At 65.0% G+C, this 54959-nt stretch carries 54 protein-coding genes and 1 tRNA gene (1 of these 55 only partly in view); 27 read left to right on the forward strand and 28 right to left on the reverse strand.

Annotated elements, in window-relative coordinates; all coding sequences use genetic code 11:
- Nucleotides 1–127: 127 nt before the first annotated feature.
- The gene (gene mnmC, locus M3I54_RS13950; RefSeq protein WP_254336748.1) at nt 128–2110 is read right to left on the reverse strand and encodes a bifunctional tRNA (5-methylaminomethyl-2-thiouridine)(34)-methyltransferase MnmD/FAD-dependent 5-carboxymethylaminomethyl-2-thiouridine(34) oxidoreductase MnmC; all 1983 of its coding nucleotides are present in this window, start codon (nt 2108–2110) and stop codon (nt 128–130) included.
- Nucleotides 2111–2573: 463 nt separating this feature from the next.
- Between mnmC and M3I54_RS13955 the strand changes: the two genes are divergently transcribed.
- Nucleotides 2574–2852, forward strand: a complete 279-nt coding sequence (locus tag M3I54_RS13955) for an HU family DNA-binding protein (RefSeq protein ID WP_027815965.1) — start codon at nt 2574–2576, stop codon at nt 2850–2852.
- A gap of 133 nt (nt 2853–2985) precedes the next feature.
- Here M3I54_RS13955 and M3I54_RS13960 read toward each other — a convergent pair whose 3' ends face one another.
- Nucleotides 2986–4323: a GTP-binding protein gene (locus M3I54_RS13960; RefSeq protein WP_254336749.1), complete on the reverse strand. Its 1338-nt coding sequence runs from the start codon at nt 4321–4323 to the stop codon at nt 2986–2988.
- Between the two features lie 175 nt (nt 4324–4498).
- Nucleotides 4499–4945, reverse strand: coding sequence for a lytic transglycosylase domain-containing protein (locus tag M3I54_RS13965; RefSeq protein WP_254336751.1), 447 nt, complete (start codon nt 4943–4945; stop codon nt 4499–4501).
- 555 nt (nt 4946–5500) lie between these two features.
- Between M3I54_RS13965 and gspD the strand changes: the two genes are divergently transcribed.
- From gspD to gspF, 3 genes are read left to right on the forward strand one after another with little or no spacing between them, the layout of a single operon-like run.
- Nucleotides 5501–7834: a type II secretion system secretin GspD gene (gspD, locus tag M3I54_RS13970; protein WP_254336753.1), complete on the forward strand. Its 2334-nt coding sequence runs from the start codon at nt 5501–5503 to the stop codon at nt 7832–7834.
- Entirely contained in the window at nt 7831–9327 is a 1497-nt protein-coding gene (gspE, locus tag M3I54_RS13975) for a type II secretion system ATPase GspE (RefSeq protein ID WP_309249608.1), read from the forward strand. The genes gspD and gspE overlap by 4 nt, the downstream gene beginning before the upstream one ends.
- 58 nt (nt 9328–9385) lie before the next feature.
- Nucleotides 9386–10603 carry a type II secretion system inner membrane protein GspF gene (gene gspF / locus M3I54_RS13980; protein WP_254336755.1) on the forward strand — a complete coding sequence of 406 codons (1218 nt, stop codon included), beginning with the start codon at nt 9386–9388 and terminating at the stop codon, nt 10601–10603.
- A 45-nt stretch (nt 10604–10648) separates the two neighbouring features.
- Here gspF and M3I54_RS13985 read toward each other — a convergent pair whose 3' ends face one another.
- The gene (locus M3I54_RS13985) at nt 10649–11062 is read right to left on the reverse strand and encodes a general secretion pathway protein GspC (RefSeq protein ID WP_254336757.1); all 414 of its coding nucleotides are present in this window, start codon (nt 11060–11062) and stop codon (nt 10649–10651) included.
- A gap of 211 nt (nt 11063–11273) precedes the next feature.
- Here M3I54_RS13985 and gspG point away from each other — a divergent pair, with 211 nt between their 5' ends.
- Genes gspG through M3I54_RS14025 form a run of 8 tightly spaced genes read left to right on the forward strand, consistent with a single transcriptional unit; the run spans nt 11274 to nt 17275 of the window.
- Nucleotides 11274–11738, forward strand: a complete 465-nt coding sequence (gene gspG, locus M3I54_RS13990; protein WP_302056945.1) for a type II secretion system major pseudopilin GspG — start codon at nt 11274–11276, stop codon at nt 11736–11738.
- A gap of 21 nt (nt 11739–11759) precedes the next feature.
- On the forward strand, nt 11760–12293 hold the full coding sequence (locus M3I54_RS13995) for a GspH/FimT family pseudopilin (protein WP_254336759.1): 534 nt from the start codon (nt 11760–11762) through the stop codon (nt 12291–12293).
- Between the two features lies 1 nt (nt 12294).
- Nucleotides 12295–12735: a type II secretion system minor pseudopilin GspI gene (gene gspI, locus M3I54_RS14000; RefSeq protein WP_302058950.1), complete on the forward strand. Its 441-nt coding sequence runs from the start codon at nt 12295–12297 to the stop codon at nt 12733–12735.
- Nucleotides 12713–13396: a type II secretion system protein J gene (locus M3I54_RS14005; RefSeq protein WP_254336761.1), complete on the forward strand. Its 684-nt coding sequence runs from the start codon at nt 12713–12715 to the stop codon at nt 13394–13396. The genes gspI and M3I54_RS14005 overlap by 23 nt, the downstream gene beginning before the upstream one ends.
- Nucleotides 13393–14514 (forward strand): type II secretion system minor pseudopilin GspK, encoded by a 1122-nt coding sequence (gene gspK / locus M3I54_RS14010; protein WP_254336763.1) that lies wholly within the window; start codon nt 13393–13395, stop codon nt 14512–14514. Before M3I54_RS14005 ends, gspK begins: the two co-directional genes overlap by 4 nt.
- 34 nt (nt 14515–14548) lie before the next feature.
- Nucleotides 14549–15925, forward strand: coding sequence for a type II secretion system protein GspL (gspL, locus tag M3I54_RS14015; RefSeq protein WP_254336765.1), 1377 nt, complete (start codon nt 14549–14551; stop codon nt 15923–15925).
- Nucleotides 15926–15936: 11 nt separating this feature from the next.
- A complete protein-coding gene (locus M3I54_RS14020; protein ID WP_254336878.1) occupies nt 15937–16440 on the forward strand; it encodes a type II secretion system protein M in 504 nt (167 codons plus the stop codon).
- Nucleotides 16441–16495: 55 nt separating this feature from the next.
- The gene (locus M3I54_RS14025; protein WP_254336767.1) at nt 16496–17275 is read left to right on the forward strand and encodes a type II secretion system protein N; all 780 of its coding nucleotides are present in this window, start codon (nt 16496–16498) and stop codon (nt 17273–17275) included.
- Nucleotides 17276–17323: 48 nt separating this feature from the next.
- On the opposite strand, the gene M3I54_RS14030 is transcribed toward M3I54_RS14025, so the two are convergent.
- Entirely contained in the window at nt 17324–18904 is a 1581-nt protein-coding gene (locus M3I54_RS14030) for an efflux transporter outer membrane subunit (protein ID WP_254336769.1), read from the reverse strand.
- 153 nt (nt 18905–19057) lie between these two features.
- A complete protein-coding gene (locus tag M3I54_RS14035; protein WP_254336771.1) occupies nt 19058–19381 on the reverse strand; it encodes a hypothetical protein in 324 nt (107 codons plus the stop codon).
- Nucleotides 19382–19609: 228 nt separating this feature from the next.
- Here M3I54_RS14035 and M3I54_RS14040 point away from each other — a divergent pair, with 228 nt between their 5' ends.
- Both M3I54_RS14040 and M3I54_RS14045 read left to right on the forward strand, forming a co-directional pair.
- Nucleotides 19610–20134: a MarR family winged helix-turn-helix transcriptional regulator gene (locus tag M3I54_RS14040; protein WP_254336774.1), complete on the forward strand. Its 525-nt coding sequence runs from the start codon at nt 19610–19612 to the stop codon at nt 20132–20134.
- 150 nt (nt 20135–20284) lie between these two features.
- Nucleotides 20285–21841: a DHA2 family efflux MFS transporter permease subunit gene (locus M3I54_RS14045; RefSeq protein WP_254336776.1), complete on the forward strand. Its 1557-nt coding sequence runs from the start codon at nt 20285–20287 to the stop codon at nt 21839–21841.
- Nucleotides 21842–21913: 72 nt separating this feature from the next.
- Here M3I54_RS14045 and M3I54_RS14050 read toward each other — a convergent pair whose 3' ends face one another.
- The 4 genes from M3I54_RS14050 to ada all read right to left on the reverse strand — a co-directional run bounded on the left by M3I54_RS14050 (nt 21914) and on the right by ada (nt 26609).
- Complete coding sequence (locus M3I54_RS14050) at nt 21914–22396, reverse strand: hypothetical protein (RefSeq protein WP_254336778.1); 483 nt, start codon at nt 22394–22396, stop codon at nt 21914–21916.
- A gap of 220 nt (nt 22397–22616) precedes the next feature.
- Nucleotides 22617–24239, reverse strand: coding sequence for a glutamate--cysteine ligase (gshA, locus tag M3I54_RS14055; RefSeq protein WP_254336780.1), 1623 nt, complete (start codon nt 24237–24239; stop codon nt 22617–22619).
- A 190-nt stretch (nt 24240–24429) separates the two neighbouring features.
- The gene (locus M3I54_RS14060) at nt 24430–25452 is read right to left on the reverse strand and encodes an AlkA N-terminal domain-containing protein (protein ID WP_302058951.1); all 1023 of its coding nucleotides are present in this window, start codon (nt 25450–25452) and stop codon (nt 24430–24432) included.
- The gene (ada, locus tag M3I54_RS14065; protein ID WP_254336781.1) at nt 25449–26609 is read right to left on the reverse strand and encodes a bifunctional DNA-binding transcriptional regulator/O6-methylguanine-DNA methyltransferase Ada; all 1161 of its coding nucleotides are present in this window, start codon (nt 26607–26609) and stop codon (nt 25449–25451) included. The genes M3I54_RS14060 and ada overlap by 4 nt, the downstream gene beginning before the upstream one ends.
- A gap of 545 nt (nt 26610–27154) precedes the next feature.
- Between ada and M3I54_RS14070 the strand changes: the two genes are divergently transcribed.
- A complete protein-coding gene (locus M3I54_RS14070) occupies nt 27155–27565 on the forward strand; it encodes a VOC family protein (protein WP_254336784.1) in 411 nt (136 codons plus the stop codon).
- Between the two features lie 17 nt (nt 27566–27582).
- Here the strand turns inward: M3I54_RS14070 and M3I54_RS14075 are convergent, their stop codons facing one another.
- Both M3I54_RS14075 and sap1 read right to left on the reverse strand, forming a co-directional pair.
- Complete coding sequence (locus tag M3I54_RS14075; RefSeq protein WP_254336786.1) at nt 27583–28137, reverse strand: YaeQ family protein; 555 nt, start codon at nt 28135–28137, stop codon at nt 27583–27585.
- Nucleotides 28138–28391: 254 nt separating this feature from the next.
- A complete protein-coding gene (gene sap1 / locus M3I54_RS14080; protein ID WP_254336788.1) occupies nt 28392–28733 on the reverse strand; it encodes a surface attachment protein Sap1 in 342 nt (113 codons plus the stop codon).
- Between the two features lie 494 nt (nt 28734–29227).
- On the opposite strand from sap1, the gene M3I54_RS14085 reads away from it, so the two are divergent.
- Nucleotides 29228–29854 carry a LysE family translocator gene (locus M3I54_RS14085; protein WP_254336789.1) on the forward strand — a complete coding sequence of 209 codons (627 nt, stop codon included), beginning with the start codon at nt 29228–29230 and terminating at the stop codon, nt 29852–29854.
- A gap of 153 nt (nt 29855–30007) precedes the next feature.
- On the opposite strand, the gene M3I54_RS14090 is transcribed toward M3I54_RS14085, so the two are convergent.
- Nucleotides 30008–30331 (reverse strand): hypothetical protein, encoded by a 324-nt coding sequence (locus M3I54_RS14090; RefSeq protein WP_254336792.1) that lies wholly within the window; start codon nt 30329–30331, stop codon nt 30008–30010.
- On the opposite strand from M3I54_RS14090, the gene M3I54_RS45120 reads away from it, so the two are divergent.
- Together M3I54_RS45120 and M3I54_RS14095 are read left to right on the forward strand one after the other, a co-directional pair.
- Nucleotides 30258–30425, forward strand: a complete 168-nt coding sequence (locus M3I54_RS45120) for a hypothetical protein (protein WP_309249609.1) — start codon at nt 30258–30260, stop codon at nt 30423–30425. The two genes, M3I54_RS14090 and M3I54_RS45120, sit on opposite strands and share 74 nt — an antisense overlap.
- Nucleotides 30426–30561: 136 nt before the next feature.
- Nucleotides 30562–30948, forward strand: a complete 387-nt coding sequence (locus M3I54_RS14095; protein ID WP_254336794.1) for an ecotin precursor — start codon at nt 30562–30564, stop codon at nt 30946–30948.
- Between the two features lie 57 nt (nt 30949–31005).
- Here M3I54_RS14095 and M3I54_RS14100 read toward each other — a convergent pair whose 3' ends face one another.
- The 5 genes from M3I54_RS14100 to mnmE form a co-directional block, all read right to left on the reverse strand.
- A complete protein-coding gene (locus M3I54_RS14100) occupies nt 31006–32031 on the reverse strand; it encodes a S1C family serine protease (RefSeq protein WP_254336796.1) in 1026 nt (341 codons plus the stop codon).
- Nucleotides 32032–32396: 365 nt separating this feature from the next.
- Entirely contained in the window at nt 32397–32633 is a 237-nt protein-coding gene (locus M3I54_RS14105; RefSeq protein WP_254336798.1) for a hypothetical protein, read from the reverse strand.
- Nucleotides 32634–32778: 145 nt separating this feature from the next.
- Entirely contained in the window at nt 32779–32967 is a 189-nt protein-coding gene (locus M3I54_RS14110) for a hypothetical protein (RefSeq protein ID WP_254336800.1), read from the reverse strand.
- A 425-nt stretch (nt 32968–33392) separates the two neighbouring features.
- Entirely contained in the window at nt 33393–33704 is a 312-nt protein-coding gene (locus M3I54_RS14115) for a DUF4148 domain-containing protein (protein WP_254336802.1), read from the reverse strand.
- A gap of 153 nt (nt 33705–33857) precedes the next feature.
- Nucleotides 33858–35258 carry a tRNA uridine-5-carboxymethylaminomethyl(34) synthesis GTPase MnmE gene (gene mnmE / locus M3I54_RS14120; protein WP_254336804.1) on the reverse strand — a complete coding sequence of 467 codons (1401 nt, stop codon included), beginning with the start codon at nt 35256–35258 and terminating at the stop codon, nt 33858–33860.
- Between the two features lie 364 nt (nt 35259–35622).
- On the opposite strand from mnmE, the gene M3I54_RS14125 reads away from it, so the two are divergent.
- On the forward strand, nt 35623–36042 hold the full coding sequence (locus tag M3I54_RS14125) for a helix-turn-helix domain-containing protein (protein WP_254336806.1): 420 nt from the start codon (nt 35623–35625) through the stop codon (nt 36040–36042).
- 139 nt (nt 36043–36181) lie between these two features.
- Here M3I54_RS14125 and yidC read toward each other — a convergent pair whose 3' ends face one another.
- From yidC to rpmH, 4 genes are all read right to left on the reverse strand, one after another.
- The gene (gene yidC / locus M3I54_RS14130; RefSeq protein WP_254336808.1) at nt 36182–37858 is read right to left on the reverse strand and encodes a membrane protein insertase YidC; all 1677 of its coding nucleotides are present in this window, start codon (nt 37856–37858) and stop codon (nt 36182–36184) included.
- A gap of 30 nt (nt 37859–37888) precedes the next feature.
- Entirely contained in the window at nt 37889–38119 is a 231-nt protein-coding gene (gene yidD, locus M3I54_RS14135) for a membrane protein insertion efficiency factor YidD (protein ID WP_028203242.1), read from the reverse strand.
- A gap of 92 nt (nt 38120–38211) precedes the next feature.
- The gene (rnpA, locus tag M3I54_RS14140) at nt 38212–38745 is read right to left on the reverse strand and encodes a ribonuclease P protein component (RefSeq protein WP_309249610.1); all 534 of its coding nucleotides are present in this window, start codon (nt 38743–38745) and stop codon (nt 38212–38214) included.
- 91 nt (nt 38746–38836) lie between these two features.
- Nucleotides 38837–38971 carry a 50S ribosomal protein L34 gene (gene rpmH / locus M3I54_RS14145; RefSeq protein ID WP_026120950.1) on the reverse strand — a complete coding sequence of 45 codons (135 nt, stop codon included), beginning with the start codon at nt 38969–38971 and terminating at the stop codon, nt 38837–38839.
- Nucleotides 38972–39394: 423 nt separating this feature from the next.
- Between rpmH and dnaA the strand changes: the two genes are divergently transcribed.
- The 3 genes from dnaA to gyrB all read left to right on the forward strand — a co-directional run bounded on the left by dnaA (nt 39395) and on the right by gyrB (nt 44947).
- Entirely contained in the window at nt 39395–40969 is a 1575-nt protein-coding gene (gene dnaA, locus M3I54_RS14150) for a chromosomal replication initiator protein DnaA (protein WP_254336810.1), read from the forward strand.
- A gap of 286 nt (nt 40970–41255) precedes the next feature.
- On the forward strand, nt 41256–42359 hold the full coding sequence (dnaN, locus tag M3I54_RS14155) for a DNA polymerase III subunit beta (protein WP_254336812.1): 1104 nt from the start codon (nt 41256–41258) through the stop codon (nt 42357–42359).
- A 113-nt stretch (nt 42360–42472) separates the two neighbouring features.
- The gene (gene gyrB, locus M3I54_RS14160; protein WP_254336814.1) at nt 42473–44947 is read left to right on the forward strand and encodes a DNA topoisomerase (ATP-hydrolyzing) subunit B; all 2475 of its coding nucleotides are present in this window, start codon (nt 42473–42475) and stop codon (nt 44945–44947) included.
- 80 nt (nt 44948–45027) lie between these two features.
- Here gyrB and M3I54_RS14165 read toward each other — a convergent pair whose 3' ends face one another.
- From M3I54_RS14165 to adh, 4 genes are all read right to left on the reverse strand, one after another.
- Entirely contained in the window at nt 45028–45699 is a 672-nt protein-coding gene (locus M3I54_RS14165) for a SagB/ThcOx family dehydrogenase (RefSeq protein ID WP_254336816.1), read from the reverse strand.
- Between the two features lie 583 nt (nt 45700–46282).
- Nucleotides 46283–46762 carry a GyrI-like domain-containing protein gene (locus M3I54_RS14170; protein WP_254336818.1) on the reverse strand — a complete coding sequence of 160 codons (480 nt, stop codon included), beginning with the start codon at nt 46760–46762 and terminating at the stop codon, nt 46283–46285.
- 103 nt (nt 46763–46865) lie between these two features.
- Nucleotides 46866–47246: a DUF779 domain-containing protein gene (locus tag M3I54_RS14175; RefSeq protein WP_254336820.1), complete on the reverse strand. Its 381-nt coding sequence runs from the start codon at nt 47244–47246 to the stop codon at nt 46866–46868.
- A 102-nt stretch (nt 47247–47348) separates the two neighbouring features.
- On the reverse strand, nt 47349–48869 hold the full coding sequence (adh, locus tag M3I54_RS14180) for an aldehyde dehydrogenase (protein WP_254336822.1): 1521 nt from the start codon (nt 48867–48869) through the stop codon (nt 47349–47351).
- A 329-nt stretch (nt 48870–49198) separates the two neighbouring features.
- Here adh and M3I54_RS14185 point away from each other — a divergent pair, with 329 nt between their 5' ends.
- Both M3I54_RS14185 and M3I54_RS14190 read left to right on the forward strand, forming a co-directional pair.
- Nucleotides 49199–49393 carry a hypothetical protein gene (locus M3I54_RS14185; RefSeq protein WP_069264575.1) on the forward strand — a complete coding sequence of 65 codons (195 nt, stop codon included), beginning with the start codon at nt 49199–49201 and terminating at the stop codon, nt 49391–49393.
- Nucleotides 49394–49789: 396 nt separating this feature from the next.
- Complete coding sequence (locus M3I54_RS14190; RefSeq protein WP_254336824.1) at nt 49790–50047, forward strand: hypothetical protein; 258 nt, start codon at nt 49790–49792, stop codon at nt 50045–50047.
- A 70-nt stretch (nt 50048–50117) separates the two neighbouring features.
- Here the strand turns inward: M3I54_RS14190 and M3I54_RS14195 are convergent.
- Nucleotides 50118–50193 (reverse strand) — tRNA-Lys (locus M3I54_RS14195).
- Between the two features lie 272 nt (nt 50194–50465).
- Between M3I54_RS14195 and M3I54_RS14200 the strand changes: the two genes are divergently transcribed.
- Nucleotides 50466–50870, forward strand: coding sequence for a PaaI family thioesterase (locus M3I54_RS14200; RefSeq protein ID WP_254336826.1), 405 nt, complete (start codon nt 50466–50468; stop codon nt 50868–50870).
- A gap of 48 nt (nt 50871–50918) precedes the next feature.
- Nucleotides 50919–51797, forward strand: coding sequence for a patatin-like phospholipase family protein (locus M3I54_RS14205; RefSeq protein WP_254336828.1), 879 nt, complete (start codon nt 50919–50921; stop codon nt 51795–51797).
- 72 nt (nt 51798–51869) lie between these two features.
- Here M3I54_RS14205 and M3I54_RS14210 read toward each other — a convergent pair whose 3' ends face one another.
- On the reverse strand, nt 51870–52883 hold the full coding sequence (locus M3I54_RS14210) for a D-2-hydroxyacid dehydrogenase family protein (RefSeq protein ID WP_254336830.1): 1014 nt from the start codon (nt 52881–52883) through the stop codon (nt 51870–51872).
- A 426-nt stretch (nt 52884–53309) separates the two neighbouring features.
- Here M3I54_RS14210 and M3I54_RS14215 point away from each other — a divergent pair, with 426 nt between their 5' ends.
- Nucleotides 53310–54959, forward strand: the 5' portion of a protein-coding gene (locus M3I54_RS14215; protein ID WP_254336832.1) for a phosphoenolpyruvate carboxykinase (GTP). 201 nt of this gene lie beyond the right edge of the window; the window shows 1650 of its 1851 coding nt (coding positions 1–1650); its start codon is at nt 53310–53312; the stop codon falls past the right edge of the window.

The raw sequence follows: 54959 nt of genomic DNA on the forward strand, positions 1-54959 counted from the left end.
GGAACGGGCTGTACCGAGTTACCCAGTTTACGTCCACATCGGTTCCACAATCGATTCGCTGGCAATTCGCGCGGTTATCCACAGATTTGCGTGAATAACCCGGTTGGCCTGTTTCCGTGCGCCGCGCTCAAAGACTGCGTTGGCGCAAGTCGCGCTGCAGGAAGCGCGCCGGATCGAGCTGGTCCGCAAGTTCCCGCTCCAGCGGCCACGGCTCGCCTTCGAGCTGCGACGCGATCAGTTCCGCCCCCAGCCCCGCCCACACGAGTCCGCGCGAGCCAAACGCATACGCGCCGTAGAGGCCGCTTGCGCGCGGCAGGTCGAGCGGCCATGCGCCGGCCAGACGCTGGGCGCCGCGGCGGGCGGCGTCTTCGTCGGCGAGCGGGCCGAGCATCGGCATGCGGTCACTGGTGACGCAGCGGAACGCCACGCGGCCCGCGAAATCGCTCTCTCGCTCGCTCTGAGCATCGGCAAGCTCAGGCAGCATCTGCGCGACGCGTTCGATATTCTCGGTATGGCCGGCGGCGCGCAGCGCGTCGTCGGCGTCGTCGACTTCGTAGGTGGCGCCTGCGAGTGTGACGCCGCCGTCGAGCGGCACCGCATAACCTTCGCCGATCACGGGCACGCGCAAGTTCGCGAGCGGGCTGGGATCGACGAGGGTGAGCTGGCCGCGCACGATGCGGGTGGGCGCATGCGCGAGCGCGGCGGCGCGCGAGGCGTCCTGGGCGTTGGCGAAGATCACCGCGGCCGCCTGGGCGACGAGCCGTCCGGCGTCGTCGAACACCTGCCATTCGTCGGAAGCGTCCTCGCCGGCGCGCGCAATGCGACCGATACGCACACCGAAACGTGTCTCGACCTGCGCGCCGGGCAACGCGGCGGCGTAGGCGCATTGGGCGCGGCAGAGCGTGGCCGGGTCGATCGCGCCGCCCTGCGGATAGAACCACCCACCCTGATTGAGCGCGACGCCGGCCAGCGCCTGCGCTTGCTCGCGCGTGACGGCGCTCACGAATTCTTCGGGATACCCGAACGATTCCAGCGCAGCGGCGACGGCACGCGATTCGTCGTCGGTGGCGAGATGGAGCAAGCCGGCGTGCGAGCGCCTGGGCGCATGGCCGGCGGCTTCGAGCGCGGCCCAGCGTTGCAGCGCGTAGAGAAACCCCGCGCGCGTGATGCGCGACGCGCTGCTGTCGTCGCGGGAAATCAGCGGATGAAACACGCCGGCCGGATTGCCCGATGCCTCGAGCGCCGGCGCGGCGTTGCGTTCGATGAGCGTCACGCGCCAGCCGCGCACGGCCAGCCGCTCGACGAGCGCACAGCCGGCGAGTCCCGCTCCCACGACGACGGCGTGCCGCTCGCGTAGCGCAAGCGGCAGCGGCGGCTCGTAGCGGCGCACGCGCCAGCGCGGCGCGAAGCGTCCGACCAGCATCTCCCATTTGCCGTTGAAGCCTTCCACCTTGCGGTATTCGAAGCCGCTTTGCTGCAGCGCGCGCTTGACGTCCCCCGAACTGCTCCAGGTCGCGAAGGTGGCGTCCTCGCCGGCAATGCGAGCGAGCGCCTTGAAAATGGCCGGGGACCAGAGGTCCGGATTCTTCGCAGGGGCGAAGCCGTCGAGGTAGATCGCATCGGCGCGCATCCACATTTTGGGAAATACCTCGAGCGCGTCGCCGAAAACGAGCGTGAGGGTGACGCGTCCGCCTTCGAATTCCAGGCGGTGTGTGCCCGGCACGAGCATCGGCCAGGCGTTCACGAGTTCGCGCGCGAGCGGCGCTTCGCGTGCGTGCGCAACGACTGCGTCGAGTGCGGTCTGCAGGTCGTTGCGCGCGAACGGATGTTTTTCCACCGAAACGAAATGCAGGCGTTCGCAGCGCGCCGGGTCGTCGCGCCATGCCGACCACGTGGCGAGAAAGTTCACGCCCATGCCGAAGCCGGTTTCGGCCACGGTGAAGATCCGCCGGTTTTGCCAGCGCTGTGGTAACGCGTTGCCGTTCAGAAAGACGGCTTGGGCCTGTGCGAATGCGCCTGCAGCGCTGTGATAAACGTCGCCGTAGATGGGCGAAAACGGCGTGCCGTCTTCCCGAAAAGCGAGCGTGGCGGGTGTCAGGGTGGCGGTCATGAGGAGCGCGAAGCCAGAGGTGAGGAAAAAACAGGTAAGGCTCGAGGCTGGAAAAAGCGTGTGGCGAAGGCTGATCGCGTCGCCGCAAACGCTTGCCGGGCCGGCGTTTGGCCGCATGCTGCGTTGGCGCGGCGCAACGCGTGCGGCGGGAAAAACGTCGCAGGCGGGGGGATTTGCGAGGGGGGACACCCCTAAAACGTCTGCAAGCTCCAAAAAACCCGCATTTCCCGCGCGAAATCTTCGAAACCCTTGTCGTTATTGGGTTTGCGCTGCGCTATCATAGCAAGCGCCGCCCAGGGAAGCGGCAGCACGGACGTTGCGGCATAAGACACACGCTAGCCGCCGCAACGCGAAAACGCCGGGGTGCTCCGGGTCCGTCGCTGCTCGACGGCGCGGCACGCGTCCGTATAATCGGCGCGTTCGCGCTGTTCGTGTCAACCTAAACACAGAAAGGAACTTCTCAATGAATAAACAGGAACTGATCGACGCCGTCGCAGCACAGACGGGCGCTAGCAAGGCACAAACCGGTGAGACGCTGGACACGCTCCTCGAAGTGGTCAAGAAGGCTGTGTCGAAGGGTGACGCGGTTCAGCTGATCGGCTTCGGCAGCTTCGGTTCGGGCAAGCGCGCAGCCCGTACGGGCCGCAACCCGAAGACCGGCGAAACCATCAAGATTCCCGCTGCCAAGACCGTCAAGTTCACGGCTGGCAAGGCGTTCAAGGACGCCGTCAACAAGCGCTAAGGCATTGCCGCTTTAAGTTGACACCCGCCCCTGGCGGGTTTTTTTTCGCCTGCGCGGTTCATGCAGCGCGGGCGCAAAAGCAAACGGCGCCGCATTTTTGCGGCGCCGTTGTTCGTTGAGCGCGTCGTTCGGGTTAGTCGGGACGGTGGACGATTTCGTCGTGATCGCCGTGATCATGATCATGATCATGATCGTCGTCGTCGAGCTCCCAGGACGGGAACGGGTCGGCGTAGCCCAGCCAGGCTTCGGGGCCTGCCGCGTATTCCGCATCGGTGAGCAGGCACGCATCGAGTTTCGCGCGCCATGCGTCGCGCTCGAGATCCACGCCGATCATCACCAGCTCCTGGCGGCGGTCGCCGACGCTGGGGTCGTCGAGATCGCCTTGCCAGTCGGCGGCGATTTCCTTTTCGAGTTCGGCGTCCTGCGGCCATTCCTCGCGCGGCAGCGCGGCCCACCATGTGCCCGCGGGACCGTGACGACACACGCCGCCCGCCTGCGAGAGCGTGCCCGTCACGTCGTTGCGCGTGGCGAGCCAGAAGAAGCCCTTCGAGCGCAGCACGCCCTTCCACTCCTGGTTGAGCAGCGCCCAGAAGCGCTCGGGATGAAACGGGCGGCGCGCGCGATAAACGAAGTTGCTGATGCCGAACTCGTCGGCTTCGCTGCGCGGCTTATGCGTATGCGCCGGATCGTGGCAATGCGCCGGGTCATCGCAATCGTCATGGTCATGCAGCGACGCGAGCCAGCCCGGCGCGCTCGACGCCGCATCGAAATCGAAGCGGCCGGTACGGATCACTTCCTCGAGCGGCACGTTGCCGAAGCGGCTCACCACCTGCACCGCGCGCGGATTGATGCGCGCGAGAATGTGCTGTAGGCGCGCGAGTTCGTCGTCGCTCACGAGGTCGGCCTTGTTCAGCACGAGCACGTCGCAGAACTCCACCTGATCGACGAGCAGTTCCACGATCGCGCGGTCGTCGTCTTCGCTCGTCGCAACACCTCGCTGCGCGAGTTGGTCGGCGCTCGCGTAGTCGCGCAGGAAGTTGAATGCGTCGACGACGGTGACCATCGTGTCGAGACGCGCGAACGCGTCGAGCGCGACGCCGTCGTCGCCAGCGAACGTGAAGGTTTCCGCGATCGGCATGGGCTCGGCCACGCCGGTCGATTCGATCACGATCGCGTCGAAGCGGTGGCCGGCGCGCGCCGGGTCGGCGAGGCGCTGGATCTCGGTGAGCAGGTCGTCGCGCAGCGTGCAGCAAATGCAGCCGTTCGACATTTCGACCACGCGCTCTTCCACGCGCGAGAGCGCCGACGCGTCGCGCACGAGCGCGGCGTCGATGTTCACCGAGGCGAGGTCGTTGACGATCACCGCCACGCGCAGGCCTGCGCGGTTCGAAAGGATATGGTTGAGCAGCGTGGTCTTGCCCGCGCCCAGAAAACCCGAGAGCACGGTGACGGGCAGTGGCGGCTGGTTCATCGCAGTTGTGGTGCAGAAAGTGAGTCGGGAGGCCCGCCGCGCGAAAGGATCGAAAACCTCGTAAGGGTGCGGCGCCAGTCAGCATTTTGCACCATGCACGCGCGCCGCGCAGGGCACGCGTGCCGCCGCTTTCAGGGCGCGAGCACGCCGTGGGCACTCAGCGCGGTTGAGCGCGCTACTGCATGAGATGCCACTTGCGCAGAATGTCGGCGATTTGCTGCGCGTACTGGTCGCGCATCGTTGGCGTTTCGGAATGGTAAGCACCGACGGCAGCCCACGTGTTGCCGTACTTGTTCATCTTCTGGCGCAGATGCCACGCGGCGATATAGACGTTCTTGCACGGCTCCATGAGCGTGCTTTGCGAAATGCCGTACTGCGAAAGCACGGGCAGATGCACGGAATTGATCTGCATGACGCCGTAGTCGGTCGAACCGTTCGCATTCCTGTGTACTGCGTCGGGCCGGTTGTGCGACTCCTGCCAGGCAATGGCGCGCAGGATCAGTGGATTGACCTTCTGGTAGCGCGCGGCCTCGTCGAAACAGTCCGCGTGCGCGAGCGTGCTGACGCTCGCGGTGACGAGCACCACGGCGGCGGCAAGCGTAGCGGACCAGATGTTTTGCATGACGACTCGCGCGGAAGCTGACAAAAGGGCAAGCAAAAGGGCAAGCAAAAAGACAAGCAAAGAGGCGAACGGCACAGCCTGAAGAATGACGCAATCTCTCGCTGGCCGGCCTGATTTCTGGCGAGCAATGCGGGAATTCCCACATAAAGACGGGGGAAACGTGCGTTGGCCATCCTTCGGGCCGCTCGTATGATACCGGTCACCGATGACGCGTCAAGCTGGCCGCTCGGACAAGGCGCGACGCTTCGAGCCGATCGAAGTCCGCGCGGCCCAGCTCGCGAGACACGCATGCTTACAAATAGCTTGGGATTACCGGCTGGCGCGGCTCGGCGATTAGAAGAATTCCCCGGAGAGCCATTTTTTGTGACAAATTCGACATGAAAAACTGCTACTGTTCCATCTTTTGTTGACTAACGGACGACCGGGCTGAGGAGAGCCGGCGCCGGCACTAGTCAGAAAAGCACAGGCGAGTCGGCCCCACAGCCGTACGTCGAGGACGAATAGCCGCGCGCGTCTGCCGCTGGCTTCGATAAGACACCCATGAGAAGAAATCGTATGGCTTTGCGTCGCGTCGCCACGGCGCTGCTCGTGAGCGGACTCATTACGGCACAACTTGCCTACGCGCAGGTCACGCTCAATTTTGTCAACGCCGACATCGACCAGGTGGCGAAGGCAATTGGCGCCGCCACCGGCAAAACGATCATCGTCGATCCCCGCGTGAAGGGGCAGCTCAATCTCGTCTCCGAGAACTCTGTACCTGAAGACCAGGCGCTCAAGACCCTGCAGTCGGCGCTGCGCATGCAAGGTTTCGCGCTCGTGCAGGATCACGGCGTACTGAAGGTCGTGCCGGAGGCCGACGCCAAGCTGCAGGGCGTGCCCACCTATGTGGGCAATGCGCCCACCGCGCGTGGCGACCAGGTGGTGACCCAGGTGTTCACGCTCAGGCACGAGTCGGCGAACAACCTGCTGCCAGTGCTGCGTCCGCTTATCTCGCCGAACAACACTATTGCCGCCTACCCGGCCAACAACACGCTCATCGTCACCGACTATGCGGACAACGTGCGCCGCATCGCCTCGATCATTGCGGGTGTGGACTCGGCCGCCGGCCAGCAGGTGCAGGTGGTGCCGCTGCACAACGCCAATGCGCTCGACATCGCGCCGCAAATCGCGAAGATGCTGGACCCGGGCGCGATCGGCGCCTCGGACCCGTCGCTGAAGGTTTCCGTCGTCGCCGACCCGCGCACCAACTCGCTGATGCTGCGCGCCTCGAACGCGCAACGCCTTGCCTCCGCGGTCCAGCTCTCGAAGCAGCTCGACGCGCCGACCAGCATGCCGGGCAACATTCACGTCGTCCCGCTGCGCAACGCCGACGCCACACAGCTCGCCAAGACGCTGCGCGGCATGCTCGGCAAGGGCGGCAACGATACGTCGTCGTCCGGCAACGCGAACGGCTTCAACCAGAGCGGCAACAGCGGCGGCGGCGGCACGTCGACCGGCACCTCCGGCACGCCGCCGCTGCCGTCGAGCTCGCTCGGCGGCGGAACGTCGTCGGGCAGTTCGCTGGGCGGGGGCAGTTCATACGGCAGCGGCGGGAGCGGCAGCAACGAAGCACCGTTCCTCGGCGGCGACAAGGACAAGGGCGACGATAACCAGCCGGGCGGCATGATCCAGGCAGATGCGGCGACCAACTCGCTGATCGTCACGGCGCCGGATGCGGTATACCGCAACCTGCGCGCCGTGATCAACCAGCTCGATGCGCGGCGCGCGCAGGTCTATATCGAAGCGCTGATCGTCGAACTGAACTCGACCACCAACGCCAACCTGGGCATTCAGTGGCAGGTGGCCAGCGGGAACGTCTACGCGGGCACCAATCTGGCCACCGGCAGCGGTAACAGCATCGTCAACCTGACGGCGGCGGCGGCGGCGGCCGCCAGTACCGGCGGCCTTGCCAACGCGCTCGGGGCTTCCAACCTCCAGCAGGGCCTGAATGTCGGCTGGATCAAGAACATCTTCGGCGTGCAGGGGCTTGGCGCGTTGCTGCAAGCGCTCTCGCAAACGGCCGACGCCAACGTGCTGTCCACGCCTAACCTCATCACGCTCGACAACCAGGAAGCGAAGATCGTCGTGGGTACGAACGTGCCGATCCAGACCGGTTCGTATTCGAACCTCACGAGCGGCACGGCGAGCACGGCGTTCAACACCTACGATCGTGTGGACGTGGGCTTGACGCTGCACATCAAGCCGCAGATCACCGACGGCGGCATCCTGAAGCTGCAGCTGTACACGGAAGACTCGGCCATCGTGACAGGCACGACCAACGCGACGACCAATCCGGCCGGCCCTGAGTTCACCAAGCGTTCGATCCAGTCGACCGTGCTGGCCGACAACGGCGAGATCATCGTTCTCGGCGGCCTGATGCAGGACAACTACCAGGTCGCCAACAGCAAGGTGCCGCTCCTCGGCGACATTCCGTGGATCGGCCAGCTGTTCCGCTCGGAAAACAAGACGCGCGAGAAGACCAACCTGATGGTGTTCCTGCGTCCGGTGATCATCAGCGACCGCGACACGGCGCAAGCGGTTACGTCGAATCGCTACGACTATATCCAGGGCGTGACGGGCGCATACAAGTCCGACAACAACCTGATCAAGGATCGCGACGACCCGGTCGTGCCGCCGATGCCGCTCGGCCCGAGCCAGGGCGGATCCGTGCTGAACCTGTTCGATCTCGACCAAATGCGGCGTCAACAGGCGTTGGGCGTGCAGCCCGCGGCTCCCGCAAATCCGGCAAGCGCCGTGCGCATGCAGCCCGCCGAACCCGTGCAGACCGCGCCGGTGGAAACCATGCCGGTGCAACAGGCGGCGCCTGCCACGACGCGGGTGCAGCCGTGAGCACGCCTCACGCGCCTGCGGCCACAGGCGGCTCGGACCGCGAGCCGCCGTCGCCGCTTGCCGCGCGGCTCGTGCCGTACGGCTTTGCGCGCAGCGGCCAGATTCTGGTCGCCCAGCAGCGCGCCGAAGGCCTCGAAGTGTGGATCAGCGAGCGCACCTCGCAGGCCGCCATCGCCGAGGTCGCGCGCAACTTCGGCGCGTTGGCGCTCGTGCGCGTGCCGGCCGATGAACTCACGCAGGCCATCAACCAGGCGTACGCGCGCCAGGACGGCAGCGCCGCGCAGGTGGTGGGCGAAGTGGAAGGCGAAGTCGATCTCTCGCGCCTCATGCAGGACATTCCCGAAGTGGAAGACCTGCTGGAGTCCGAAGACGACGCGCCGATCATCCGCATGATCAACGCGCTCCTCACGCAGGCCGCGCGCGAGCAGGCATCGGACATTCATATCGAGCCGTTCGAGAATGCCTCGGTCGTGCGCTTTCGCGTGGACGGCACGCTGCGCGACGTCGTTCGCCCGAAGAAGGCGCTGCACGGCGCGCTGATCTCGCGTATCAAGATCATGGCGCAGCTCGACATCGCCGAGAAACGCCTGCCGCAGGACGGCCGCATCACGCTGCGCGTGGGCGGGCGTCCGGTGGACGTGCGCGTCTCCACGTTGCCAACGGGCCACGGCGAGCGCGCAGTGCTGCGTCTGCTGGAAAAAGACGCGCAGCGCCTGAACCTCGAAGCGCTCGGCATGGCCGGCGACACGCTCGGCAAGTTCGACCAGCTGATCGCCAAGCCGCACGGGATCGTGCTCGTGACTGGCCCGACGGGCTCGGGCAAGACGACCACGCTCTACGCGTCGATGTCGCGGCTCGAAACGGCCACGACCAACATCATGACCGTGGAAGACCCGATCGAATACGACCTCTCGGGCATCGGGCAAACGCAGGTGAACGAGCGCATCGGCATGACGTTTGCACGCGCGTTGCGCTCGATCCTGCGTCAGGACCCGGACATCATCATGATCGGCGAAATCCGCGACCTCGAAACCGCGCAGATCGCCGTGCAGGCCTCGCTCACGGGCCACCTCGTACTCGCCACGCTCCATACCAACGACGCCGCTTCGGCGGTGACGCGTCTCACCGACATGGGCGTCGAGCCGTATCTGCTCGCGTCGTCCCTACTCGGCGTGCTCGCGCAGCGCCTCGTGCGCCAGCTCTGCCCCGTGTGCAAGGAAGAGCGCGTGGAAGACGACGGCCGCAAGCGCTGGCATCCGGTGGGCTGCGAGCGTTGCAGCCATTCGGGCTACGCAGGGCGGCGCGGCGTGTACGAACTGCTGCTCATCGACGAGCCGATTCGCGCGCTCATCCACCGCAACGCCGCCGATGCGGAGATCTTCGCGTCCGGCCGCGCACAAGGCATGCGCACGCTGCGTGAAGACGGCGAGCGCTGGGTCGACGCGGGCAGGACGTCGCTCGAGGAAGTGCTGCGCGTGACGGGCGGCGCGTGATGAGCCGCACGATGAACCACCAGATGGACTCTCAATAAAAGCGAGGGCGATCAGCAATATGCCGGCATTTCGCTTCGAAGCCATCGACCCCACGGGCAAAGCGCAAAAAGGCGTGCTCGACGCGGACAGTGCACGTGGCGCACGCGCGCAGCTGCGCGGTCAGGGCCTCACGCCGCTCGTGGTCGAACCGGCCGCGAGCCGCACGCGCGGCGCGCGCCAGCAGCGGCTTGCGCTCGGGCGCAAGCTCTCGCAGCGCGAGCAGGCGATCCTCACGCGCCAGCTCGCGAGCCTGCTGGTCGCGGGCTTGCCGCTCGGCGAGGCGCTTGCGGTGCTCACCGAGCAGTCCGAGCGCGACTACATTCGCGAACTGATGGCGGCGATTCGCGCCGAGGTGCTCGGCGGCCATTCGCTCGCCAGCGCGCTCGAGCAGCATCCGCGCGACTTCCCGGACATCTACCGCGCGCTCGTGGCCGCGGGCGAGCATACCGGCAAGCTCGGCATCGTGCTCTCGCGCCTCGCCGACTACATCGAGCAGCGCAACGCGCTCAAGCAGAAGATCGTGCTCGCCTTCACGTACCCGACGATCGTCACGATCATCGCGTTCGGCATCGTCACGTTCCTGCTCAGCTACGTGGTGCCGCAAGTGGTGAACGTGTTTGCGAGCACGAAGCAGCAACTGCCCTTGCTCACCATCGTGATGATGGCGCTCTCGGGGTTCGTGCGGCAGTGGTGGTGGGCGGTACTGATCGCCGTGGCCGTGGTGGCGTGGATCGTGCGCTCGACCTTGCGCCGGCCAGGCCCCCGCCTCGCATTCGACCGCTGGATGCTCACCGCGCCGCTCGCGGGCAAGCTCGTGCGCGGCTACAACACCGTGCGCTTCGCGAGCACGCTCGGCATTCTGAGCGCGGCGGGCGTGCCGATTCTGCGCGCGCTGCAGGCGGCCGGCGAAACGCTCTCGAACAAGGCGATGCGCACGAACATCGACGAAGCCATCGTGCGCGTGCGCGAAGGCACGTCGCTGTCTCGCGCGCTAGGCAACACGAAGACGTTTCCGCCTGTGCTCGTGCACCTGATCCGTTCTGGCGAGGCGACCGGCGACGTGACGACCATGCTCGACCGCGCGGCCGAAGGCGAAGCGCGCGAACTCGAGCGGCGCACGATGTTCCTCACGAGCCTGCTCGAACCGCTCTTGATCCTGGCGATGGGGGGCGTGGTGCTCGTGATCGTGCTCGCGGTGATGCTGCCGATCATCGAGCTGAACAACCTCGTGCAGTAAGGCGTACGAACTGTACGAAGTTGCAAGAAGCCGAGCGTGCGGAACTCAGCGCACGTAGATGGTGGGACCGGCTGCGTTGGGCGGCAGGAAGATTTCGGAGTGCACGCCGTGGCGGTCGATGACGATCGAGCGGGGGCGCACTTCGAAGAGCTTCGAGTTCTGGTCGATCGGGCCGCCGAGCGAGATGGCCCTCGGCGGTTCGCCGCCCACGCTCACGATGGCCGCTGCGCCCTGCGCGAGCGCGAGGATGCCGAAGAGGTGAATGTCTTGCACGGGGTTGCGCTCGAGCCTGCCGCCAAACAGCGTACCGGCCTGGTCGAGCGAAACCGGCGCCTGAGCGGCGGCGGCCTGCACCGGCGCCGCGCGGCTCGTGGCGAGGGTGATCGTCCACCACGTGGCCGTGGCGCAGAACACCGCAAACGCGGCGAGGGAAAGAAGGCGGATTTGCAGTGGGTTCATGCGCTCATTGTACGAAGGTTTATGAAATTTTTGATGTACGCGTTTGCCATGCCCGCAAGGCGTCGGAAAGGCGTCATCGTGTGACATTACAATGACCCGTCATGCATGCGAGTACCCAGCCAATTCGAGCGGCGGGTTCGATTGCAGGCGGGACGAAGCGCGGCGCACAGGCGTGCACCGCAACCATATCTAGCGAGGGAGGAAAGAACTCATGTCCATGTGGGCCAAACGCCGTGCCGAAATCGAAGTCACGCGCGCGCGCCGCCAACGCGGCTTCACGCTCATCGAAATCATGGTCGTGATCGCGATTCTCGGCATTCTGGCCGCGTTGATCGTGCCGAAGATCATGAGCCGTCCCGATGAAGCGCGCCGGGTCGCCGCGCGCCAGGACATCGGCACGATCATGCAGGCGATGAAGCTCTATCGCCTCGACAACGGCCGCTATCCGACCCAGGACCAGGGGCTGCAGGCGCTCGTGCAAAAGCCGACCACGGACCCCGTGCCGAACAACTGGAAGGACGGCGGCTATCTGGAGCGTCTGCCCAATGACCCGTGGGGCAATGCGTACCAGTACCTGAACCCGGGCGTGCACGGCGAGATCGACGTATTCAGTTACGGCGCCGACGGCAAACCCGGCGGCGAGGGCAACGACGCCGACGTCGGGTCCTGGCAGTAAGTCATCCGCCACGCCGCATCCATGCATCCGAGCCGCCTTTCCCCTTGCCGGGACCGCCGATCGTCACGCACCTCGCGGGCCTCACGCGCGGGCGTGCGCTCGCGCGCGGCGGGCTTCACGCTGCTCGAAATGCTCGTGGTGCTCCTGATCGCGGGGATTCTCATCTCGCTCGCTTCGCTCACGCTCACGCGCAATCCGCGCACCGACCTGAACGAAGAAGCGCAGCGGCTCGCGCTCCTGTTCGAATCGGCGGGCGACGAGGCGCAGGTGCGTGCCCGGCCCATTGCATGGCAGCCGCTCGCGGGCGGGTTCCGCTTCGACGTTCATACCGAGGACGGCTGGCGTCCGCTGCGCGACGATCTGCTCGGACCGCGCCAGTGGGAAGGCGGCGTGACCGGTGTGGCGATCACCTACCCCGGCGGCGACGACACGCAGGCGAACCGGCTCATTTTCGGCACTGAAGCCGTGGACGTGCCGGTACAGGTCACGCTCTTTTCGGCAGCCGGCCGCGCGACGATCGTCGGCACCGGCACTGGCCGCTTCGAGGTGCGCTGAGATGCGGCTCTCGATACGAGGGGAAAAGCGCGGCCACTGCGCTCGCCTGGATCGTCCGGCTCGCCCGCTGCGTGAGCGCGGCTTCACGATGATCGAGGTATTGGTTGCGCTCGCAATCATCGCGATTGCGCTGGCCGCTTCGCTGCGCGCCGTGGGCAGTCTCGCCGCGAGCGAGGCCGATCTGCACGATCGCCTGCTCGCGGGCTGGAGTGCGGACAACACGCTTGCGCAACTGCGTCTCGTGCACGCGTGGCCGGACCTTGGCGATAGCAGCTTCGACTGCTCACAGGGCAATCTGCGGCTCACCTGCACGCAGCATGTCGCGTCGACGCCCAACCCCGTCTTTCGGCGCGTGGAGGTGTCGGTGACGACGCCCGGCCGCTCCGGCAATCTCGCGCAACTCGTCACGGTGCTCGCCAATGAGACGAACCGCTCGTTGTGACCGCGCGCGCGTCGCCTCGTCAGCGCGCGGCTTCACGCTGATCGAGCTGCTCGTTGCGATCGCCATCATGGCCGTGGTGGCGATCCTCTCGTGGCGCGGCCTCGACGAGATCGTGCGCGGGCGTGAAACCATCACGCGTTCGATGTCGGAAGAACGCGTGTTCGCGCAGATGTTCGACCAGATGCGCATCGACTTGCGTGAAGCGGCCTCCGACGACGAAGCGGACGGCGTCGCCATCTCGCTCGACGGCGGCGCGCTACAGATCGTGCGCGCGTTCGCGGTGCCGCCGGGCGCGGCGCCCCGCCTGCAAGTGGTGCGTTACCGCGTGACGGGCGGCCAGGTGGTGCGTTATGCCTCGCCGCCGCTCGCCAATCTCGGCGAACTGCGGCGCGCATTGCGCGGCGGCGAAGGCGACAACTGGGGTGCGTTGCCGATGATGAGCGGCGTGGACGTCATCAACGCGCGCCTGTACGTGCCGAAGACGGGCTGGACGGCGAACATGCAGGACGTGCGCTCGCAGGTGAGCGGCAACAACGACGATCTCAAGGTGCCGCAGCTCGGCAACGCGCCGCTGCCGCGCGCGGTGACGGGCGTGCAGGTGAGCGTGGGTTCGCATTCGCTCGAGCGGCCGGTGGCCCGCGTATTCCTGGTGGGGGAATGACGTTGCGCACACAACGAACTTGCACCCGACGATCCAGCCGCTCTGCACGCGCGCGGCGCGGCGCGGCCATCATCAGCGCGCTGCTTGTCGTGGCGCTGTCGGCGATCCTCGTCTCGGGCATGTTGTGGCGCCAGCAGGTGCAGTTGCGCCGCATCGAAAATCAGCGGCTGCTCGCGCAGGCGCAATGGATCGCGCGCGCCTCGCTCGACTGGACGCGCCTCGTGCTGCGCTCCGAAGCGGATACGTCGGCGGGCATCACCTATCTCGGCGGCGCGTGGGGCGTGCCGCTCGCGAGAACGCGCCTGTCCGACTTTCTCGGCCAGATCGGCGAGGCGCGTGCGCAACAGGGCGCGGACACCTGGCTCTCGGGTTCGATCGAAGACGCCCAGGCGCGCTTCAATCTGCGCGACCTCGTGGCGACCAGCGCGCCGGGCTCGCTGCAGCTGAACCTGACGGAGATCGAAGCGTTCGCGCGCCTGTTGCAGATTCTCGGCATCGACCAGCAACTCGCAAAGAACACCGCGGTGTATCTGCGCTCGGGCCTCGCCTACTCGGCAACGCGCTTCCAGACGCAAACCGCCACGACGAGCGGCACCTCGCAAACCGAGGTGCTCGCAGGCGGCGGCTCGACAGGCGGGGGCAACTACACCGACAACCCCGGCATCTCGGACAGCGACAACAACAGCGGCGTCGCGCCGCTCCTGCTGACGAGCGTCGACTCGCTCCTCGACGTGCCCGGCTTCACGCCCGACGCCGTCGCGCGGCTGCGCCCGTTCGTGACGATCCTGCCCACCGTGACGCCCGTAAACATGAACACGGCGAGCGCCGAAGTGATCGCCTCCGTCGTAACTGGTATGAGTCTTTCGAACGCACAGGCCCTCGTCGCGCATCGCCAGAGCGTGTTTTTCCGCAACGTGAGCGACGTGCAACTCGCGCTCCAAGGCGTGGGCGTGAAGCAGGTCTCGATCGATACCACGCAGATCGACGTCAACACGAGTTATTTTCTGGTGCATGGGCGCGTGCAGCACGAGCGTGCCGAGGTGGACCGCACGACGCTTGTCTGGCGCGACCCGCTCACTCATACGACGCGCATCGTGCGCGTTCGCGACGAACCATGAATCCGTCCCTGACCAACATCGAAAAGAGGTGCGTTTGAGCACGCTGATTGTTCTCATGCCGCCCCGCGACCCGGCGGTCCACTCGCAGGAATGGCAGCTGCCGGAACTGCCGTTCGTGCTGCTCGACAAGACGGGCAACACGCAGCGCGCGGGCCGTTCGGCGCTTGGGCTGCTGCCGAAGGCCTCGGCTACCATCCTGATGATCGCCGCGCGCGACCTGCTCACGCTCGCCGCCGCCGTGCCGCCGCTCAAGGGGCCGCGGCTGCGTCAGGCGCTGCCGAACGTGGTCGAGGATCATCTGATCCAGGATGCGCAGACCTGCCATCTCGCGCTCGATCCCAAGCGCCTGGCCGACGGCCGCCAGGTCGTGGCGGCCATCGATCGCGGCTGGTTCCGCTTTCTCCTGGAAGGCTTCACCGCCGCGGGACACCGCAATCTGCGCGCTGTGCCGGTGGCGCGCTGCCTGCCGGCCGCGCAGGCGGTGGAAGCGGTTCAGGAGATCCAGGTGACTGAGCCTGCCGAGCCGGGCGCAGCGCCCGACGCCGCGACTCCCTCCACGCCTGCGCTCGATCCCGTGACCGCGTGCGTGTTGGGCCATGTCGTCGCGACCGCACCCACGCTGCTGCCCGGCGTCGCGCCAGAGCTTTCGGCCGCTACGGCAGAAGCGGCGCTCGAACTCGCGATTGTGCGCGGCGCGCTCGCCGAGGGCTTCGCGGTGCCTGCCGCGAGCGTCGTTGCCACCGTAACGGCGCTCGCCGGCAGCGCGCCGGTTTCGGGCTACGTCCTCGCCAATCTGCCGGGCGAGCCCGTGAGCGCCGCCGCACGCGCGTCGCTCGCCGCCGCGTTGCCGGGCGCGCAGACGCTCACGTTCGAGGCGCTCGCGCGCCGCGCGCTCGCCTGCCGCTTCGACCTCTGCCAGTTCGAGTTCGCCTCGCAGCCGTGGCGGCTCGATCGCGCGACGCTGCGCCGTCTGCGTGTGCCGATCGTGCTCGTGGCGGCGTCGCTCGTCGTGGCGGTCGTCGGCGCGAATATCCAGTGGCTCATGATGGCGCGCCAGCGCGACGCTATCAGCGCGCAAATGACCGAGCTGTTCCTCAACGCGTTCCCGAAGACGACCGTCGTGCTCGATCCCGCCGGGCAGATGGCGCGCCAGTTGCAGCAGTTGCGCCTGGCCGCGGGCGAGCCCTCGCCCGACGACTTCCTCGCGCTTTCCGACGGCCTCGCGCGCTCGCTCGGTCCGGTGCCCGCGAACGGCATCGCGGCCCTCGACTACCACGACCGGCGTCTGGACGTGACCTTCAAGCCAGGCGTCAGCATCGATGCAGATCTCGTGAAACGCCTCGCGGGCAACGGCCTTGCGGGCACCGTGGATGCAAGCACGGGCAAATGGACTATCAGGAGCGCATCGTGAAGACATCGGCTATGAGCGGCGCGTGGGCCGAGGCCTGGACGAACTTCTGGGAGGCGCGCACGACGCGCGAAAAGACGCTGCTCACGTGGGGTGGCGCGGCGCTCGCGCTGGCGATCGGCTGGTCGGTGTTGTGGCAGCCCGCCGCCGACGGCCGCGCGCGCCTGCGTGAGAGCTTGCCCGGCATGCAACGCGCGCTCGCGCAGATGACGGCCGAGGCCGACGAGGCGCGCTCGCTGGCGGGCGCTGCAGCGAGCGTGGCGCCGGGCGGCCAGGCGCTCAAGGACGCGGTCACTGCCTCGCTCGCCGATCACGCGCTTACGGGCGGCCAAATTCAGCTGATCGGCACGACGGTGCAGGTGCAGATGAAGAACGTGTCGTTCCCGGCGTGGGCCGCGTGGCTCGACGACGTGCGCAAGCAGTTCAAGGTGCAGGTGGTCGAGGCGCACATCACCGCGCTGAAGGCCGATGGCCAGGTCGACTTGACGGCCTCGCTGCAACCGGCGAATACGCATTAAGAAGAAAAAGCGCGCATTGAGAAGCGCGCACTGAGAATCGCCGGAGAAATAGGCAATGAATTACTGGATGCGGCGCCTGCGCGCCGCGTTGCCCTGGCTGCTCGTGGGCGTGCTGTCGAGCGCTGTCGTGCTGCTCGCCCGCTTGCCCGCGGCCTGGATCGCGCCTCAGTTCGCGCGTGCGACCCAGGGGCACGTGAATCTGATCGACCCGGAAGGCTCGCTCTGGCACGGCTCCGCCACGCTGATGCTCGCCGCGGGCCAGGACGCACGCGGCGCGACGCTGCTGCCGGGGCGCATTGTCTGGCGCACGGCGTTCTGGCCGCTTTTCGTCGCGCGCGTGCGCATGGAAATGCTGCAGACCGAGGCGATGCCCGACGCAGTCACGGTGGATGCGTCGTTGCGCGGCGCGAACGTGAGCGCGGGCACGATCGCCGTGCCGGCGTCGTTGCTCGCGGGTCTCGGCGCACCCTTCAACACGCTCGATCTGGACGGCAAGGTGCGGCTCGCGTGGAGCCCGTGGCGCATGTTCGGCACGGATGCGTTCGGACGACTGACCGTCTCGCTTGCCGACATGAGTTCGCGCGTTTCGCTAGTGAAGCCGCTCGGCACGTATGAGGTGGTGCTGCAGGCGCAGGGGGCGACGTCGACGCTCGATCTCTCGACGCAAAAAGGACCGTTGATGCTAGAGGGGCGCGGCTCGTTCTCGCGTGCGTCGGCGTCCTTTCAGGGCACCGCGAGCGCGGCGCCGGATCAGCGCGACAACCTGGCAGGCCTCTTGAATCTGCTGGGCCGGCCGGTTGGGCCGGGAACCGTCGCGCTGACGTTCATGCGCTGACGTTCGTGGGTTGTTGAGCGTGCGCCCGCCTGCGCGGGCGCGTACGCATTATTGCGGCTGGGCGGCCGTCGTAGCCGTAGTCGCTGGCGCCGAAGCCACTGCCGGTGCAGCCACGCTGCCGGTCTCGCGATCCATCTGCGAAGCATCCCAGCCGCCGCCCAACGCCTTCACGAGCCCCACCGACGACACCATGCGCTGCCCGCCGATGCTCACGAGCTTCTGCTGTGCGGTAAAGGCTGTGGCCTGCGCGGAAAGCACGTTCTGGAAATCGGTCGTGCCCGCCTTGTACTCGTTCGTCACGATCGCGAGCGCATGCTGCGCCGACTCCACCGCCTGCTGCTGCACGACGACCTCTTGCCCGAGGATGCGCTGCGAAGCGAGGTTGTCCTCCACGTCCTGGAACGCGGCCAGCACCGTTTGCCGATAGGTGGCCACCTGCTGGTCGTAGGCGGCGCGCGCGGCCTCGGTCTGGGCCTTGCGCAGCCCGGCGTCGAAGATCGTGCCGGCAAGCGAGGGCCCGAGCGTCCAGAAGCGCGACGGCATCTGCAACAGCTGCGACATCACCGAGCTTTCGAAACCGCCGCTCGCGGAAAGCGTGAGCGTGGGGAAGTACGCCGCAATGGCGACGCCGATCTGCTCGTTGGCGGACGCCGCCTTGCGCTCGGCCGAGGCGATGTCGGGCCGGCGCTCGAGCAGCGCCGAAGGCATGGCGAGCGGCACCGTGGGCGGCGTGGCGGCGAGCGGCGACGGCGGGATCGAGAACGTGGAGGCGGGCTGGCCGACCAGCACGGCGATCGCATGCTCGTCCTGGGCGCGCGCCACACCGTTGTCGATCGCGGAAGCCTGGGCAGACTGCAGCTGGGTTTGCGCCTGAATCACGTCGGCTCGGCCCGCGACGCCCTGGGCATACTGATTTTGCGTGAGCTGCAGCGACTTCTGGTACGCGACGACCGTGTCGTCGAGCAGCTTCTGCTGCGCGTCGAGCGAGCGCAACGTGAAGTATGTCTGCGCGAGCGTGGCCTGGGCCGACAGACGCGCGTTCGCGAGATCGGCGGCGGCGCCCTGCTGGCTCGCCTCCTGCGAGCTGACCGTGCGGCTCACCTTGCCCCAGAGATCGGGTTCCCAGGTGGCGTCGAGCCCCAGGTTGACGTTGTTGTTGATGCTGCCGCTCGACAATCCGCCGCTCGAGTTGGCCACGCGCGTGGGCGTGTACGAGCGCGTGCCCGAGAACGAACCGCTGATCACGGGGAAGTACGCCGCCCGCGCCTCGCCCACGAGCGCACGCGCCTGGCGGTAGGCGGCGGCATATTGCGCGACCGTCTGGTTGCTGGTGTTGAGCTGGTCCATCAGCGCGTTGAGCTGCGCGTTGTCATAGATCAGCCACCAGGCGCCGCGGTCGGCGGTATCGGCGGGTTGCGCGACCTTCCAGCCCTCGGGCGCTTCCTTGAACGAAGCGGGCACGGCGGCGCTGGGCCGGTGATAGTCGGGGCCGACGGCGCAGCCAGTCAACTGGAAGGTGAGCGCGGCGGCCGCGCACAGCGCCAACGTGGAAAGCGGCTTGGGCGCACGGCGCGCCACGGACCCGGCGGATCCAGCGGTCGCGCCGGAGCGGACGAAACGGCAAGGCATGCAAGGATTCCTGTCGATGCAACCGGCGCGCGGTCGGGCGCGCACGGGGTTGTCGCGTTGCGGCAATGGTAGCGCACGCGCTAGTCATTACGCGGAATCCGAAAGCTTACGCGTTGGAAGGGTTGGCGGGTGTTACGGCGTGGGGTGCGCAGGTTACGCGTCGTTACGGCGGCGCATCGGCGCGCGGCAGGCGAGCTGGCCGCCACCGCACACGGGCGCGGCCGCTGCTGCGGCCGTTGCGGTCACGGGCCTGGCCGGCACGACAGCGCTTGCTCCGGCGGGTTCGTGCCGCGCGCGCCGGCGCCGCGCCCACACCACGGCCACTACCGCGATCGAGCCGCCCGGTAGCGCAAACATGGCCGCATACAACGCGAGCCTGCGCCAGCGCGACGACTCACCGGCCTTCGCGAAGGCGTGGCGGGCGGTGTCGGTGACAGAGCGGCCAAGGCCGCCAAGCGCGTTGATCAAGTAAAGCATGATGCGGAAGCGGGTGAACTGGGAAGAATGAAACTGGTTGCCTGTCATAATATTGACTATGCAATCAAATCGCAACATACTTTGCAGCGCATCAATGCAACTGTTGTTTTTACGCGCCGATCACGACAGCTGAAACATTCGCGACCCGCCGACCGATTTATCTGCCTGAGCAGCGAAGTAACCCGTTATAATCCGCTCGTTTTTTGAGATGCTGCAAAGCGAACTGCCATGAGTGATGGTCCTTTCGTCCGGGCGAGGCTAGGCGTCGAGCCAAGTCTCGGCTATTTCCTCTCGACCGCGCGCAATGTGCTGGCCGGGCGCATCGACCGTGCGGTCGCGCCGCTCGGGCTCACATCGTCGCAAATCGGTGTGATCCTTTTATTGTGGTTCGAGCGCGCCAGCACGCCGAACGAGATGTCGCGCGCGCTCTCGTACGACACCGGCTCCATGACGCGCATGCTCGACCGGCTGGAGAAAAAGGGCTTTCTCGAGCGGCAGCGTAGCCAGGCGGACCGCCGGGTCGTGGAACTCGCACTGACGGATCAGGGACGTACGGCGGCGCAGCAATTACCCGACCTGATCGCCGCGGAGATGTCCGAGCAGTTGCGCGGCTTCGCTCCCGAAGAAGTCGCGACGCTCGTTCATTTGCTGCAGCGCTTCATTGCCAATGACGGCTCGACCATACCGCTCTGCGGATCGATGGACGGCTCCGGCAAGGACGCAGAAGCGCCGGCGCAGGAAGACGGCGACTAGAAACGTGCCACGACGCGCCGCAGTGCAACACGTGGCGAAGTTTGAGTAAATTACTGTCTGGGCAGAAAATGCACAGACACGAAATGGCAAGCCGGCGTACGCTGCTCCCCGGGGGCAGTAGCAACGGCCGACCCAACAAGGACACGGAACATGGCAGCTTCTCCCGCGGTGCCCGCGCAGGCCGAACCCGCACCGTTTTCCGGCGGCACGCTCGCGCTCCTCACAGTCGGGCTCGCGCTCGGAACCTTCATGGAGGTGCTGGACACCTCGATCGCCAACGTGGCGGTGCCGACCATCTCGGGTAACCTGGGTGTCGCCAACAGCGAAGGCACGTGGGTCATCTCGTCGTATTCGGTCGCCTCCGCGATCGCGGTGCCGCTCACCGGCTGGCTCGCGCGCCGCGTGGGCGAAGTGCGCCTCTTCACGCTTTCCGTGCTGCTGTTCACGGTGGCCTCGGCCGCTTGCGGCTTCGCGACGAACTTCGAAACGCTCATTGCGTTTCGTCTCGTGCAAGGGCTTGTTTCCGGGCCGATGGTCCCGCTTTCGCAGACCATCCTCATGCGCTCCTACCCGCCTGCCAAACGCGGCCTCGCGCTCGGGCTCTGGGCGATGACCGTGATCGTCGCGCCGATCTTCGGACCGGTGATGGGCGGCTGGATCACCGACAACTACACGTGGCCGTGGATCTTTTATATCAACGTGCCAATCGGCCTCTTCTCGGGCATCTGCGCGTACCTGCTGCTGCGCGGACGCGAGACGAAGACGATGAAGCAGCGCATCGACGCCGTGGGCCTCGCGCTCCTCGTGATCGGCGTGTCTTGCCTGCAGATGATGCTCGACCTCGGCAAGGACCGCGACTGGTTCAACTCGACGTTCATCGTCACGCTCGCCATCATCGCGGTGGTCGCGCTCGCGTTCATGCTCGCGTGGGAGGCGACGGAAAAAGAGCCCGTGGTCGATCTATCGCTCTTTCGCGACCGCAATTTCGCGCTCGGCGCGATGATCACCTCGTTCGGCTTCATGGCCTTCTTTGGCTCGGTGGTGATCTTCCCGCTCTGGCTGCAGACCGTCATGGGCTATACGGCGGGCCTCGCGGGTCTTGCCACCGCACCGGTGGGCCTGCTCGCGCTCGTGCTCTCGCCGCTCATCGGGCGCAACATGCACCGGCTCGATCTGCGTATGGTCGCGAGCTTCGCCTTTGTCGTGTTCGCGCTCGTCTCGCTCTGGAACTCGACGTTCACACTCGACGTGCCGTTCAACCATGTGATCCTGCCGCGCCTCGTGCAGGGTATCGGCGTGGCCTGCTTCTTCGTGCCGATGACGACCATCACGCTCTCGAGCGTTCCCGACGAGCGGCTAGCGAGCGCCTCGGGCCTCTCTAACTTTCTGCGTACGCTTTCGGGCGCGATCGGCACGGCGCTGAGCACGACGTTCTGGGAAGACGCCGCGATCTATCACCATGCCGTCCTGTCGGAATCGGTGAGCCAGTACTCGCCGAACACCGTCGCGTACAAGGACGCGCTCGCGAACCTCGGTTTCGCAGGTCAAAGCCTGACAGCCAAGCTCAACGACGTCGTGACGACGCAAGGCTACATGATGGCCACCAACGACTTCTTCCGCATTTCGTGCGTGATGTTTGTCGTGCTGGCACTGCTGGTGTGGGTGACGAAGCCGAAAAAAGGCGCGGGTCCGGCAATGGGTCATTGACGGTCCCGTGAAAGGCTGCCCTGAGCGCGCGCCGGTGCGAACCACGCCCAGCGCGGTCAGGGCCACGCGCGATCAATGCGCGCTCGAAGCCGGCTCGGCCACTGCTGCGCCACTCACGCCGGCCGTGTCGCCACCTGCGCCCGTGGTCGTGTCACCGGGAATGGGCGCATCGACGCCGGTTCGCACGTACTGCTTGAACGCCGCGCCCGCCGACCACGGGTTGGGCTTGCAGCCGAGCGAACTGTCGCAATGCGCGGCGAAGCCGATCGTGGCCGTGCCGTCGGCGTTGGCGGACTTCGTGATTTCATAGGCAAGCAGACGCCGGCCGCCGCCGGGGCCCGACGTCTGGATCAGCGTGTCGGTCACGGTCTGCACTTCGTACTTCGAATGACTGCGCACCCAGCCCTCTGCGCGTTGCCACCAGAGATCGCATTCCGCCTTGTTCGAACAGGTGAGCGGCGCGGTCGCGATCTGCATGACGTCGGGATTGACCTGCCCGCGCGACGCGCAGGCCGCAGCCATCGCGCACAGCAGGATCGCAAGAATTCGTTTCATCGCGTGGATTCCTCCCAGAGTGAGCCGCATTGCGCGCGGCCCGTGCATTTTTGGTGTTTTTCAGCTTCGTTCGTCCGGCGCGCTCGGCGTCCGCGCAGTTCGGTAACGCGGCGCCTACCCTGGTTGGACCGCATCTGCACGCTGGTGTTGCGAGCAAATGCGGTGCCTGGGACACATTTCGGTGGGATGGGCGCGCGCCGCAGCGGCGCACCGGCGCGGCTCAGACGCTGAAGCGATTGAGCGTATAAGCGCGATACGCGGCGACGAACGCGTCGAACGATCCGACTTCGTCGCGCTCGAGATGCGCCTGCTCCGCGAGCGATTCGCGCGCGAGCGTTTCGAACTCGGCCGTCGCCGCTGCGTCGAGCGGACGCGCGAGAAATTGCGCCGCATGGCGCTCGCTTTGTGCGCGTGCAAATTGCAGGAAGGACTGCTTGCTATCGCGCATGATTTGCAACACGCGCGCCGATGGCGTGAGCGACGGGTCGGCCAGCTTCGCGCGTTGTGCCGCGAGCGAGCGCGTATGTTCGTCGCTGCCGTGCGCCGCGTCGAGTACAGCGGCTGCGTGGCCGATCTTCTCGAATAGCTCTTCGGCCCACGCGTGCATCGGCACGTCCTTGCCGTCGCGCTTGAGCGCGAGACCCGGGCGGCGCCCTTCTTTCGTCACCAGGCCAAAGTTTTCGTTCGATTCGGCATAGGCGTCGGCAGGCAGGAAAGGGCTTTCATCGAGCGCGCAGGCGAGCAGGTAGGCGTCGAGAAACCGTGCGGTCTCGAGCGAGATGCCGGTTGGCTCGAACGGGTCGATGTCCATGCAGCGCACCTCGACGTACTGCACACCGCGCGCGGCGAGCGCATGCAGAGGCCGCTCGCCCGGATGCGTCACGCGCTTCGGGCGGATCGTGGAGTAGAACTCGTTTTCGATCTGCAGCACGTTCGTATTGATCTGCACCCACTCGCCGTCGCGATGCGTGCCGATCGCCTCGTATGGCGGATACGGCTGGCTCACGGCCTGCGCGAGCGCGTCGAGATAGCCTGCCAGCGTGTCATAGTCGGCGCGCAAGGCGGACTGGCCCGTCGTGTTCGAGTAGCCGAGATCGCTCATGCGCAGGCTCGTCGCGTACGGCAGATAGAGCGTGTCGGCGTCGAACGCTTCGAGCTTGTGCTCGCGGCCGCGCAGGAAGCGCGCGTCGAGCGCGGGCGAAGCACCGAACAGATACATGAGCAGCCAGTTCGTGCGGCGGAAATTGCGGATCAGCGCGAGGTAGCGCTCCGACTGATAGTCGGTGAGCGAGGCCGTGGACTGATGATGCGCATGCAGCACGCGCCACACTTCGTCGCTCAGCGAATAGTTGTAATGGATGCCGGCAATGCACTGCATCGTGCGGCCGTAGCGCAGCGCGAGGCCCATACGGTACACGTACTTGAGATGGCCGATGTTCGAGCTGCCATAGCGCGCGAGGGGAATGCCGTCGTCGGTGTCGGGCAACAGGCCCGGCATCGATTCGTTCCAGAGCATCTCGCCGTCACGCGCGAGTACGGCATAGACGTAGCGGTGCAGTTCGTCGAGCTTCGCGAGCGTGATCGACGCATCGGGCTCGGCAGGCGTGATGATCTCGATCAGCGCTTCCGAATAGTCGGTGGTCAGCGACGGATGCGTGAGCGCCGAACCAAGTGCGGGCGCGTGCGGCGTCATGGCGAGACGGCCGTCGCGCGTCACGCGCAGGCTCTCCTTCTCGATGCCGCGCAGACCGCGCGTGAGCGCGCCGCGATGTGGCCCGTCGCCCAGCACGGAAAGGCGCTGTGCGAGAACGTCGTTCGTGCGTGTAGAGGTCGTGTCTGACATTGAGGCAAGTCGGGCTCGGGCCGGCGGCGCAGTGCTGCGAGCGCTCGCCGACCGGGATTCTTTTCGGTAGCGGGCACTTTAACATCTCGCCGAAAGACCTGCTTGGGCCTGCTTCGGGCGGGGTTTTGGCCTGTCGGCGCGCGTTTCTCCGGGGGCGATGCCCCGTCTCCTTGCACTGCCTTGCGTTGCCCTAGCCGCCGCGCGCCGCGCCAGCGCGATCGGCGATGTCGTTCCACAAATGCATGGCCGCGTACGCGCGCCAGGGGCTCCATGTGTCAGTGCGGGTGCGCTGCTGGGTCGCGCGCACGAGCGCCGGGTCGCGCGCCGCGATGGCCTGCATGAGCACGAGATCGGTCGCGGGCCACGCGTTCGCGTCGCGCCATGCGCGCATCGCGACGTATTCCACGGTCCACGGTCCAATGCCAGGCAACGCGAGCAGCGCGGCGCGCATGGCGTCGAGGTCGGCGGGTTCTGGTGCGGTAGCGTCGATTTGTCTGCTTTGACGTTTGCTGCCCGGATTGTTTCGATCGTTCTCGGCGTAGTCGCGTTCGATGATCACCGCGCCGCTCGCCACGGCCTGCGCGAAGCCCTGCAGCGCGGCGACGCGTTTGCCCGGCATGCCGATGCCCGCGAGATCGGCGGCGGCGAGCGCGGCGGGCGTGGGAAAGCGCCACGCCGTGCGCGCGTGCGCATGGTCGTCGATGCGCTTGCCCACGCGTTCGACGAGGCGCCCGATGATCGTCGTCGCTGCTTTCACGCTGACTTGCTGGCCCACGATCGCGCGCACCACGAGCTCGAAGCCCGACCACGCGCCGGGCACGCGAAGCCCCGGCACGGCCGCGACGAGCGGCGCGAGCCATGGGTCGCTACGCAGATGCGCGGCGACTGCGGCGGGATCGGCGTGCAAGTCGAACATGCGCGAGAGCGGCGCGGCGAGCGCCGCCGCGTGCGCGCTCACGGGTCCGTCGATCTGCACGACGAGGCAATGCTTGCGCGCGTGACGTCGCACGGCGAGCGTGCCGCTCGCGCCGTTGAAGTCGATTGCGCGCAGCCACGCACCATCCTCCACCGCCTCGACGCCCGGTGTTGCGCGGCCGCTGAAGAAGCGCAGCACGCGTGGCCAGTCGTAGGGCGCGCGAAACGGCAGTTCGAGTGTGGCGCTGTCCGTTGGCGCCTCGGTTTGTGCTTCGGATTGCGAGGCGATGGCGCTCAAGCGGCGGTCTCCGGCGTGTTGACGCGGTTCGAGGCCGAACGGGTGTCTTTCGGGCTTTTTGCGCCGTTTTGTGCGCTCTGTGCCGCGCGTGCTTCGGCGTCGATCAGCGCCGCCTTGCGCTCGAGCCCCCAGCGATAACCCGCGAGCGAGCCGCCCTTCTGTACGACGCGATGGCACGGAATCGCCAGCGCCACCGGATTCGAGGCGCACGCACTCGCCACGGCCCGCACCGCGCGCGGTGCGCCGAGCGTTTCGGCGATCTGCGTGTAGCTGCGCGTCTCGCCGTAGGGAATGCGCTGGAGCGCGTCCCAGACGCGCTGCTGGAACGCCGTCGCGGCAATGTCGAGCGGCAGGTCGAAACGCTCGCGCCGGCCGTGCAGATACGCGTCGATCTGCGCGGCGAACGGCGCGACCGCAGCCTTGTCCTCGAGGCACTGCGCGTTCGCGAAATCGGCTGTGAGTGCGGCGGTGAGCGTCGCGGCTTCGTCGCCGAACGCGATCCGGCAAATGCCCTTCCCCGTTGCCGCGATGAGCACGAAACCGATCGGCGTGGGCGTGGCGGCGTAGTGGATCGTCAGCCCCGCGCCCTTGCGGCGATAGGCGGAAGGCGCCATGCCCAGCTCGCCCGGCACGCTGTGATAGAGCCGCGACGACGAACCGAAGCCGGCGTCGGCGCTTGCGCGCGTGACGTCGGCGCCCTCGCCGAGCGCATCGCGCAGCACGGCCCCGCGTCGCGCCGCCTGGTATTGGCGCGGCGAGACGCCCAGCACACGCTTGAAGAGGCGCTGCAGGTGAAACGGGCTGAGGTGCACCGCTTCGCCCAGCTGCGCGAGCGTGAGCCGCTCTTGCGGGTCGGCGTCCAGCGCCGCACACGCCCGCCGCACGATTTCCAGCTCGCGCGGTAGGCCACCCGGGCGGCAGCGCTTGCATTCGCGATAGCCGGCGGCGCGCGCGTGGTCGGCCTCGGCGAAGAATTCGATGTTCTCGCGACGCGGCAGCCGCGACGCGCACGACGGGCGGCAAAACACGCCGGTGGTGCGCACGGCGTAGAAGAACGCGCCGTCGGCGCGGGCGTCGCGCGACGCGACGGCCTGCCAGCGGTCGGCGTCGTTCGCCCACTCGCTGTCTGGCGTTTCCTTGGGTTTGGTGGGTTTCATCGCTGGTTTCATTTCAGGGACGGCGCTCATTTGAGGCTCCTCGAAGTGCCTGTCTGTATGCCCTTACTCTAACTTCGCGTACGGGCGATGGCGCGCCGGATCTTGCGCTGTCATCGCGGTCGACATCTGCCATGCGCGCGCTCTTGTCGGGCACTTATCTGGCACTTTTATGGCCCTCGGTGAATCCCTGGTGGCGCCTTGCCGATTCCCGTGCGACAAAATGGCAACTTTGCGGGTTTTCCCTTAAAAAGTTGTTGCGTCGCGACAGCCGACTCGGTATAGTAGTTCCTGTCTCCTCCATGTCTCCTCCTGATATGGATTAAGCCCGCTCACAGCAGCGGGCTTTTTTTCGTCCAGCGTTTCTACACGCCAGCTCGGCCCACCCGCGCCGATTCCGCCTCAGTGCTTTCGGCTATTGTCCGCCGGTTCCCACGGTTCTGCCGCCGGCGATTCCGGTTCGCGAGGCTCGCTGAAATGCGCGCATTCTGCGCAGCCCCGCGTCCACAGGTTCATCATGAGAAGCCCTGTACGACCTCGAGGACGCCATGCGGATCCAGATTCGCGAGATCGATCACGTCGTTATCCGGGCGGCCGATATGGCCGCCATGACGCGTTTCTATTGCGAAGTACTCGGTTGCCAGCCGGAGCGTGAACAGCGCGATCTCGGCCTCATGCAGTTGCGCGCGGGACGCTCGCTCATCGATCTCGTCACGATCGGCGGCCCGCTCGACCGGGGCTCGGGCGCGCCGCCCGCTGGCGCGAGCGGCAACATGGATCATCTTTGTCTGCGCGTGGAGCCGTTCGACGCCGAGGCGCTCACGTCACATCTGACGCAGCATGGAGCGCGTCCCGGCAATGCCGTCGAGCGCTATGGGGCGGAGGGTTTGGGCCCGTCGCTGTATCTGTTCGACCCGGAAGGCAACATGGTCGAACTCAAGGGGCCGCCGCACGCTTGAACGCGCGCGGCCTGCTTTCACACGTTTTCGGGTGCCTTGAACACGTTCCATTCGACTGCCACTGGCTCGGCGCTCGTATTGCCGATCCACGCCGCGCCGTCCTGCACCGTGCATTGCAGGCGCATGGTGCGCTCGGCCAGCGCGCCGAGCGACGCGGCAACGCCCTCGCCCAGCGACCAGACTGTCACGTTGCGCAGGCGCTCGACCTTGTTGCGCACGCCTTGCCACCAGATGTCGGAGGTGCGTCCGCCGTAGGCGATCACGATGACCTCGCCCGCACGGCCGCTTGCCTTGGCAATGCGGCGCTCGTCGGGCTGGCCAACCTCGATCCACGTTTCGATCGCGCCCGTGTAGTCCTTGCACCAAAGGTCGGGCTCGTCCGTATCGGAGAGGCCCTTGCAGAATTCGAGCCGCTCGCTCGCAAACAGCGCGAACGCCGCGATGCGGACCATCATGCGGTCGTCGGTTTCGGACGGATGGCGCGCGATCGTGAGCGCATGGTCGGCGTAATAGTGCCGGTCCATGTCCGCAATCTGCAGTTCTGTCTTGTAGATGGTCGATTTGAGTGCCATACCGAATTCCGGGCGCGCGAAAGCCGCACATGATAGCGAAGTTTCAAGCAAGCCACGTGCCGGTCGAGTAGACGCGCAACGCGCGTCGATGCGGCGCGCGACGCAATGCGGATGGTCTGACGAGAAAATGACGGGGGTTTGACAGCGGCGCGATGCGTTGCATCACGTCACGTCACGGCCGCGCGCCCAGCAAGCACGATGGCCCGGCGCGCGTGCGTCGGGCCATGTCGAGAGGCGCGTTGGGAGGTGCGGCCTTACTGCTTGATGAAGCGGTCCGTGGTCCAGAGACCTTGCTCGTCGGTGTTCGCCGCGTTGACGAATTCGACGTCATGGCCCACCACCTGTACGACGCGGAACGACTGGTTGTCGGGCGTGGACAGACACTGGAACCCTGTGAAGTATTCCTGCATCTGCTGACGCTCGCCGGCCTGCTCGTGAAGCGCAACGGCGTCGAGCTTGTCTTTCGTGAGGCAGCCATAGGCGCCCGGCTTGAGTTGCACCGTTTGCTGCGGCTTCACGCCGACATCCTGAGCTTGAACCGCAATGGCGCAAGCAAGGCTGGCCGCCGCGACGACCATACCGGATAGCATTTTCATGGTTGCCTCCTGCGGGTTTTTACTCGGGTTAGCTATGTATTTAACTCTCATGCCAAACCCGCGCCTTTAAACATAGAAAACTGACGAAAGACTGCAAGCCCGACTTGTGTGCGCTTGCAACAGTCGTGGAGCCTTGCAGCATGGTGTCGAGCGCCACGATACCGTCCAGCTTGAGTCTGCTGGGCGTTCAGGAGCACTCCGAAGCATCGATTACATAGCCCCGCGCCTTATCCAACAAGGCGCAGCCGCTTATAGCGGGGATAGGACAATCGAGCTTGCTTTGATTTAAACGATTTAGTGGCTAGCCGATCAGCCGATGACGCGGCGCACCCAAAGTCACATGCGCGCCAATTGGGAACGGGTACATTAATGGATTGGCGACAGAATAAAAACGATGCCAGGCGCTCCGCGAAGCTCTCGAAACGAAGCCGCGCGCCGCGCTTGCATACCGCAAAAGTTCGTGGATAAATCGGGCTTCCCAATGGAGGAACCCCATGACTTTCGCTCACTGGCTGCCGTTCGCGATTGCGTCGGCCATTCTCGTTGCCATTCCCGGCCCCACCGTGCTGCTCGTCGTTTCCTACGCGCTTGGCCATGGCCGCCGCTACGCGCTCGCAACTACGGCTGGCGTCGCGCTTGGCGACTTCACGGCGATGACCGCTTCCATGCTCGGACTCGGCGTGATCCTCGCGGCTTCCGCCACGCTGTTCTCGGTGCTGAAATGGGTTGGCGCCGCCTATCTGATCTATCTGGGCGTGAAGCTCTGGCGTGCGCCCGTGGGCGTTGGCGACGCACCGGATACCTCCGAGACGCGCACCGGCCGCATCTTCGCGCATGCGTACGCGGTCACCGCGCTCAACCCGAAGAGCATCATTTTCTTCGTCGCCTTCGTGCCGCAGTTCATCGATCCGCATATGGCCCTGGCGCCGCAGATCGTCGTGTTCGAAGCCACCTTCCTCTTGCTCGCGACGCTCAACGCGTTCGCCTATGCACTGCTCGCGGCGGCCGCGCGCAAGGTCGTGCGCAGCCCGCGCGTGCAGCGCGCAGTCAATCGTACGGGCGGCACGCTGCTCATCGGCGCCGGGCTCTTTGCCGCCGCGTGGAGAAAATCGACGGCATAAGCGGCTCATCCGGATCGATTGCGAGTTGGTCGCGGGGCACGTCCCGGGCCCCGCGAACCGGGCACGCGAGCTGCTTAACGTGGGTTGCGTTGGTTGGCGAACATTGTTTTCAAGCTTCGTTGCGCGCCCAATGGGCAAACTGTCGCGTCTTGGCTACAATGCAATTGCAAACCGCTTGACAACCAGGAGGTAATCGTGATCGAACACGTAATACTGGGCGCGTTTCTGGTGATCCCCCTTGTCATTGTCGTCTTCCTGTTTTCCGACGAGATCCTCGAGGAGCATCGACAGCGCGTAGAAGCGGGAGACGGACATCATATGGACTGGCGTCATCCGCTGCGCAGCCTTCTGCATCACTGAGCGGGAGCACGCATCGCGCGGATGAACGCGCCGAAGCACATGGGTGGCACTCGTGGATTTCGAGTTCTCCTGGATGGCGTACTTCGTCGCATTGTTCGTGCTGATGGTGCTATCCATCGCGCTCACCCTTCTCTGTCCGTCTGCCGGGCAACGCGGTAACACGCCGCGCTCACACGAGGCAGATGCGCACGACGGCGAGCACGCACGCTGACGGGATTCGCTCCCGGCCAGCGCGCGCTGACAAGCCACACCTTCCCGTAATTCTGCGTTACCACTTGCAGCACCTGTATCCAGCGATCAGGCTGACAATCGCTCGCATGTTTTCAAAGGTTCTCAGGGAGAACGACATGCGAAAGATGGCGGCCGTCCTGGTGCTGGCGGGGTGTGCGGTGGCGGCGGGCCCCGCGAGCGCGCACGATCACGGCGGTGACGTGGTGGGTGCGCTGGTTGGTGGCGCGTTGATTGGCGCCGCGGTGGGCGCCGTGCTGAACAGCGGTCCGGCGGTGGCCTACCCGGCTCAGCCGGCCTATGTGCAGCCCGCGCCAGTGTATGCGCAGCCCGCGCCGGTTTATGCCGCCGCCCCGGCCGGCGCGGCGTGCTACGACCAGTATTCGGGCCGCTACGTGCCTTGCGCGCCGGTCCAGACCGCGCCGCCGCCGCAATATGACGACGGCTACGCGCAGCCCGGCTACGGACAACCGCCGGTTTATGCCCAGCCTGGCGGCGGCTGGTAATTCATGAAGCGGCGCACGCCACGGTGCGCCGCCGATCGCATAGGTCGCTCCTTGCGCCTAGCTCGTCTGCTCGACGGGTGTCACGCTCAGGTCGAGTCGCTGCGTCAAGCGGATCACACCGATCTCCACTGCGCGATCAATGCGCGAAACATCGAAGAGACGCTGCAGTGTGTCGATACCGTCCACCGGCACGCCATCGATCGTCACGATCGTGTCGTCCACGCGCAGGCCGCCGAGCGCAGCGGGACTGCCCTTGACGATCTCCATCACCCGCACGCCAGTTGTCGCGCTCAGGTCGAAATAACGCTGCACCTTGCGCGCGATCGGCACTGTGGTCCCGGCAATGCCGATATAGGCCCGCCGCACCCGGCCGTGCGCGAAGAGTTGCGTGATGACCCACTTTGCCGTGTCAATGGCCGTGGCGAAGCAGATGGCCTGCGCACCCGGAATGATCGCCGTATTCACACCAATCACCTGGCCCACCGAATTGATCAGCGGACCGCCCGAGTTGCCCGGATTGAGCGCGGCGTCCGTCTGGATCACGTCGTAGATCATGCGGCCGGACTCTGAACGCAGTGAGCGGCCGAGCGCCGACACCACGCCCGTCGTCACCGTTTGCGCGAGGCCGAGCGGGCTGCCCACGGCGATCGCGATCTGCCCGACGCGCAGGCTCGCCGAATCGCCGAGCGACGCGTGCGGCAGCGCCTCTGGCGCCCCGATACGCAGCACAGCGAGATCCGTGCTCGGGTCGTCGCCGACGAGGTCGGCGCTCTGCGTCGTGCCGTCCGCAAGCGTCACGCTCAGCTTGCTTGCGCCATGCACGACGTGGCTATTCGTCAGCAAGTAGCCGTCCGGCGTGAACAGGAAGCCCGAACCGCTGCCGCCGCGCGCGGGGGCCTGGCCCGATGCGCGGCGCTCGACGGCAATGTGCGCGACGGCCGGCTGCACGCGCTCCAGCGCGCCGATCACGGTCCGCGAATAGGCGTCGAGGAGCATGTCGTCGTCGAAGCCCGGGCGCTGGTTCGCGCCGTCGGAAGGGACGCCACGAGCCAGATCGTCAATGAAGGAAGGTCGTCTGCCCACGATCTGAATCTCCGAAAAAGTGGGCTCTACATGTAGGGGGCGCGCGACGTTTTCAAGAGTGCGCGCCGCGTCGGCCGAAACGCTAAGGATTGTTAAATCGGGGCGCAAACCGTTGCTGCGCCTTGGGCGAGCCGCGAGAACGGTGTGGCGGCGACAACCCCTCGGCGCCGCGTAGGATGCCTCATGGCAAGCTCTTGACCGCGGCCCCTGCCGCGGTCTTTTTACGTCTGCCAGCCCGTTGGCGAGCACCCCGGAAAAGAAAAAAGCCCGCTTGCGCGGGCTAATCCATGCTCGGGTGACATGGCGAGGTTAATCGGGAATTCGCGGCGCCGGGCGCTCGCAAAGCAAACTCGTGAACCGGTGAGTCAGGCGGCCAGCGCCTCGCGCACCGCTGTGCCGGTGGTAGCCCGACGCGATTCGAGCACGACCATGAGCGCATCGACTGTCCGGAACTGGGACGGCGTAATCTGGGCGAGGTCGAGCAACGCGCAGAGGCGCTCGTACCAATAATCGAATGAAAAGACTGCCGGCGTCGTGCCAGCAGATAACGAGGGCGCCATTGCGCGCGTGATATGCGCGATTTCGTCGTCGATGAATCTCATGGTTGCCCCCGTGTGCTGGTCCAACGTCTTGTGAAAACGTATCTCGCCACTTTAGTGCGGCGGCGGCGCGTGTCCAGCTATCACATCGGATAGGTCAAGTTTATAGGTCAGACATCAACCTTTCAGAGGGCTTGTTACGGTCCCCTTAATGTCGCCAGCCGTGGCCGTAATAGCCGCCCACGCCAACCCCGATATCTACCGACGGCGCCGCGTAGTAGCCCGGCGCATAGCCGTAGGCTGGCGCAGGAGCGTACGCGTACGGCGGCGCCACCACACAACCCGTGAGTGCGGCGGACAAGCCAACCAGAGCAATAACGCAGAAGAGTGTTTTCATCGTCGTTCTCCTATGCCACTGATTGTCGACGAGCCACGCCGAGGCAAGGGTTTGGAAAAGCAACGATGTGTGTCCACAAATTACAGCCGCATACAGCGGCCGCTGTGCGTTCAGGGAGGGAGAGAGGGGCGTGTCAGCGAGCGGGGGCGTTGAAGCGCCCGCAAAAGAATCGCCTGCTCGCCGTTTTCTGGATTGATCGCACTACGAATTAAATGGCTTTGCAGATAGCTCGTAGTGCGCTGAGGTGAAGCTAAACAAGCGTTGCTTTTGAGTAGCGTCGCCAATTCGCTTGACGGTCGCTGGAAAAAGCGCCCGGGCCAGAAGGCCCGAGCGAAGCCGTCGAGTCAACGACGGCGGAGGTATTCGATTAGGTATGCGAAACGCCTACAGGGGATCATGGCAAGCGTTTCAGCGATATTGCCGTGTTACGGATGGTTATACATTGCGTTCCAGTCGGACTTGAGCACCGCCGGGTGGCTCGCATCCGAGTTGCCGGCTGCCACGCCGCCATAGCCGCTCGTTGCGCCATTCGCGGCGGCTACCTTGGCTTCGGCTGCGAGAAGATCGTCGGGGTAGTGCGGGTCGGCCCCGGCGCCCGGATGCCAGCCCGCCTTCGCGAGCTGTTCGAGCTCGGCGCGCACCTGGGCGCGGGTAACGGGCGCATTCGATTGCGCGAACGATGCCACCGGCACCGCGAGTGCAACGGCAACGGCTACGGTCTGGATCAGGGACTTCATGTTAACTACCTCCTTTTGGCTTTTGGTTCGGGGCGACAACATGTCTGCATCCGATGAGCGAAAGTCTAGGAGGATTGCCGCCGGGGGTTAACCCTCAAGCTTCGAAGGGATTGTTCCAGGCTGAAGAAGAATGGGGCGGGGTGCGTTTCCGGGTTACTTCCCGATACAAAACCGGCTGAAAATCACGCCCAGCAGGTCATCGGATGTGAATTCGCCGGTAATCGAATTCAGCGACTCCTGCGCGAGCCGCAGCTCTTCGGCGAACAGATCGAGCAATTGCGAATTCTGGTCGGCGTGCGCCGTCGCATGTGCGAGATGCTCGCGCGCAGCGCGCAGCGCGATGAGATGCCGCTCGCGCGCGAGATAGACGCTTTGCGCGTCCGCCTGCCAGCCCGCAATACGCAGCAACTCGGCGCGAAGCAGCCCGACACCGTCGCCCTGTTTGGCCGAAAGACGCAACTCACAGACTTCGCTGCCGTTCTCGGCGCGACGCTTCGCCACTTCCGGCGGCACACCGGTCAGGTCGGTCTTGTTCAGCACTCGCACAACCGGCACACCACCGGGAAAGCGCGCGGCGATCGCCTCGTCTTCGGCGTTCATGCCCGTGCGCGCATCGAGCAGATGCAGCACCACGTCTGCGCGGCCGATCTCGCTCCACGTACGCTCGATGCCGATCTTCTCGACCTCGTCCTCCGTGTCGCGCAAACCTGCTGTGTCGATCACATGCAGCGGAATGCCTTCGACCTGGATGGTTTGGGAAATCTTGTCGCGCGTCGTGCCGGCAACGGGCGTCACGATCGCGAGTTCCGCGCCTGCCAGCGCGTTCAACAGCGACGACTTGCCGACGTTGGGTTGTCCCGCGAGTACGACCGAAAGTCCCTCGCGCAGCAGCGCGCCCTGGCGCGCTTCGGAGAGCACGTGGTCGAGCTGCTCGCGAATGCGTGCGAGCTTGCCGCGCGCGTCCGCAGCCTCCAGGAAGTCGATCTCTTCTTCGGGGAAATCGAGCGTCGCCTCCACGAGCATGCGCAGCGTCACGACGTCGTCCACGAGCGCGTGGATGTCCCGCGAGAACGCGCCATCGAGCGAGCGGCCGGCCGAGCGCGCCGCCGCTTCGGTGCTCGCCTCGATCAGATCGGCCACGGCTTCCGCCTGGGCCAGATCGAGTTTGTCGTTGAGGAACGCGCGCCGCGTAAATTCGCCAGGTTCGGCGAGGCGCAGCCCGAACTCGCGGCCGGCCTCGATGCAGCGCTGCAAAACGAGTTGCAGCACGATCGGGCCGCCGTGGCCCTGCAGTTCGAGCACGTGCTCGCCGGTGTACGAATGCGGCGCGGGGAAGGACAGCGCGATGCCCCGGTCGAGCACCGTGCCGGTGCCGTCGAGGAAGGGTACGTAGCTCGCGTGGCGCGCAACCAGTTCCTGGCCTGTGAGGGCCTTCATCAACGCAACGGTCGCCGCCGCGCCGGCGCGGCCGGCCGAGACACGCACGACACCAATCCCGCCGCGTCCGGGCGCAGTAGCAATGGCGACGATGGGATCGGAATCGGTGGCGAGCATGATGGGCGTGGACCGTAGAGCAGGGCTGGAATCGGGATTGAGTGCGGGGACTCACTGCGGTCTCACGAGCACTCGCAAAACGCGGGGCATTGTAACGCGCCAGACAGAGCGTCTTCTGGCAGGGAACCCGGCTGAGATTTGTCTCGCTTTATCTTAAATTAGCTAAGATTCGTCTTAAGCGATTCTGTCAGATTTCGGACAATTCGAGCGCCAAAACCCGAAAAGGCCTTGCCACGAGGGAATGCGCGGGGATCTCGACCGAAGTCATAAGCCAGTCAGAAGCAGGTGAATTGTCACTTTCTCACGTTAAAACTAGCCTAACTGGTTGTCATCTTCGGCAATTTCGGGCTGCACAATCTGGCCCATGCCGACCTCCAACGAAAAAGCCGCCTTTGCCGAACGTCTTAGGTTCGCTATGAAGCGCGCGCCCGAAAAACTACGCGGCAGTACCGACCTGGCCAACCGGTTCAATCTGCGCCATCACGGCGAGCATCCGGTTTCGCCGCAAACCGCTCACAAGTGGCTGAGCGGCCGCACCATCCCCACGCACGACAAGCTGGAGACACTGGCGAAATGGTTCGACGTGGACATCCACTGGCTGCACTACGGTCCTCCGGGCAACGCGGGCTCGACCGTGCCGCGGCCCCGCAAACCTGACGGCAAATATCCGGTTTCCGAGGAAACGCTCGAACTGGCCTCGAAGATCGAGTCGCTCAGCGCCCATCACCGCTATCTCGTGCAGGAACTGGTCGCCCAATTCTACGGCGACGCGGACAAGAACTAACGCGCACGCACGAACGCTGCGCTCTGCGCCGTCAACGAAATGGCGCGCCAACAATGCAAAAAGCCGTCCGGTTCGCACCGGACGGCTTTTTTTTGAGCCTTGATTGATTCAGGTGGCGGCATCACTGCCGCCCCAGCACTCAGGCGGCCTTCTTCTTGCCTTTGCCCATCATGCGCGTGATGTAGTACTGCTGCGCGATCGACAGCACGTTGTTCACGACGTAGTACAGCACGAGGCCCGCCGGGAAGAAGAAGAACATGACCGAGAAAGCGATCGGCATGAACATCATCATCTTCGCCTGGACGGGGTCCGGCGGCGTCGGGTTCAGCTTGGTCTGCACGAACATCGAGACGGCCATCAGCACCGGCAGGATGAAGAACGGATCCTGTTGCGAGAGGTCGTGAATCCAGAGAATCCACGGCGCGCCGCGCATTTCCACCGACGAGAGCAGCACCCAGTACAGCGAGATGAACACCGGGATCTGGATCACCACCGGCAGGCAGCCGCCGAACGGATTCACCTTCTCGGTCTTGTAGAGCTCCATGAGCGCCGCGTTCATCTTCTGCGGGTCGCTCTTGAAGCGCTCGCGCAGCGCCTGCATGCGCGGCGTGATTTCCTTCATGCGCGCCATCGACTTGTAGCTGGCGGCGGACAGCGGGAAGAAAACGGCCTTGATGAGCAGCGTGAGCAGCACGATCGACCAGCCCCAGTTGCCCACGTAGCTGTGAATCTTCTCGAGCAGCCAGAAGAGCGGCTTGGCGATGATCGTCACCCAGCCGTAGTCCTTCACGAGCTCCAGACCCGGCGCGATGCCTTCGAGCATGCGCTCTTCCTGGGGACCCGCGAAGAGGCGCGCCTGCACGGTATCCGTTGCACCCGGCGCGATCGTGCCGAGCGGCTGCTTCAAGCCGACGCGATAGAGCGAGTTGTCGAACTTCTCGACGTAGATGCTGCGTTTGGCGCCTTGCTGCGGAATCCACGCGGTCGCGAAGTAGTGCTGCACCATCGCGACCCAGCCGTTGTCGGCCTGGGTCACGAAGTCGGCCTTGTTCTTGTCGATGTCGCCGAACGTGATCTTCTGGAAGTGATGCTCGTTCGAGTACACCGCCGGTCCGATGAAGGTGTGCGAGAAGCGCGGCGTTTCGACCGGCTGGCTATCACGCACGATTTCCATGTAGAGCGTGGGCGAAACCGGCGCGCCGCTGACGTTCTGCACCTTCCAGTCCACGCCGATCACGTAGCTGCCGCGCGTGAACGTGTAGGTCTTGGTGACCTTCACGCCGCCTTTCTCGGGCGACTGAAGCGCGACCTGGAAGGAGTTGGCGTCGCCGGTCAGCTCGCGCGGACCATCGACCGCCGTGAACACGTCGTTGTGGTTCGGGAAGTCACCGCCGAGCAGGCCGGTGCGCGCCAGGTACGTGTGGTCGTTCGTGTGGTCGAACAGCGTGATGTACTGGTCGGGACCCTTGCCGTCGGCGCTTTCCTTCAGGAGCGAAAGCTTCACGAGCGTACCGCCGCGCGTGTCGATCACGCCGTCGTAGACGTCGGTGCGAAAGTGAACGAGCTGCGCTGCGGCTGCAGCCGGCTGGGCGGTGTTCGTCGGCGCCTGACCCGCGGCGGCGGCGGCCGTCGGCAGGTCGGACGCGCCGTTGGCGGCGCTAGCCGGCGCAGGGCCGCCCGCGGCGGTTTGCGTCTGCGTTTGCGTCGCGTTCGGGAAGAACATCGACTGGCGTCCATGGTCGCGCTGCCAGTTGTCGTACAGCATGACAGCTGACATGAAGAAGATGACCCATAGGACGGTGCGTTTGATATCCATGCGTTGTCTCAGTGTCGATGGAATGGCGCGTCAGCGCTTTTTCGGAGATGCAGGCGGGACGAGATCGACGCCGCCCGCCGAAAACGGATGGCAGCGGCACAGCCGCCGCGCGGCGAGGTAAGTCCCACGCGCGGCGCCATGATACTGGATTGCCTCGCGTGCGTAATCCGAACAGGAAGGATAAAAACGGCACCGGCTGCCGAGGAGGGGACTCACGGCAAGCTTGTAGAAACGCAGCAGTGCGATCAATACCGTTTGCATGGCGTTGCGGCCTGGCTGCGCCGCGTTCGATGACGAACCACGTGCCGCTTGCGCGGCGTCTACGTCGGATATGCCGGACTTGCGCGCCCCGCTCATGATGTGCGGGTCTTGCTCTCGTCCGGCGGCAAAGCTTTACCGGCCTGGACATGCGCCGGTTCTCCCGCTGGTTGCCCACTTGGTACCGCAGCCTGCGTCGCGCAAGGGGTGCGCGCAGATGTCGCAGGCGCAGCGCTGCCACGCCGCGTCACTTCGCGCGCGGCCTTTTCGAGCAGCGTCTCGATCTCGCCGCGGCACAAAGCTTTGAGCCCCGGCGAAGACGCGGCCGGCCGTGCCTTGCGGTCGAACTTCGTATGCAGGCGTAGCAGCAGGTCGAAACCTTCGAACTGCGCACGGCGCACACGAAATGCTTCGCGGGCAATACGGCGCACCAGGTTGCGCGTGACCGCGCGCGGTGCGTACTTCTTGCCGATCACGAGCCCGAGCCGTGCCTCGTTGCCGGTGGGCCGACCGTACACGACGAAGTGCTCGGTGCGGCGCCAGGGGCGCAAACGAAAAACGGATGAGAACTCATCCGTTTTCAGTAGCCTTGCGGCTTTCGGAAAAGCGGCTTGCGTTCGCGACGGCATGACGCCCCGATCAGTTGCCAGGTTCGTCCTGTTCGCCGTGCTCGCGAGCGGGCCGCTACCCGTGATTTCGCTGATAGCGATGCTGCCCGACTTAGACGGCGAGGCGCTTGCGACCCTTCGCACGGCGTGCGTTGATCACTTTGCGGCCACCAGCGGTCTTCATGCGCACGCGGAAACCGTGGGTACGCTTGCGACGGGTAACGGAAGGTTGGAAAGTACGTTTCATGTTGCTCTCACTGTTGAGTTTTGACCGCGGCGAGCATCGCGGAAAAAGGCAATGGCCGGTGGTACTAGGGATTGGTTTTCGAGGAACCCGCTATTTAAGCCGGTTTTTCGTTGGTCGTCAATAGGTTAGGCGATCGAACCTTCTGGAACGGGCGCGCAGCGCCTGCATCGACCGCGGCGACAGCACGAACGAGCGTGCGTTGATCAGTCCCTGTGGATAACTTCCTGGTGAGGGTATTTCGGCGTTAGAATCTCGCCTATCCCAAGAATCCTGCATGCCGCTCCGGCCCGCCTGCTTGCCGCAAGACCCTTGCCGCGCGGGCTTCCGGAGCAATTGCCGTCGCCTCGTCAGGGCCTCGTCGCGTATGTGCGACAAGAGCGGAGCGACAGACATGCATGCAAACAAAACGACCACAGCAACTCGATGAACGAATTCTGGCAACACTGTTCCGCATTACTGGAGCGTGAGCTAACGCCCCAGCAGTACGTGACGTGGATTAAACCGTTGGCCCCGGTTGCCTTCGATGCTGCGGCGAACACGCTGCAGATAGCTGCTCCCAACCGCTTCAAGCTCGACTGGGTCAAGAGTCAGTTTTCGGGCCGGATCACCGACATGGCGCGCGACTTCTGGCAGACCCCGGTCGACGTGCAGTTCGTCCTCGACCCGAAGGCGGGCATGCGCGCCCCTCATGTCGCACCGGCACCCGCCGCGTCGCGCGCGCCGCTGGCTGCCGCGCCTGCGTCGGTCATGACCGCAGCCGCTGCGCCGCAACCGGCCGCCGTGACTGGCGGTACGGGCCTCGCCGGCATGGTGCAAGCCGCGTCGGCCGCCGCCGCTCGGGCCTCCGCCGAAGACGCCGCCGACCTCGACCTGCCCAGCCTCGACGCGAACGAAGCCGCCGCTGGACGCCGCACATGGCGTCCGGGCCAGGGCGCCGCTGCAGCCGCCTCGAGCGGCGAACCCGACCCGACCTACGAGCGCTCGAAGCTCAACCCGGTGCTCACGTTCGACAACTTCGTGACAGGTAAGGCGAACCAGCTCGCGCGCGCGGCCGCCATCCAGGTCGCCGACAACCCCGGCATCTCGTACAACCCGCTGTTCCTCTACGGCGGCGTGGGCCTTGGCAAGACCCACTTGATCCACGCGATCGGCAACCAGCTCCTGCTCGACAAGCCGGGCGCGCGCATCCGCTACATCCACGCTGAACAGTATGTGTCCGACGTGGTGAAGGCCTACCAGCGCAAGGCGTTCGACGACTTCAAGCGTTACTACCACTCGCTCGACCTGCTGCTGATCGACGATATCCAGTTCTTCTCGGGCAAGTCGCGCACGCAGGAAGAGTTCTTCTACGCGTTCGAGGCGCTCGTCGCCAACAAGGCGCAGGTGATCATCACGAGCGATACGTATCCGAAGGAAATCTCGGGTATCGACGACCGCCTGATCTCGCGCTTCGACTCGGGCCTGACCGTGGCGATCGAGCCGCCGGAGCTGGAAATGCGCGTGGCCATTCTGATGCGCAAGGCTCAATCGGAAGGCGTGAGCCTGAACGAGGACGTGGCGTTCTTCGTCGCGAAGCACCTGCGCTCGAACGTGCGCGAACTCGAAGGCGCGCTGCGCAAGATCCTCGCGTATTCGAAGTTCCACGGCCGCGAGATCTCGATCGAGCTGACCAAGGAAGCGCTGAAGGACCTGCTGACGGTGCAGAACCGCCAGATTTCGGTCGAAAACATCCAGAAAACGGTGGCCGACTTCTACAGCATCAAGGTCGCCGACATGTATTCGAAGAAGCGCCCGGCGAACATCGCGCGCCCGCGCCAGATCGCCATGTATCTGGCCAAGGAGCTGACGCAGAAGAGCCTGCCGGAAATCGGCGAGCTGTTCGGCGGCCGCGACCACACCACGGTGCTGCACGCCGTGCGCAAGATCGCCGACGAACGCACCAAGGACGCCCAGCTCAATCACGAGCTGCACGTGCTCGAGCAGACGCTGAAGGGGTAATACGCAACCAGGCGGCGCCGGAATGGCGGGGCGGACGGTCGCATCCCGAAGGGTTTCCCTTGTTTATTGCGCGGATCGCCCCCAATTTAGGGAAGTGGTCCGTTTTCAGGCACAATATGGGTTTAACCGCCCGGCGGTCCGGGGCGGGAACCACGCAGCGGGCTGTGCTGCACCAACCGCCTGAGCGGCGCCAAAGCCGCCGACTACACCTGCAGATTCGTGGGGTCACGTGGGCGAAACCGGCGCCAGGCGGGCGCGCAGACCGTCACATCAACGAAGGAACTCTATGCAACTGGTCAAGACCGAACGCGATAACCTGCTGAGGCCGCTGCAAACGGTGAGCGGCATTGTCGAACGCCGCCATACGTTGCCGATCCTCGCCAATCTGCTGATCACCAAAACCGGTTCCGACGTCTCGTTCCTGTCGACCGACCTCGAGTTGCAGATCACCACGACCGCCGACTTCGGCGTCGGCAACGACCAGGTGGCCACGACCGTCGCCGCGCGCAAGCTGCTCGACATCCTGCGCGCCATGCCCGACGGCCAGGTCACGCTCACGCTCGCCGACAAGCGCCTCACGGTGCAGTCGGGCAAGAGCCGCTTCGCCCTGCAAACGCTCGCCGCGGACGAGTTCCCCACGGTGGCGCAGGCGAAGGACTTCGGCGCGAACCTCGCGGTGCCGCAGAAGACGTTCCGCCAGTTGCTCGGCATGGTGTATTTCGCCATGGCGCAGCAGGACATCCGTTACTACCTGAACGGCATGCTGCTCGTCGTGGACGGCGACCAGCTCATGGCAGTCGCGACCGACGGCCACCGCCTCGCGTTCTCGTCGATGAAGATCGAAGGCTCGTTCGCGCGCCAGGAAGTCATCATCCCGCGCAAGACCATTCTCGAACTCCAGCGCCTGCTCGAAGACATCGACGACGTGCTGAAGATCGATATCGGCTCCACGCAGGTGAAGTTCACGTTCGGCCAGGTCGAGCTCGTCTCGAAGCTCGTGGAAGGCAAGTTCCCCGACTTCCAGCGTGTGATCCCGAAGGCGCACAAGAACACCTTCCAGATCGGCCGCGAAGAACTGCAGCGCTCGCTGCAACGCGCGGCGATTCTCACGTCCGACAAGTTCAAGGGCGTGCGCTGCATCATCGAGCCGGGCCAGCTCAAGATCATGTCGACCAACGCCGACCAGGAAGAGGCGCAGGAAGAGCTGGAAATCGCCTACCAGGGCGACACCATCGATATCGGGTTCAACGTCACGTATCTGCTCGACGTCCTCGCGAACCTGAAAGTCGACACGCTGGAAGTGAGCCTCGGCGACTCCAGCTCCAGTGCACTCATCACGGTTCCCGAGAACGAGGAATTCAAGTACGTGGTGATGCCGATGCGCATCTAAAAAGCGCGACAGAAGAAGAACACCAGGGGGCGCTGCGCCCCTTTGGCGTTTTTATGGCTTTTTGAAAAAGTCTCGAGCAGTAACACAGGCAGTAAGCAGAACCGGAAAATTCCATGACTGATACGAACAACTCGCAACCCGACAACAGCAGCTATGGCGCCTCGTCGATCCAGATCCTCGAAGGTCTGGAGGCAGTGCGCAAGCGGCCCGGGATGTACATCGGCGACACGTCGGACGGCACCGGTCTGCACCATCTCGTCTTCGAAGTGCTGGATAACTCGATCGACGAAGCCCTCGCCGGCTACTGTAATGACATCCGCGTGGTGATTCACGCGGACAACTCCATCTCGATCACCGACAACGGCCGCGGCATTCCCACGGACGTGAAGATGGACGACAAGCACGATCCGAAGCGCAGCGCCGCCGAAATCGTGATGACCGAGCTGCACGCGGGCGGCAAGTTCGACCAGAACAGCTACAAGGTCTCGGGCGGCCTCCACGGCGTAGGCGTGTCGTGCGTGAACGCGCTCTCGAGCGTCCTGCGTCTCACGGTGCGACGCAACGGCAAGAAGCACTTCATGGAATTTCACCGTGGCGTGCCGCAGAACCGTGTGCTCGAAGAGCGCGACGGCTACACGGTCTCGCCCATGCAACTGCTCGGCGACACCGAAAATCGCGGCACCGAAGTGCACTTCATGGCCGACGAAACCATCTTCGGCAGCGTGGAGTACCACTACGACATTCTCGCCAAGCGTATTCGCGAGCTCTCGTTCCTGAACAACGGCGTGCGTATTCGCCTGACCGACCAGCGCACGGGCAAGGAAGACGATTTCGCCTTCGGCGGCGGCGTGAAGGGCTTTGTCGAGTACATCAACAAGGCGAAGCAGGTCCTGCACCCGAACATCTTCTACATCCAGGGTGAGAAGGACGGCGTGGGCGTGGAAGTGGCGATGCAGTGGAACGACAGCTACAACGAAAGCGTGCTGTGCTTCACGAACAACATCCCGCAGCGCGACGGCGGCACGCACTTGACCGGCCTGCGCGCGGCGATGACGCGCGTGATCAACAAGTACATCGCCGACAACGAAATCGCGAAGAAGGCCAAGGTGGAAACCTCGGGCGACGACATGCGCGAAGGTTTGTCGTGCGTGCTTTCGGTGAAGGTGCCGGAGCCGAAGTTCAGCTCGCAGACGAAGGACAAGCTGGTTTCCTCGGAAGTGCGCGCGCCGGTCGAAGAAGTCGTGGCGAAGGCGCTCGAAGAGTTCCTGCTCGAAACGCCGAACGACGCGAAGACCATTTGCGGCAAGATCGTCGACGCCGCGCGGGCTCGTGACGCTGCGCGCAAGGCGCGTGAAATGACGCGCCGCAAGGGCGTGCTCGACGGCGTGGGCCTGCCGGGCAAGCTCGCGGACTGCCAGGAAAAGGATCCGGCGAAGTCGGAGGTCTACATCGTCGAGGGCGATTCGGCAGGCGGCTCGGCCAAGCAAGGCCGCGATCGCAAGTTCCAGGCAATCCTGCCGCTGCGCGGCAAGGTGCTGAACGTCGAAAAGGCCCGCTACGACAAGCTCCTGTCTTCCGAGCAGATCGTCACGCTCATCACCGCGCTGGGCTGCGGCATCGGCAAGGACGACTACAACCTCGAGAAGCTGCGTTACCACCGCATCATCATCATGACCGACGCGGACGTAGACGGCGCGCACATCCGCACGCTGCTGCTCACGTTCTTCTATCGCCAGATGCCGGAGATGATCGAGCGCGGCTACGTGTATATCGCGCAGCCGCCGCTGTACAAGCTCAAGGCGGGTAAGGACGAGCGCTATCTCAAGGACGATTCGGAGCTTAACGCGCATATGCTGCGTCTCGCGCTGCAAGGCTCGGAGCTCGTACCGAACGAAGGCGCAACGCCGATCTCCGGCGACGCGCTTGGCGAGCTCGCGCGCTCGTACCAGCTTGCGCGCGGCGTGGTGGATCGTCTCTCGCGTCTGTACGACGAGCGCGCGCTCGAAGCGATCATGGACGGCGTGGCCATCGACCTGTCGAGCGAAGCGTCGACCGAGGCTTCGGCGCGTGCGCTCGGAGCGCAACTGCGCGACGATCCGCTCAAGCCGGAAGTGAGCGTGGTGCCGATGTACGACCAGGTGCGCGAGCAACGTTCGCTGCGCGTGGAGCGTCGCCATCACGGCAACGTGAAAGTCTCGGTGATCGACGAGGAGTTCCAGCTCACCGCCGACTATCAGCAGCTCGTGAACACGGCCAATACGTTCAAGGGCTTGATCGGCAAGAACGCCGTGATCAAGCGCGGCGAGCGCAGCATGGCCGTGAACGACTTCAAGAGCGCGATGAAGTGGCTGATCGCGGATGCCGAGCGCAACGTGTCGAAGCAGCGCTATAAGGGGCTTGGCGAGATGAACCCCGGGCAGCTGTGGGAAACGACGATGGATCCGACCGTACGGCGTTTGCTGCGCGTGCAGATCGAGGACGCGATCGCCGCCGATGGCATCTTCACGACGCTCATGGGTGACGATGTCGAGCCGCGTCGTGCGTTTATCGAGAGCAATGCGCTGCGGGCGGGGAATATTGACGTTTGATCGTCTGTCTGGTGCTGTCATTGAAAAACAAACGCCCGGGAAACCGGGCGTTTGTTTTTTGTACTGCCTCACGCCGCAATTCATACCGCAAAGCCCACCGGGATGACATAGACGACGCTCTGCCCGGAAGGCAAACCGAGCGCCTGGGCTGCCTGCGGCCCATCGACCGCGCCCACGGGCACGGCGACCAGCCCGAGCGCAACAGCCTGTAACAGCATGTTCTGGGCGGCGTGCCCGGCCTCGAGGTCGCTATACACACTGGCTCTCGCGCCGTACCTCTGGGTGAGTCGGCCCGGATCGGCAGCCACCACGATCAAGGCCGGCGCCGCACCGACAGATGCCTGGTTGAGCGAAAGCGCTTTTAGCTGGGGGCGCATATCGGGCGTAGCGCGCGTCTCGGCCCGGTGGCCGTGAGGCAGGTAGTGCATCACCTCCGCGGGGGTCACCGCGTAAAGTTCAAGCGCATACAAAGCGCCGGCCGAAGGCGCCGCGCGCTTGCCGTCCGGGCTGGTGACGCCCTGGCCGGCCCACAGCAGTTGGCCGATGGTCTCGACAGGCAGCGGGTCGGACCGGAAGGTGCGTACCGACCTGCGCCGCTGGATGGCATCCTCGAGAGAGACCGCGCCGGAGATTTTGGCCTTAGGCAGTGCGATTTCTTTGGCGTACTTCGCCGGGCTCTCCTGAGCGTGACCGGTGGAAACCTGGGTAATTGCGCCCGCAGCCAGCGCAGCCAGCAATTCACGGCGTTTCATCCGGCGCCTCCATGAGTGACGGAGCAGGCCTGCATGGCCTTCGCGATTCTCACTATTTCAGGTTTTCGAGCGACACTCGGGCCATAGCGCAATTCGATCAACAGTCACCTTGCTGGCCCACTGGCAAAAGTTATAGACCGTAAATTCGGGATTGCGAGGTCCGATTCAATATCGCGATTTTCACCCGCGAAAAAGCGCCCTTGGTGGCGCTATTTTTTCGGCTGGAAGACTGCGGGAATTCGCGCCCTGCACTGTCCACAGGCCCCAGCGGATAACCCCCGGAAAACCCCTGGAAATCACTGTGCATGAATTGGGGATAACTTCGGCTGCGCGTAGAGTGTGGAAAAGTTGCCAGCAGCTGCCGCGCGTTGTCCCGTTAACGCCCGCAAGGTTATGTTTTTTCCACAGCCTTGTTTACCCAATGGTTTTCCACGGTTATCCACAGAATACCCAGGGGCTTGTTAACTATTACTACGTTTACGTATACATACGTTATTAAAACCTTAGAACCCTCGCATCGGAAACGAAGATGCCGCTGGAAAACGTCCCGGCGGCATCGTTCAAACCGTGCGAATCGCGCGCCTCATGCGAGCGGGATATAAAGCTCCGTCTTCAGGTCATCCGGCGTCGCCTCATCGGGCGTATTCAGATAAACCTCGAACGATGGCGCCGAAAAGTCAGGCTTGCGTCCGAGCTTCTGCAATCCTTCGTTGTAAAACCACATCCACGCCTGGCCGAGCCCTTGATACGGCCCCTTGTGCAGCATCATCGCGTGCTCGCCGCCGCGCAGCTGGAACTTCTCAACAGGCGCCCCGATCTCCATGTCGGTTTCGTGCCCCAGATGCAGCGCCGCTTTCGAGCGCAGCTTCGACTCTTCGACCGTATTGGGATCGTCGTAATAAATGCCAACCATCTTCGCGCCCGACGTGCGCACGTTGCGCTCGCCGAGCCATTGCGCGAGCGTGTAGAACGCGTCGCCGATCTTCATGTACGGACCCACGTGGCTGACGGCGAGCAGGTCCATCGGCTCGAGGGTGAGGAGCTTCACGTCGTGGTTTTGCATGATGGCGTCTCCGGGTGCGATGGCCGCGCGATTGCGCGGCGCCTGCGAACCAAGATAGCACCGCGCTGTGTGAGACGCCCTTGGCGTGCCGGGCGCTCGAGCCTCACAAACTCACGCGTGTCACCGGATGCGCCTCAAGCCACGCGTTCTCTTCGTCGTCGTAGAGCCGCGAGCGCGTGAGAAAGCGCAGGCCCGTGGGTCGTTCGAGCGAAAACATGCCGCCGTTGCCTGGCACGGCGTCGATGATGAGCTGGGTGTGCTGCCAGTACTCAAACTGCACCTCCGTCATATAGAACGGCATCCCGCCGATTTCTCCCAACTGCACGTCGGCATTGCCGACCATGAACTCGCCGGCGGAAAAGCACATGGGCGCGCTGCCGTCGCAGCAGCCGCCCGACTGGTGAAAGAGCAGGGAGCCGTGCTCGCGAGCCAACTGTTCGATCAGCGCGAGTGCGGCCGGCGTGGCGGTAACGCGTTCGACCATGTTGTGATGCTTCCTCTCAAGATGCAACGAAGGAGGCGTCGCGCGCGGCAGCGGCCTTTGACCGCAAAACGCCGCGCGCGACCCACAGGGCACGCAGTGCGATCAGAAGAACCCGAGCGGCTGGTCGCTATAGCTCACGAGCAGGTTCTTCGTCTGCTGGTAATGGTCGAGCATCATCTTGTGGTTCTCGCGCCCGATGCCCGACTGCTTGTAGCCGCCAAACGCCGCGTGCGCCGGGTAAGCGTGGTAGCAGTTGGTCCATACGCGCCCCGCCTGGATCGCGCGGCCGAAGCGGTAGGCACGCGTGCCGTCGCGCGTCCACACGCCTGCGCCGAGGCCGTAGAGCGTGTCGTTGGCGATTTCCAGTGCTTCCTCTTCGGTCTTGAAGGTCGTAACGGACACCACGGGTCCGAAAATTTCCTCCTGGAAGATGCGCATCTTGTTGTGGCCGCGGAAGACGGTGGGCTTCACGTAATAACCGTCACCGAGTTCGCCGGCGAGGTTGTTGCGCTCGCCGCCAATCAGGCATTGCGCGCCTTCCTGCTTGCCGAGGTCGATATACGAGAGGATCTTCTCGAGCTGCTCCTGCGAGGCCTGCGCGCCGATCATCGTCTTCGTGTCGAGCGGGTGGCCCTGCTGGATCGCCGCTACGCGCTTGAGCGCACGCTCCATGAAGCGGTCATAGATCTTCTCGTCGATGAGCACGCGCGACGGGCACGTGCACACCTCGCCCTGGTTGAGCGCAAACATCGCGAAGCCTTCGAGCGCCTTGTCGAAATAACTGTCGTCGTGGTCGAGCACGTCGGCGAAGAAGATGTTCGGGCTCTTGCCGCCCAGCTCCAGTGTCACGGGAATGATGTTCTGGCTCGCGTACTGCATGATGAGGCGGCCCGTGGTGGTTTCGCCCGTGAAGGCGATCTTCGCGATGCGCTTGTTCGAGGCGAGCGGCTTGCCGGCCTCGAGGCCGAAGCCGTTCACCACGTTGAGCACGCCGGCCGGCAGCAGGTCCTGGATGAGTTCGGTGAGTACGAGAAACGACGCGGGCGTCTGCTCGGCGGGTTTGAGCACCACGCAGTTGCCGGCCGCGAGCGCCGGCGCGAGCTTCCAGGCGGCCATGAGAATCGGGAAATTCCACGGAATGATCTGGCCGACCACGCCCAGCGGCTCATGGAAGTGATACGCGACCGTATCGTGATCGATCTCGGAGATGCCGCCTTCCTGCGCGCGCACGCAGCCCGCGAAATAGCGGAAGTGGTCGGCGGCGAGCGGGATGTCGGCGGCGAGCGTTTCGCGCAGCGGCTTGCCGTTGTCGATCGTCTCGGCCACGGCGAGCTTGTGGAGGTTCTGCTCGATGCGATCGGCAATGCGGTTCAGAATGTTGGCGCGCTCGGTGGGCGAGGTGCTGCCCCATGCGGCTTTGGCTTTGTGTGCGGCGTCGAGCGCGAGTTCGACGTCGGCTTCGCGAGAGCGCGGAATGGACGTGAACGCGTGACCGGTAATCGGCGAGATGTCGTCGAAATACTCGCCGCCTAGCGGCGCCACCCACTCGCCGCCGATGAAGTTGCCATACTGCTTCTTGTACGGGAATTCGGTGGTCAGGAATTGCATGTCCGCGTGATTCATCTGCGTGCTCCTCTGTGTTCTCGATCTCGATATGGATGGACGCGGCGAGGCCGCGCTACCGCGGCACGCTAACGCGAGAACCATGCCAGCGCGGCGGCGCAGCGGCGCGCTGGCGGGCGGTCGCGGCCCGGCGCGTGCATGTCGCCGGAATGCGCGGCGCGCGAGCCTTCAGGGCGGCGAAAGGATTGCGTCAGGCCGGAACAGAAGGGTGGGCAACTGCTCAAGAAGTGAACAGCCCGGGAGCGGAATATCGGCGGGACTCGGAGATTTGCGGCGCGCGGGCCGCACTTGCTGTAGGCTTTGCACCCGTAACAGTCAGGAGAGTCTGCATGTCGAGTACATTCGTTTGCCGCAACCAGTCGTGCGGCACCCCGTGGGAACAGAGCGAGGTGGTGATCAAGAACGAAGGGCAGGGGCCCTTGTTCCGGTGTCCACTGTGCGGCGCCCGTAACTACCTGGAGCAGTTCGAAGACGACGATGGCAACGTCGTCTATGAGCAGGTGGACGGCAAGCCTTTCCTCTGAGCGCTGGCGGCTAGAGGATCTGGGCGGAATATGCAGCCAGACCAGGAGCAGGACTAGGAGCGTCGTGACGAGCGCACCGACGCATCTAGTCAAAAAAATCTATGGGAAAGAGTCCGAAAAGCGAGACCTGCGGATCGGAGTTCGATTGTTTGGATTCCGAATTTTTTCGCCGCCTATGCCGTTACGGACGTGGCGAGCGTGGAAAGTGAATGACCGGGCTGCCGACGAACGGCGAAGCGCGCGCGTCGGGCGGCGAGGCGCTGGCTTCAGCGGCTTCCATCCCCCTTTAGTCGGACTATTTGTTACCTATCCATACGGGTAGGCTGGCGAGCGCCCCGGAGCGTCTTACAGTGCTTCATACGATAAGAAACCACGGCAGGACCAACGGGGAAAGCCATGACATTCGTCGAACAGGAAATCGCGCACATCGCGCGCGTGATGCCGCCGTCGCTGGCTGGCGATTTCGAGATGCCGGTGATGGGTGTCGCGTACTGGCGCAAGCGCCTGCACGCGCTTCTAAAGCAAAACCATCTGACTCACGTTCAGCTTTCGACCGTCGACACGCTGCTGCGCCAGCTCGACGGCTTCGAGGCGCTCGGCCGCTGGCTGCCGCGCCCTAAGCAGGCGTCGCGTCACGTGAGGCGCGCGAAGTAACCCAGGCCCGTGGCCGCGGAGAAATGCAAAAAGCCCGATCGCAAGGATCGGGCTTTTTGGCTGAATTCGCTGGTGGGGCGTGAGTGACTCGAACACTCGACCTACGGATTAAGAGTCCGCTGCTCTACCAACTGAGCTAACGCCCCCAACAGAAGCGAAATTATGCAGGACTTTTTGGGACTTGGCAAGCCCCCTCTGTCAATTTCCTGAAAATAGTTTGTCGATGCGGCGCAAGCCCCGTCTGCGCAGCCGTTTGGGCCTTTAGCGCGAGGGCCGTGCTGTCCCGGTATGATGTCGCCACTCCTGGCGTCAAGCCAGATTTCAAGCCAGTCGCTGTGCGCCGCCTGTTCGCCGAAGTTGGCTGAGCCTCGTTGCAATCGGCTGGAATCGTCGCACGGCAATCCACAAAGGCAAAACGATGGACGACAACGCAATCGACGCGCTGCTGGAGCGCGTGCTGGCCCCGTGGGTGCGCGCGCTCGGGATGAAACCCGTCGAGGTCGCGGAAGACAGCGCCACCCTGCGCCTGCCGTTTTCCGGCGAGCTGCGCCATTCGGGCGGCGTGATCTGCGGCCAGGTGTTCATGGCGGCGGCGGATACGGCCATGATCGTCGCGATAACGGCCGCGCTCGGCGGCTTCAAGCCCATGACGACCGTTGCGCTGAACACCAACTTCATGCGCGCGGTGCGCAAGGGCGACGTGCTCGTCACGGCGCGAGTGCTGCGCATGGGCCGCAATCTGGTGTTCGGTGAAATAGAACTCTACGACGAAGACGGCCGGATGGCGGTTCACGCGACCTCGACTTACGCGCTGCTCGATTAAGCTTGGCGCTTCCGATCGTTTTCGGTCGCTTCGAAGGACGTAGAAGGCATGTTCGATCAGGTGGTTTTCGCTGGCGGCGGCAATCGCTGCTGGTGGCAGGCGGGGTTCTGGGACATCGTCCAGCCAGAGCTGCGCATTCGCCCGCGCGTCATTACGGGCATTTCGGCGGGCGCGGCCACCGCGTGCATGCTCTACACGCGCGACGCCGACTGGGTCATGCGCTATTACGAGGAAGCGCTGCGCCACAACAAGCGCAACGCCTATTGGGGCAATCTGCTGCGCGGCGAGTCGGTGTTTCCGCATTACCGCATCTATCGCCAGGCGCTGCTCGACATCTACGGCGAGCCGTTCACGCAGCTTCAGGACGCGCCTGAGATCCGCATCGGCGTGTCGCATGTGCCGCGTTGGCTCGGTGCGCGCAGCGCCGTGGCGGCGGGTCTCATTGCGTACAACATCGAAAAACACATCCGCAAGACGCTGCACCCCACGCTCGGCCGCAAGCTCGGGTTTCATCCGGAGTTCGTGACGGCGCAGGAATGCGCGAGCGTGGAGGATCTGGCCGATCTCATCCTGCAGTCGTCATGCACGCCGCCGTTCACGCCGGTGCTGCGGCGCGACGGCCGCCCGGTGCTCGATGGCGGCATGGTCGACAACGTGCCGGTCGGCGCGCTCGATGACACGCCCGGCCGTGTGCTGGTGATGGTGACGCGGCTCTATCCGCGTCCGCAGATGTTCGTGGTGCGGCATCAGGCGGCGCAGGGCGTGCAGCAGCGCCTTTACGTGCAGCCGTCGGCCAGGGTGCCGATCTCGAGCTGGGACTACACGAGCCCACAGCAGATGCAGCACGCCTACAACCTCGGCCGAGTGGACGGCGAGCGTTTCCTCGCGCGTTTGCCCGAGGTCATGGAAGCGGCCGCGAACGCCTGAACGCACGCGGCCGAATCAAGAGCAGCTGGAAAGTGCGGGAGGGGCGGCGCGCGCCGCCCCGCGCGGCCGTGCTTACTTGCGGCGGCCGCCTTGCAGTGCTTCGGGGTTTGCGACGCTCGCGTGCTCGCCCGCGTCGAACGCGAGGATGTTGCCGAACGCCCCGCCGAAATACAACTCGTAGCTCTCGCGCTCCACATAGCCGATGTGCGGTGTGCAGATTACGTTTTCCATGCGCAGCAGGCTGTAGCCCTGCAGGATCGGCTCGCTCTCGTACACGTCGATCGCGACCATGCCCGGCCGGTTGTGCGCGAGCGCGCCGAGGAGCGCGTTTTCTTCCATCAGCTCTGCGCGGCTCGTGTTGACGAGCAGCGACGTGGGCTTCATGCGCAGCAGGTCTTCCTGCTTCACGATCCCGCGAGTGTCATCGTGCAGGCGTAGATGTAGCGACAACACGTCGCTCTCTTCGAACAGCGCCTCGCGGCTTGCGGCGGCTTCGTAGCCATCGGCACGCGCCGCTTCGAGCGAATGCTCGCGACCCCACACCAGCACGCGCATGCCGAACGCCTTGCCGTAGCCGGCCACGAGCCGGCCGATCTTGCCGTAGCCCCAGATGCCGAGCGTCTGGCCGCGCATCACCTGGCCGAGGCCAAAGTTGGGCGGCATCGCCGAGGTCTTGAGGCCCGACTGCTGCCACGCGCCCTGCTTGAGGTTGGCGACGTACTGCGGAATGCGGCGCTGCGCGGCCATGATGAGCGCCCACGTGAGTTCGGCGGGCGCGACGGGCGAACCGGTGCCTTCGAGTACGGCGATGCCGCGCTCGGTGCAGGCCTCCATGTCGATGTGCGGACCGGCCTTGCCCGTCTGGCTGATCATGCGCAGATGCGGGAGCTTGTCGAGCAGTTGCGAGGTGATGCGGGTGCGTTCGCGAATCAGCACGAGCGCGTCGACTTCGGCGAGGCGGCTGGCGAGCTGGCCGAGGCCGCGCACCGTGTTGTTGAAAACCTTGACCTCGTGGTCGGCGAGCAGTTGAAAGCAGTCGAGCTTGCGGACGGCGTCCTGGTAGTCGTCAAGGATGGCAATTTTCATGGCAGCGGGTTGTTTTGCGTGTTATGCATCGCGCCTTTCGTAGCGCGACTTCGGTGTTCATCTGGTGGTTATCCCACTATGCAGCGCCGGGAAGACTGGTATGAATATGGGGAGCCTTCACGTCGCTCGCCGCGTGCAGCAGCAGGCATTGCAATTGCGCAAGTCCGAGGCTACGCACGCAGGTTATTGACGCGGTAATCAGCCGCGAATTTGCAACTTTTAACAGCTTGTCGGGCTCCGATGCAAGCCGCTTTACAGACGGTTTCGAACCCCAGGCTAAAGGACCTTGACGACCTGCCCAACTGCGCGAACCGATTCGCATGTTGATCTGCCATCAACATTCGGTTCGTATGAGTTGCGCCTCTCGCGTGCAGCGTCTAAAAGGGCCGATTCCCTTTTTACAGCCCTAAAAATGGAGACAGCTCGATGAACCATCCCGATTACCAAGCCCAGGCCGCCGCGCAGGTGCCCGCCTGGGTCAGGCACCGGAAACTGATCAATTGGGTGCAGAAAATCGCAGCGCACACGCAGCCGGATCGCATCGTGTGGTGCGACGGCTCCCAGGAAGAATACGACCGCCTGTGTGCGCAGATGGTCGAGGCCGGCACGATGCGCCGCCTCAATCCGCAGAAGCGCCCGAATTCGTATCTCGCGTGCTCCGAGCCGTCGGACGTCGCGCGCGTGGAAGACCGCACCTTTATCTGCTCGCCCACCAAGGAGGATGTCGGCCCCACCAACAACTGGGTCGCGCCTGCCGAAATGCGGGCGACGCTCGACGGCCTGTTCGCAGGCTCGATGCGCGGCCGCACGATGTACGTCGTGCCGTTCTCGATGGGCCCGCTCGGCTCGCCCATCGCGCATATCGGCGTGGAGCTTTCCGATAGCCCCTACGTGGCCGTGAACATGCGCATCATGACGCGCATGGGCCGCGCCGTGTACGACGTGCTCGGCGAAGACGGCGCGTTCGTGCCGTGCGTGCACAGCGTAGGCGCGCCGCTCGCGGCGGGCGAGAAGGACGTGCCGTGGCCGTGCAACAAGACGAAGTACATCGTCCACTTTCCGGAAACACGCGAGATCTGGAGCTATGGCTCCGGTTACGGCGGCAATGCGCTGCTCGGCAAGAAGTGCTTCGCGCTGCGCATCGCTTCGACCATGGGCCGCGACGAAGGCTGGCTCGCCGAGCACATGCTGATTCTCGGCGTGCGTTCGCCGGAAGGCCGCAAGTACCACGTCGCGGCGGCGTTCCCGTCGGCGTGCGGCAAGACCAATTTCGCCATGCTGATTCCGCCGCCCGCCATGAACGGCTGGGAAATCACCACGATCGGCGACGATATTGCGTGGATCAAGCCCGGCGCCGATGGCCGCCTCTACGCGATCAATCCGGAGGCGGGCTACTTCGGCGTGGCGCCGGGCACCGGTGAGAAGACCAATTTCAACGCCATGGCGACGCTCAAGGAGAACGTGATCTTTACGAACGTCGCGCTCACCGATGACGGCGACGTCTGGTGGGAAGGCATGACCGACGAGCCGCCCGCGCACGCGATCGACTGGCTGGGCAACGACTGGACGCCCGCCATCGGCAAGGAAACCGGCTGCAAGGCCGCGCATCCGAATGCGCGCTTCACGGCGCCCGCGTCGCAGTGCCCGTCGATCGATCCCGAGTGGGAGAACCCCAAGGGCGTGGCCATCGATGCGTTCATCTTCGGCGGCCGCCGTTCGACCACGGTGCCGCTCGTGACCGAGGCGCGCGACTGGACCGAGGGCGTCTACATGGCCGCGACCATGGGCTCGGAGACCACGGCGGCGGCAGCGGGGCAGCAGGGCGTGGTGCGCCGCGATCCGTTCGCGATGCTGCCGTTCTGCGGCTACAACATGGCCAACTACTTCGGCCATTGGCTCGACGTGGGCGAACGCCTCGCCAGGGCCAGCGCGACGGTGCCGCGCATCTTCTGCGTGAACTGGTTCCGCAAGGGGCCTGACGGCAAGTTCGTGTGGCCGGGCTTCGGCGAGAACATGCGCGTGCTGGAGTGGATGGTGCGCCGCATCGAGGGCAAGGCCACGGGCGACGAGCACGCA

The organism is Paraburkholderia sp. CNPSo 3274 (assembly GCF_024206475.1).
In the GTDB taxonomy this organism is placed as follows: Bacteria; Pseudomonadota; Gammaproteobacteria; order Burkholderiales; family Burkholderiaceae; genus Paraburkholderia.

What these genes read in the sequence shown, in the direction of transcription:
- M3I54_RS13955 (WP_027815965.1), top strand. Translation starts at nt 2,574, where the DNA reads ATGAATAAACAGGAACTGATCGACGCCGTCGCAGCACAGACGGGCGCT.
- gspF (WP_254336755.1), top strand. Translation starts at nt 9,386, where the DNA reads ATGCCGGCATTTCGCTTCGAAGCCATCGACCCCACGGGCAAAGCGCAA.
- sap1 (WP_254336788.1), bottom strand. Translation starts at nt 28,733, where the DNA reads ATGAAAATGCTATCCGGTATGGTCGTCGCGGCGGCCAGCCTTGCTTGC.
- M3I54_RS14105 (WP_254336798.1), bottom strand. Translation starts at nt 32,633, where the DNA reads ATGAGATTCATCGACGACGAAATCGCGCATATCACGCGCGCAATGGCG.
- M3I54_RS14115 (WP_254336802.1), bottom strand. Translation starts at nt 33,704, where the DNA reads ATGAAGTCCCTGATCCAGACCGTAGCCGTTGCCGTTGCACTCGCGGTG.
- mnmC (WP_254336748.1), bottom strand. Translation starts at nt 2,110, where the DNA reads ATGACCGCCACCCTGACACCCGCCACGCTCGCTTTTCGGGAAGACGGC.
- gspD (WP_254336753.1), top strand. Translation starts at nt 5,501, where the DNA reads ATGGCTTTGCGTCGCGTCGCCACGGCGCTGCTCGTGAGCGGACTCATT.
- M3I54_RS14210 (WP_254336830.1), bottom strand. Translation starts at nt 52,883, where the DNA reads ATGAAAATTGCCATCCTTGACGACTACCAGGACGCCGTCCGCAAGCTC.
- dnaN (WP_254336812.1), top strand. Translation starts at nt 41,256, where the DNA reads ATGCAACTGGTCAAGACCGAACGCGATAACCTGCTGAGGCCGCTGCAA.
- M3I54_RS14070 (WP_254336784.1), top strand. Translation starts at nt 27,155, where the DNA reads ATGCGGATCCAGATTCGCGAGATCGATCACGTCGTTATCCGGGCGGCC.
- M3I54_RS14050 (WP_254336778.1), bottom strand. Translation starts at nt 22,396, where the DNA reads ATGAAACGAATTCTTGCGATCCTGCTGTGCGCGATGGCTGCGGCCTGC.
- rpmH (WP_026120950.1), bottom strand. Translation starts at nt 38,971, where the DNA reads ATGAAACGTACTTTCCAACCTTCCGTTACCCGTCGCAAGCGTACCCAC.
- adh (WP_254336822.1), bottom strand. Translation starts at nt 48,869, where the DNA reads ATGAATCACGCGGACATGCAATTCCTGACCACCGAATTCCCGTACAAG.
- M3I54_RS14040 (WP_254336774.1), top strand. Translation starts at nt 19,610, where the DNA reads ATGAGTGATGGTCCTTTCGTCCGGGCGAGGCTAGGCGTCGAGCCAAGT.
- M3I54_RS14170 (WP_254336818.1), bottom strand. Translation starts at nt 46,762, where the DNA reads ATGCAAAACCACGACGTGAAGCTCCTCACCCTCGAGCCGATGGACCTG.
- M3I54_RS13965 (WP_254336751.1), bottom strand. Translation starts at nt 4,945, where the DNA reads ATGCAAAACATCTGGTCCGCTACGCTTGCCGCCGCCGTGGTGCTCGTC.
- M3I54_RS14005 (WP_254336761.1), top strand. Translation starts at nt 12,713, where the DNA reads ATGAGACGAACCGCTCGTTGTGACCGCGCGCGCGTCGCCTCGTCAGCG.
- dnaA (WP_254336810.1), top strand. Translation starts at nt 39,395, where the DNA reads ATGAACGAATTCTGGCAACACTGTTCCGCATTACTGGAGCGTGAGCTA.
- M3I54_RS14095 (WP_254336794.1), top strand. Translation starts at nt 30,562, where the DNA reads ATGCGAAAGATGGCGGCCGTCCTGGTGCTGGCGGGGTGTGCGGTGGCG.
- M3I54_RS14045 (WP_254336776.1), top strand. Translation starts at nt 20,285, where the DNA reads ATGGCAGCTTCTCCCGCGGTGCCCGCGCAGGCCGAACCCGCACCGTTT.
- gspK (WP_254336763.1), top strand. Translation starts at nt 13,393, where the DNA reads ATGACGTTGCGCACACAACGAACTTGCACCCGACGATCCAGCCGCTCT.
- M3I54_RS13985 (WP_254336757.1), bottom strand. Translation starts at nt 11,062, where the DNA reads ATGAACCCACTGCAAATCCGCCTTCTTTCCCTCGCCGCGTTTGCGGTG.
- M3I54_RS13960 (WP_254336749.1), bottom strand. Translation starts at nt 4,323, where the DNA reads ATGAACCAGCCGCCACTGCCCGTCACCGTGCTCTCGGGTTTTCTGGGC.
- M3I54_RS14190 (WP_254336824.1), top strand. Translation starts at nt 49,790, where the DNA reads ATGACATTCGTCGAACAGGAAATCGCGCACATCGCGCGCGTGATGCCG.
- M3I54_RS14030 (WP_254336769.1), bottom strand. Translation starts at nt 18,904, where the DNA reads ATGCCTTGCCGTTTCGTCCGCTCCGGCGCGACCGCTGGATCCGCCGGG.
- M3I54_RS14090 (WP_254336792.1), bottom strand. Translation starts at nt 30,331, where the DNA reads ATGGATAGCACCATCAGCACGAACAATGCGACGAAGTACGCCATCCAG.
- gyrB (WP_254336814.1), top strand. Translation starts at nt 42,473, where the DNA reads ATGACTGATACGAACAACTCGCAACCCGACAACAGCAGCTATGGCGCC.
- gshA (WP_254336780.1), bottom strand. Translation starts at nt 24,239, where the DNA reads ATGTCAGACACGACCTCTACACGCACGAACGACGTTCTCGCACAGCGC.
- M3I54_RS14035 (WP_254336771.1), bottom strand. Translation starts at nt 19,381, where the DNA reads ATGCTTTACTTGATCAACGCGCTTGGCGGCCTTGGCCGCTCTGTCACC.
- M3I54_RS14075 (WP_254336786.1), bottom strand. Translation starts at nt 28,137, where the DNA reads ATGGCACTCAAATCGACCATCTACAAGACAGAACTGCAGATTGCGGAC.
- M3I54_RS14125 (WP_254336806.1), top strand. Translation starts at nt 35,623, where the DNA reads ATGCCGACCTCCAACGAAAAAGCCGCCTTTGCCGAACGTCTTAGGTTC.
- M3I54_RS14185 (WP_069264575.1), top strand. Translation starts at nt 49,199, where the DNA reads ATGTCGAGTACATTCGTTTGCCGCAACCAGTCGTGCGGCACCCCGTGG.
- rnpA (WP_309249610.1), bottom strand. Translation starts at nt 38,745, where the DNA reads ATGCCGTCGCGAACGCAAGCCGCTTTTCCGAAAGCCGCAAGGCTACTG.
- yidD (WP_028203242.1), bottom strand. Translation starts at nt 38,119, where the DNA reads ATGCAAACGGTATTGATCGCACTGCTGCGTTTCTACAAGCTTGCCGTG.
- gspG (WP_302056945.1), top strand. Translation starts at nt 11,274, where the DNA reads ATGTCCATGTGGGCCAAACGCCGTGCCGAAATCGAAGTCACGCGCGCG.
- yidC (WP_254336808.1), bottom strand. Translation starts at nt 37,858, where the DNA reads ATGGATATCAAACGCACCGTCCTATGGGTCATCTTCTTCATGTCAGCT.
- M3I54_RS14205 (WP_254336828.1), top strand. Translation starts at nt 50,919, where the DNA reads ATGTTCGATCAGGTGGTTTTCGCTGGCGGCGGCAATCGCTGCTGGTGG.
- M3I54_RS14110 (WP_254336800.1), bottom strand. Translation starts at nt 32,967, where the DNA reads ATGAAAACACTCTTCTGCGTTATTGCTCTGGTTGGCTTGTCCGCCGCA.
- ada (WP_254336781.1), bottom strand. Translation starts at nt 26,609, where the DNA reads ATGAAACCCACCAAACCCAAGGAAACGCCAGACAGCGAGTGGGCGAAC.
- gspI (WP_302058950.1), top strand. Translation starts at nt 12,295, where the DNA reads ATGCGGCTCTCGATACGAGGGGAAAAGCGCGGCCACTGCGCTCGCCTG.
- mnmE (WP_254336804.1), bottom strand. Translation starts at nt 35,258, where the DNA reads ATGCTCGCCACCGATTCCGATCCCATCGTCGCCATTGCTACTGCGCCC.
- M3I54_RS14025 (WP_254336767.1), top strand. Translation starts at nt 16,496, where the DNA reads ATGAATTACTGGATGCGGCGCCTGCGCGCCGCGTTGCCCTGGCTGCTC.
- M3I54_RS14175 (WP_254336820.1), bottom strand. Translation starts at nt 47,246, where the DNA reads ATGGTCGAACGCGTTACCGCCACGCCGGCCGCACTCGCGCTGATCGAA.
- M3I54_RS14020 (WP_254336878.1), top strand. Translation starts at nt 15,937, where the DNA reads ATGAGCGGCGCGTGGGCCGAGGCCTGGACGAACTTCTGGGAGGCGCGC.
- M3I54_RS14165 (WP_254336816.1), bottom strand. Translation starts at nt 45,699, where the DNA reads ATGAAACGCCGTGAATTGCTGGCTGCGCTGGCTGCGGGCGCAATTACC.
- M3I54_RS14200 (WP_254336826.1), top strand. Translation starts at nt 50,466, where the DNA reads ATGGACGACAACGCAATCGACGCGCTGCTGGAGCGCGTGCTGGCCCCG.
- M3I54_RS13995 (WP_254336759.1), top strand. Translation starts at nt 11,760, where the DNA reads ATGCATCCGAGCCGCCTTTCCCCTTGCCGGGACCGCCGATCGTCACGC.
- M3I54_RS14085 (WP_254336789.1), top strand. Translation starts at nt 29,228, where the DNA reads ATGACTTTCGCTCACTGGCTGCCGTTCGCGATTGCGTCGGCCATTCTC.